Source organism: Treponema sp. Marseille-Q4523, from assembly GCF_016901105.1.
Taxonomy (GTDB): Bacteria; Spirochaetota; Spirochaetia; order Treponematales; family Treponemataceae; genus Treponema_D.
In genome coordinates, this window is sequence record NZ_JAFEVM010000012.1 from 1 (window position 1) to 57,671 (window position 57,671).

The 57,671-nt window shown below is 49.5% G+C and carries 50 protein-coding genes, 2 tRNA genes and 1 pseudogene (1 of these 53 running past the window's edge); 35 read left to right on the forward strand and 18 right to left on the reverse strand.

The window, feature by feature from the left end; translation table 11 throughout:
* Window positions 1-193 precede the first annotated feature (193 nt).
* On the forward strand, window positions 194-409 hold the full coding sequence (locus JSQ97_RS05230; protein ID WP_016521345.1) for a hypothetical protein: 216 nt from the start codon (window positions 194-196) through the stop codon (window positions 407-409).
* Window positions 410-898: 489 nt separating this feature from the next.
* Here JSQ97_RS05230 and add read toward each other — a convergent pair whose 3' ends face one another.
* Window positions 899-1,930 (reverse strand): adenosine deaminase, encoded by a 1,032-nt coding sequence (gene add, locus JSQ97_RS05235; protein WP_187384621.1) that lies wholly within the window; start codon window positions 1,928-1,930, stop codon window positions 899-901.
* Between the two features lie 61 nt (window positions 1,931-1,991).
* Window positions 1,992-3,794, reverse strand: coding sequence for an oligoendopeptidase F (gene pepF / locus JSQ97_RS05240; protein WP_205075087.1), 1,803 nt, complete (start codon window positions 3,792-3,794; stop codon window positions 1,992-1,994).
* A 112-nt stretch (window positions 3,795-3,906) separates the two neighbouring features.
* Here pepF and metG point away from each other — a divergent pair, with 112 nt between their 5' ends.
* From metG to truA, 10 genes are all read left to right on the forward strand, one after another.
* Window positions 3,907-6,225 (forward strand): methionine--tRNA ligase, encoded by a 2,319-nt coding sequence (metG, locus tag JSQ97_RS05245; protein ID WP_205075088.1) that lies wholly within the window; start codon window positions 3,907-3,909, stop codon window positions 6,223-6,225.
* A 3-nt stretch (window positions 6,226-6,228) separates the two neighbouring features.
* On the forward strand, window positions 6,229-7,392 hold the full coding sequence (locus tag JSQ97_RS05250; protein WP_205075089.1) for a lipid II:glycine glycyltransferase FemX: 1,164 nt from the start codon (window positions 6,229-6,231) through the stop codon (window positions 7,390-7,392).
* Window positions 7,389-8,315 (forward strand): ribonuclease Z, encoded by a 927-nt coding sequence (locus tag JSQ97_RS05255; protein ID WP_205075090.1) that lies wholly within the window; start codon window positions 7,389-7,391, stop codon window positions 8,313-8,315. The genes JSQ97_RS05250 and JSQ97_RS05255 overlap by 4 nt, the downstream gene beginning before the upstream one ends.
* Before the next feature lie 334 nt (window positions 8,316-8,649).
* A complete protein-coding gene (gene dxs / locus JSQ97_RS05260; protein WP_205075139.1) occupies window positions 8,650-10,566 on the forward strand; it encodes a 1-deoxy-D-xylulose-5-phosphate synthase in 1,917 nt (638 codons plus the stop codon).
* 13 nt (window positions 10,567-10,579) lie between these two features.
* Window positions 10,580-11,395, forward strand: coding sequence for a dihydropteroate synthase (gene folP / locus JSQ97_RS05265; protein WP_205075091.1), 816 nt, complete (start codon window positions 10,580-10,582; stop codon window positions 11,393-11,395).
* A 37-nt stretch (window positions 11,396-11,432) separates the two neighbouring features.
* Entirely contained in the window at window positions 11,433-12,248 is an 816-nt protein-coding gene (cdaA, locus tag JSQ97_RS05270; RefSeq protein WP_187384615.1) for a diadenylate cyclase CdaA, read from the forward strand.
* The gene (locus JSQ97_RS05275) at window positions 12,226-13,197 is read left to right on the forward strand and encodes a CdaR family protein (RefSeq protein WP_205075092.1); all 972 of its coding nucleotides are present in this window, start codon (window positions 12,226-12,228) and stop codon (window positions 13,195-13,197) included. The genes cdaA and JSQ97_RS05275 overlap by 23 nt, the downstream gene beginning before the upstream one ends.
* On the forward strand, window positions 13,194-13,568 hold the full coding sequence (gene acpS / locus JSQ97_RS05280) for a holo-ACP synthase (RefSeq protein WP_205075093.1): 375 nt from the start codon (window positions 13,194-13,196) through the stop codon (window positions 13,566-13,568). The genes JSQ97_RS05275 and acpS overlap by 4 nt, the downstream gene beginning before the upstream one ends.
* A 32-nt stretch (window positions 13,569-13,600) precedes the next feature.
* Window positions 13,601-14,485, forward strand: a complete 885-nt coding sequence (locus JSQ97_RS05285; protein WP_205075094.1) for a DUF2225 domain-containing protein — start codon at window positions 13,601-13,603, stop codon at window positions 14,483-14,485.
* Window positions 14,486-14,493: 8 nt separating this feature from the next.
* Entirely contained in the window at window positions 14,494-15,285 is a 792-nt protein-coding gene (gene truA / locus JSQ97_RS05290) for a tRNA pseudouridine(38-40) synthase TruA (protein ID WP_205075095.1), read from the forward strand.
* A 62-nt stretch (window positions 15,286-15,347) separates the two neighbouring features.
* On the opposite strand, the gene JSQ97_RS05295 is transcribed toward truA, so the two are convergent.
* Window positions 15,348-16,367, reverse strand: a complete 1,020-nt coding sequence (locus tag JSQ97_RS05295) for a hypothetical protein (RefSeq protein ID WP_205075096.1) — start codon at window positions 16,365-16,367, stop codon at window positions 15,348-15,350.
* A gap of 116 nt (window positions 16,368-16,483) precedes the next feature.
* Between JSQ97_RS05295 and JSQ97_RS05300 the strand changes: the two genes are divergently transcribed.
* From JSQ97_RS05300 to JSQ97_RS05340, 9 genes are all read left to right on the forward strand, one after another.
* Window positions 16,484-16,555: transfer RNA gene (locus tag JSQ97_RS05300), tRNA-Glu, on the forward strand.
* Between the two features lie 4 nt (window positions 16,556-16,559).
* The gene (locus JSQ97_RS05305) at window positions 16,560-17,144 is read left to right on the forward strand and encodes an HAD family hydrolase (RefSeq protein WP_205075097.1); all 585 of its coding nucleotides are present in this window, start codon (window positions 16,560-16,562) and stop codon (window positions 17,142-17,144) included.
* 288 nt (window positions 17,145-17,432) lie between these two features.
* Window positions 17,433-18,320, forward strand: coding sequence for a carbohydrate ABC transporter permease (locus tag JSQ97_RS05310; protein WP_205075098.1), 888 nt, complete (start codon window positions 17,433-17,435; stop codon window positions 18,318-18,320).
* Window positions 18,321-18,518: 198 nt separating this feature from the next.
* A complete protein-coding gene (locus JSQ97_RS05315; protein ID WP_205075099.1) occupies window positions 18,519-19,169 on the forward strand; it encodes a carbohydrate ABC transporter permease in 651 nt (216 codons plus the stop codon).
* Window positions 19,170-19,244: 75 nt separating this feature from the next.
* Window positions 19,245-20,522, forward strand: a complete 1,278-nt coding sequence (locus tag JSQ97_RS05320) for an ABC transporter substrate-binding protein (protein ID WP_205075100.1) — start codon at window positions 19,245-19,247, stop codon at window positions 20,520-20,522.
* A 56-nt stretch (window positions 20,523-20,578) separates the two neighbouring features.
* Window positions 20,579-22,078, forward strand: a complete 1,500-nt coding sequence (locus JSQ97_RS05325; RefSeq protein ID WP_205075101.1) for an FAD-dependent oxidoreductase — start codon at window positions 20,579-20,581, stop codon at window positions 22,076-22,078.
* Window positions 22,079-22,164: 86 nt separating this feature from the next.
* Window positions 22,165-23,169, forward strand: a complete 1,005-nt coding sequence (locus tag JSQ97_RS05330) for a LacI family DNA-binding transcriptional regulator (RefSeq protein WP_205075102.1) — start codon at window positions 22,165-22,167, stop codon at window positions 23,167-23,169.
* Window positions 23,170-23,225: 56 nt separating this feature from the next.
* Window positions 23,226-25,682, forward strand: coding sequence for a helicase C-terminal domain-containing protein (locus tag JSQ97_RS05335; RefSeq protein WP_205075103.1), 2,457 nt, complete (start codon window positions 23,226-23,228; stop codon window positions 25,680-25,682).
* A 60-nt stretch (window positions 25,683-25,742) separates the two neighbouring features.
* A complete protein-coding gene (locus tag JSQ97_RS05340; protein WP_239446958.1) occupies window positions 25,743-26,459 on the forward strand; it encodes a lysophospholipid acyltransferase family protein in 717 nt (238 codons plus the stop codon).
* Between the two features lie 78 nt (window positions 26,460-26,537).
* Here the strand turns inward: JSQ97_RS05340 and JSQ97_RS05345 are convergent, their stop codons facing one another.
* The 4 genes from JSQ97_RS05345 to JSQ97_RS05360 form a co-directional block, all read right to left on the reverse strand.
* The gene (locus JSQ97_RS05345; protein WP_205075105.1) at window positions 26,538-27,908 is read right to left on the reverse strand and encodes a GntP family permease; all 1,371 of its coding nucleotides are present in this window, start codon (window positions 27,906-27,908) and stop codon (window positions 26,538-26,540) included.
* Window positions 27,909-28,259: 351 nt separating this feature from the next.
* Window positions 28,260-29,261 carry a 4-hydroxythreonine-4-phosphate dehydrogenase PdxA gene (pdxA, locus tag JSQ97_RS05350; protein WP_205075106.1) on the reverse strand — a complete coding sequence of 334 codons (1,002 nt, stop codon included), beginning with the start codon at window positions 29,259-29,261 and terminating at the stop codon, window positions 28,260-28,262.
* A 112-nt stretch (window positions 29,262-29,373) separates the two neighbouring features.
* Window positions 29,374-30,669 (reverse strand): four-carbon acid sugar kinase family protein, encoded by a 1,296-nt coding sequence (locus JSQ97_RS05355; RefSeq protein ID WP_205075107.1) that lies wholly within the window; start codon window positions 30,667-30,669, stop codon window positions 29,374-29,376.
* Window positions 30,670-30,960: 291 nt separating this feature from the next.
* A complete protein-coding gene (locus tag JSQ97_RS05360; protein WP_205075108.1) occupies window positions 30,961-31,716 on the reverse strand; it encodes a DeoR/GlpR family DNA-binding transcription regulator in 756 nt (251 codons plus the stop codon).
* A 224-nt stretch (window positions 31,717-31,940) separates the two neighbouring features.
* Here JSQ97_RS05360 and JSQ97_RS05365 point away from each other — a divergent pair, with 224 nt between their 5' ends.
* Both JSQ97_RS05365 and JSQ97_RS05370 read left to right on the forward strand, forming a co-directional pair.
* Window positions 31,941-32,192, forward strand: a complete 252-nt coding sequence (locus tag JSQ97_RS05365; protein ID WP_187384479.1) for a GlsB/YeaQ/YmgE family stress response membrane protein — start codon at window positions 31,941-31,943, stop codon at window positions 32,190-32,192.
* A gap of 90 nt (window positions 32,193-32,282) precedes the next feature.
* A complete protein-coding gene (locus JSQ97_RS05370; RefSeq protein WP_239446960.1) occupies window positions 32,283-33,269 on the forward strand; it encodes a Gfo/Idh/MocA family protein in 987 nt (328 codons plus the stop codon).
* A 16-nt stretch (window positions 33,270-33,285) separates the two neighbouring features.
* On the opposite strand, the gene JSQ97_RS05375 is transcribed toward JSQ97_RS05370, so the two are convergent.
* Window positions 33,286-33,359: transfer RNA gene (locus JSQ97_RS05375), tRNA-Val, on the reverse strand.
* A gap of 132 nt (window positions 33,360-33,491) precedes the next feature.
* Between JSQ97_RS05375 and JSQ97_RS05380 the strand changes: the two genes are divergently transcribed.
* On the forward strand, window positions 33,492-33,593 hold the full coding sequence (locus JSQ97_RS05380) for a type II toxin-antitoxin system RelE/ParE family toxin (protein WP_239446962.1): 102 nt from the start codon (window positions 33,492-33,494) through the stop codon (window positions 33,591-33,593).
* A gap of 128 nt (window positions 33,594-33,721) precedes the next feature.
* Window positions 33,722-34,225: a hypothetical protein gene (locus JSQ97_RS05385; protein ID WP_205075109.1), complete on the forward strand. Its 504-nt coding sequence runs from the start codon at window positions 33,722-33,724 to the stop codon at window positions 34,223-34,225.
* Between the two features lie 755 nt (window positions 34,226-34,980).
* Here JSQ97_RS05385 and dinB read toward each other — a convergent pair.
* Together dinB and JSQ97_RS05395 are read right to left on the reverse strand one after the other, a co-directional pair.
* Complete coding sequence (dinB, locus tag JSQ97_RS05390) at window positions 34,981-36,183, reverse strand: DNA polymerase IV (RefSeq protein WP_205075110.1); 1,203 nt, start codon at window positions 36,181-36,183, stop codon at window positions 34,981-34,983.
* Window positions 36,180-38,171 carry a hypothetical protein gene (locus JSQ97_RS05395; RefSeq protein ID WP_205075111.1) on the reverse strand — a complete coding sequence of 664 codons (1,992 nt, stop codon included), beginning with the start codon at window positions 38,169-38,171 and terminating at the stop codon, window positions 36,180-36,182. The genes dinB and JSQ97_RS05395 overlap by 4 nt, the downstream gene beginning before the upstream one ends.
* Before the next feature lie 61 nt (window positions 38,172-38,232).
* Here JSQ97_RS05395 and JSQ97_RS05400 point away from each other — a divergent pair, with 61 nt between their 5' ends.
* The 9 genes from JSQ97_RS05400 (at window position 38,233) to JSQ97_RS05440 (ending at window position 47,955) form a co-directional block, all read left to right on the forward strand.
* The gene (locus JSQ97_RS05400) at window positions 38,233-39,429 is read left to right on the forward strand and encodes a DUF8084 family protein (protein WP_370590039.1); all 1,197 of its coding nucleotides are present in this window, start codon (window positions 38,233-38,235) and stop codon (window positions 39,427-39,429) included.
* 2 nt (window positions 39,430-39,431) lie between these two features.
* The gene (locus JSQ97_RS05405; protein ID WP_205075112.1) at window positions 39,432-40,085 is read left to right on the forward strand and encodes a hypothetical protein; all 654 of its coding nucleotides are present in this window, start codon (window positions 39,432-39,434) and stop codon (window positions 40,083-40,085) included.
* Window positions 40,086-40,165: 80 nt separating this feature from the next.
* Window positions 40,166-40,792, forward strand: coding sequence for a tRNA (guanosine(46)-N7)-methyltransferase TrmB (gene trmB, locus JSQ97_RS05410; RefSeq protein WP_239446978.1), 627 nt, complete (start codon window positions 40,166-40,168; stop codon window positions 40,790-40,792).
* Between the two features lie 16 nt (window positions 40,793-40,808).
* Window positions 40,809-42,779: an NAD-dependent DNA ligase LigA gene (gene ligA, locus JSQ97_RS05415; RefSeq protein ID WP_205075113.1), complete on the forward strand. Its 1,971-nt coding sequence runs from the start codon at window positions 40,809-40,811 to the stop codon at window positions 42,777-42,779.
* A gap of 12 nt (window positions 42,780-42,791) precedes the next feature.
* Window positions 42,792-43,415, forward strand: coding sequence for a hypothetical protein (locus tag JSQ97_RS05420; protein WP_205075114.1), 624 nt, complete (start codon window positions 42,792-42,794; stop codon window positions 43,413-43,415).
* 184 nt (window positions 43,416-43,599) lie between these two features.
* Window positions 43,600-45,018, forward strand: coding sequence for a glycoside hydrolase family 3 N-terminal domain-containing protein (locus JSQ97_RS05425; RefSeq protein WP_239446964.1), 1,419 nt, complete (start codon window positions 43,600-43,602; stop codon window positions 45,016-45,018).
* Between the two features lie 51 nt (window positions 45,019-45,069).
* Window positions 45,070-45,909: an RsmB/NOP family class I SAM-dependent RNA methyltransferase gene (locus tag JSQ97_RS05430; RefSeq protein ID WP_205075143.1), complete on the forward strand. Its 840-nt coding sequence runs from the start codon at window positions 45,070-45,072 to the stop codon at window positions 45,907-45,909.
* 230 nt (window positions 45,910-46,139) lie between these two features.
* Window positions 46,140-47,171 carry a class II fructose-bisphosphate aldolase gene (locus JSQ97_RS05435; RefSeq protein ID WP_205075115.1) on the forward strand — a complete coding sequence of 344 codons (1,032 nt, stop codon included), beginning with the start codon at window positions 46,140-46,142 and terminating at the stop codon, window positions 47,169-47,171.
* Window positions 47,172-47,697: 526 nt separating this feature from the next.
* Complete coding sequence (locus JSQ97_RS05440; protein ID WP_205075116.1) at window positions 47,698-47,955, forward strand: hypothetical protein; 258 nt, start codon at window positions 47,698-47,700, stop codon at window positions 47,953-47,955.
* Window positions 47,956-48,242: 287 nt separating this feature from the next.
* On the opposite strand, the gene rlmN is transcribed toward JSQ97_RS05440, so the two are convergent.
* The 3 genes from rlmN to JSQ97_RS05455 are packed head-to-tail and all read right to left on the reverse strand — an operon-like array spanning window position 48,243 to window position 50,866.
* Entirely contained in the window at window positions 48,243-49,268 is a 1,026-nt protein-coding gene (gene rlmN, locus JSQ97_RS05445; protein ID WP_205075117.1) for a dual-specificity RNA methyltransferase RlmN, read from the reverse strand.
* Window positions 49,269-49,313: 45 nt separating this feature from the next.
* Complete coding sequence (locus JSQ97_RS05450; protein WP_205075118.1) at window positions 49,314-50,492, reverse strand: tetratricopeptide repeat protein; 1,179 nt, start codon at window positions 50,490-50,492, stop codon at window positions 49,314-49,316.
* Window positions 50,493-50,515: 23 nt separating this feature from the next.
* Entirely contained in the window at window positions 50,516-50,866 is a 351-nt protein-coding gene (locus JSQ97_RS05455; RefSeq protein WP_205075119.1) for a hypothetical protein, read from the reverse strand.
* A gap of 158 nt (window positions 50,867-51,024) precedes the next feature.
* On the opposite strand from JSQ97_RS05455, the gene JSQ97_RS05460 reads away from it, so the two are divergent.
* Entirely contained in the window at window positions 51,025-52,218 is a 1,194-nt protein-coding gene (locus JSQ97_RS05460) for a pyridoxal phosphate-dependent aminotransferase (RefSeq protein WP_205075120.1), read from the forward strand.
* Window positions 52,219-52,308: 90 nt separating this feature from the next.
* Window positions 52,309-53,781: a glycogen synthase GlgA gene (gene glgA / locus JSQ97_RS05465; protein ID WP_205075121.1), complete on the forward strand. Its 1,473-nt coding sequence runs from the start codon at window positions 52,309-52,311 to the stop codon at window positions 53,779-53,781.
* A 174-nt stretch (window positions 53,782-53,955) separates the two neighbouring features.
* Here the strand turns inward: glgA and JSQ97_RS12910 are convergent.
* The 5 genes and pseudogenes from JSQ97_RS12910 to JSQ97_RS05490 form a co-directional block, all read right to left on the reverse strand.
* Window positions 53,956-54,222, reverse strand: a pseudogene (locus JSQ97_RS12910) (HEPN domain-containing protein); the annotation flags it as partial.
* Between the two features lie 112 nt (window positions 54,223-54,334).
* Window positions 54,335-54,655, reverse strand: a complete 321-nt coding sequence (locus tag JSQ97_RS05475; RefSeq protein ID WP_016520121.1) for a nucleotidyltransferase family protein — start codon at window positions 54,653-54,655, stop codon at window positions 54,335-54,337.
* A gap of 41 nt (window positions 54,656-54,696) precedes the next feature.
* Window positions 54,697-55,152, reverse strand: a complete 456-nt coding sequence (locus tag JSQ97_RS05480) for a hypothetical protein (protein ID WP_205075122.1) — start codon at window positions 55,150-55,152, stop codon at window positions 54,697-54,699.
* 146 nt (window positions 55,153-55,298) lie between these two features.
* Window positions 55,299-57,245, reverse strand: a complete 1,947-nt coding sequence (locus JSQ97_RS05485; protein WP_205075123.1) for a WD40 repeat domain-containing protein — start codon at window positions 57,243-57,245, stop codon at window positions 55,299-55,301.
* Window positions 57,246-57,255: 10 nt separating this feature from the next.
* Window positions 57,256-57,671, reverse strand: the 3' end of a protein-coding gene (locus tag JSQ97_RS05490; RefSeq protein ID WP_205075124.1) for a M50 family metallopeptidase. 709 nt of this gene lie beyond the right edge of the window; the window shows 416 of its 1,125 coding nt (coding positions 710-1,125); the start codon falls outside the window, past its right edge; it ends in the stop codon at window positions 57,256-57,258.

Below are 57,671 nucleotides of genomic sequence, written 5' to 3' on the forward strand. Positions count from 1 at the left end.
CTTAAAAATAGTAAACATTAAGTTATATGAAATTATGTGTTGGTTTTAATGATTGAGAGATGATTTTTTTATAAAATATTGTATACTATGAAAAATAGATGGAAGGTGTGATAAACAGTTCGGCAGAAATTCAGCCTCACTGTTTATCTGCCGAGTTTGCCTTTCGGCAAACGTCGCATTATGAGAGGTACCTATGTCGGAATTAGCTTTTAAGCAACTTTCAGCACAAGTTGATATGCTTTCTTATACTGAGAAAATTAAATTACTTGATAAGATAGTACGGACTTTACACAGACCCGTAAAAACTCATAAAAGAGAATTCTCAGACTTTAATGCGGTTTTCGGTTTGTGGAAAGACAGGCATCTTTCTGTTGAGGAAATAAGAAGCAAGTCTTGGGGTCGTTCTTAATGATTTATCTTTGTGATACTTGCGTTCTTATAGACTATCTTCGTGGAAAAACCGAAGTTCAGCAAAAACTTGAGCAAGACAAAGGACTGGGTTTGGGAATGTCTTCTATTACTTATTACGAATATCAAAGACTTTCAGTTTATTCCTGATTTGGCTTTGGTGTAGATTAAGATATAGTTTTTGTATAGAAAAGAACGCCTAACACCTGCTTCAACCTGACATTGCCTTTTTCGATGGAAGCCGCGCAATAAGCGGCGAACGGCGCGCGGTGAGAATTGGTCGTACAGATACAGTTTGTTCTACTGCCCGCATACCGGTTAGGGATAGAAGCGGAAATTGCCGAAGACGATTGGAGCGGATAGCCCGACCCGCCTGAGGCGGGGAACCCCCTGAAAAAACGCTAAAATCGGTTTTTGTGATAAAGAGAACCGGACAAAAGAATCATAGCTTCGTTCACCGACATTCGATTTAATAATTATTAATCGTATCTTACTCTGCGGGTGCGAACTCTTTCCACGCGGCGTTTACTTCGCGGATGTAGGATTTTTTTGCGGTATCGGAAAGGAATGACGCGTTGAAGCCGTTGCAGATGAGGCGCTTGATTTCAGGAAGCGTAAAGTGCAGCTTCTTATAACATTTCCAATATTCTTCGATGAGCGTCGTTTTGAAAAAGAGCGGATCGTCGGTGTTTACGGTAACGAAGATGTTTTCGTCATACATACGGCGGATCGGATGGTTTTCGACGGTATCGATAAAGCGCTTCGTAAATACGTTGCTCGTAATGCATACTTCGAGCGGAAGCTGTGTTTCGGCGAGGTAGGCCATGAGTTCGGGATCCTGTACCGATGTGATGCCGTGACCGATGCGTTCGGCGCGGAGAAATTTGATCGTGTCCCATACGGATTCGGGACCGACGTCTTCACCCGCGTGTGCGACTGCGTGAAAGCCGTCCGCGTGCGCGCGCGAAAATACGGGTTCGAAATTTTTTGCGGGACCCTTTTGTTCGGCTCCTCCGAGTCCGATGCCGATGATGTCTTTGCACGGATACTGCTTGAGCAGTTCGTAATTTTTCATCGCATTGTTACAACCGAATGTGCGCGATACGTCGAGCAGGAGTTTTATGACGATATTGTATTTTTCTTTGATCTCGGCGATTTTTTCTGAAAAGAGCGAAATCATTTCACCGTAGTCGAATCCTTTTTTTAAAAACGCGGATGGGGCGAAAAAGGCTTCGCAGTAGACGATATTGTTTTTGGCAAGGTACTTTCCGAAGTCGTCGAAAACGTATTTGAAATCGGAGACGGATTGAAATAGATCCTGTACGGCGAGAAAGGCTTTGATAAAGCCGTTGAGATTATCGTATGAAAAGAGTTCGGCTTCGTCCGCAGCGCTCATCTTTTTTCCGAAGCGCCGCTCGTACAATTTTTCGATCGTACGAAACGACATGACGGCTTCGAGGTGGATGTGTATTTCCGCTTTCGGTATCTTTGCCAAAAAAGAGTAAAACTCGGTTTCTTTCAATTATAATCTCCGTAAGATTTCCCGCGAAAAATCCGACTTTATATATATCGGCACATTTTCGTTAAATCTTAAGCATGGCGGAAAGCTCTTTTACGATGCGATGGAATACGGCGCATGCGTCTTCGACAGGCTTGCTTTCGCTCATGTCGACGCCTGCGATTTTGAGCGATTCTATCGGATAGCGCGAGCCGCCCGATTGCAAAAATCTGAAATAATCGTCGCGTTCGGTTTTGCCTCCGTTCAATACGCGCTCGGCAAGCGCAAGCGATGCCGAAATCCCCGTCGCGTATTTATATACGTAAAACGCGCTGTAAAAGTGCGGGATACGCAAACCTTCCATATCGCTGTTTGTTTCAAACCGCATTTCGCTTCCGAAATACTTTTCGAGAAGCGATCGATAGGTTTTTCGAAGCAGTTCCGCGGAAAGAGGCTCTCCCGCCTCGACGAATTCGTGCGCTTTCAGTTCGTATTCGGCAAACATCGTTTGGCGGTACAGCGTCGCAAGTATGTCGCCCGCATGGCTTGCGAGGAGATAAGCTTTCATATCGTCGGTTTCCGCGCGCTTTAAAAGATAGCGAAACACGAGTTCTTCGTTGAACGTCGATGCGACTTCGGCTTCGAAAATCGTGTAGTTGTACTGCATATAGGGATTCGCGTGTACCGAATACCACGTGTGCATCGAATGCCCGCCTTCATGCGCCATCGTAAACACGTCGCGGATGACGTCGTCTTTGTAGTTGAGCAGGATAAACGGATTTCCCGTGTATACGCCGCTTGAAAACGCGCCGCTGCGCTTTCCTTTGTTTTCATAGCGGTCGACCCAGCCGCCGAGAAGTCCGCTGCAGAGCCGGTCGGTGTATTCGCTTCCGAGAGGAGAAAGCGCTTCGCGGCATATTTCGACCGCTTCTTCGTAACTCGTGTTCGTTCGCACGTTTTTGACGAGCGGCACGTATACGTCCCAGTGGCGCAGTTCGGTAAGACCGAGCGCTTTTTTTCTGAGCGCGTAATACTCGTGGAGCGCGGGAAGATTTTTATGCACGGTGTCGATGAGATTGCGGTAGACGCTTACGGGCACATTGTCGGGATAGAGCGCTTTTTCGAGGCAGGTGGCATAGCCTCGCGCGCGCATCGAAAACACGTCCTGATTGACGCTTCCCGAATAAAGGGAAGCGAGCGTGTGTTCGTACGCTTCGAAAGTGCCGTAGAATTTTTTGTATGCGTTTTCGCGGACGCTCCGATCGGGATTGTCCATAAACACGCTCCACGTCGACTGCGTCAAAGGTTTTTCTACTCCGCCGACTGTCACCGTGCCGAAGCGCAGATCCGCGTCGGTAAACACGGTAAAAGCTTTGTGTGCGGCGGATGCGCTTTCGCTTTGCAGCGACATGATGCGCTCTTCTTTTTCGCTTAAAATATAACGCTTCATGCGAAGCAGTTTCGACAAAAAGACGCGGTAATCGCGGAAAGCGTCTTCTTCCATCCAAGCCCGTATCTTTTCATCGGGGATCGATTGGACTTCGGGATTGAAAAAACTCGTCGCCGCGAGGTATTTCGTGTACGCCATACGAGCGCGCCCCTCTTTATTTTGAGCGGCGGAGTCGGTTTCATCTGCGGTGAGCTGCAGGCTCGCGTAATTGAAAACGGCTTCGAGTTTTTTGTCGGCAGCTTCGTACGCTTTGAGTGCCGAAAGCAGTGTTTTATCGGATTCGGAAAGCCTGCCTTTGTACGCGGCGACTTTTTCGGTGAGCGCTTCGATTTCTGCGAGCGCTTTTTCCCAATCGCCGTCGGATGCGAACAGCGACGATAAATCCCATCTGTCGGAAGAGGGAACGTCTTTTCGAAGCGGAACTGAATGCTGTGTCATACCGTTATTATAGCGCATATCGCCTTTTTTTACACCCGCGATTTTACGTGTGCGGAGCATGTGTGCGCGGGGTAATGTACAAAATCCTCCGTTCCGGCTATAATAAAAACTTATGAACAGAAAACTCATCACATCGGCGCTTCCGTACGTCAATAACGTTCCTCACCTCGGAAATCTCATTCAAATGCTTTCAGCCGACGTCTTTGCACGCTTTTGCAGAAGCAGGGGCTACGATACGCTGTACATCTGCGGTACCGACGAATACGGCACGGCGACCGAGACGAAAGCGCTCGAAGAGGGCAAAACGCCGCGCGAACTCTGCGATCACTATTATAAACTGCACACGGAAATATACGATTGGTTTCACATCGCTTTCGACAAATTCGGACGCACGTCGAACGAAGAGATTAAAGACGTTACGCAGGAAATTTTTAACGATCTCGATGCGAACGGCTTTATCAAAGAGCACGTGACAAAGCAGCTCTTTTGTCCGCACTGCAATATGTTTTTGGCCGACCGTTATGTGCGCGGCACCTGTCCCAAATGCGGAAGTGAAGACGCGAGAGGCGATCAGTGCGAAACCTGCGGCAGCCTCCTCGATCCGACCGATTTAATAAAAGCGAAATGCGCTACCTGCGGTTCTTCCCCCGAAGTGCGGGAGACGAAGCACTTGTACATCGATTTGCCTGCGATTGAGGGGCGTCTCGAAAAATGGATGGAAAAGGCGAGTATCGAAGGAAAGTGGAGCGCGAACGCGATTCAAATGACAAAGGCGTGGATAAGAGACGGCTTAAACGAGCGTGCAATCACGCGCGATTTGAAATGGGGCATACCCGTGCCGAAAGAAGGCTACGAAGACAAAGTCTTTTACGTGTGGTTCGACGCGCCGATCGGCTATATTTCGATAACGCTCCAGCTCGCAAACGAACTCGCTGCGGCGGGAAAAAAATCCTTCGACTATAAAAGCTGGTGGCTTCCGTCCGAATCCGATGAAGCGGCGGCCAAAATACCCGTCGAGCTTTTTCAATTTATCGGCAAAGACAATATCCCCTTTCACACGGTCGTCTTTCCGTCGAGCCTGCTCGGAAGCGGACGCGATTGGACAAAGCTCTTTCACATGAGTTCGACCGAATTTTTAAATTATGAAGACGGCAAATTTTCGAAGTCGAAGGGCGTCGGCGTATTCGGAACGGATGCGAAGGAAAGCGGTATTCCCGCAGATGCGTGGCGGTTTTACATCTTTTACAACCGTCCGGAAAAATCCGACTATCAATTTACATGGAAGGATTTTCAGGAAAAATATAATGCGGAACTTATCGGAAATCTCGGCAATCTCGTAAACCGCACGCTGCTGTTCGTCAACAAATACTACGGCGGCAAAATCCCCGACGCTCCTGAAGACGAAGCGCTGTGGGCGGAAGTAAAAGCGCGGGAGCGGAGAATTACCGAACTGCTTGAATGGGCGGATCTCAAAGACGCATTCCGCGAAATCTTTGCGATAAGCGATATCGGAAACAAAGCGTTCCAAGCGGCCGAGCCGTGGAAAACGCGCAACACCGATCCTGAAAAAGCGGCAAAGCTCATACACAATCTGTGCTATGTCATAAAAGATTTGATGATATTGGCGGCGCCCTATCTCCCGCAGTATGCGCAAAAAGTCGCTTCGTTTTTCGGTAAAACGATCACCGAAAAGCGTATCGGAGCGGACGATCCGGAAGGTGCGCTTAGGTGGAGCGATCTCGGAAAAACCGAGGGTCTTTCGGAGATAGGAGCGACGAGCGTATACTTTACGCCGATGGACGATAAGACGATGAAAGCTTTTAAAGAGCGTTTTTCGGGCAATCAAAAATCGCGCGAAGAAGGGACGCTCGGAAAACCGAGTGCGCAAAAGGCAAAGACCGAAAAAAAAGAGCCTGCCCTCGCAGCCGACATGTGCGCGCATTTTAATAAATTCGTTTCGCTCAAAGTCGCAAAGATCGTTTCCGTCGAACGCAATCCCGAATCGGATAAGCTCTATATAGAACACCTCGACGACGGAAGCGGTACGGAGCGCGTCATTCAAAGCGGGCTCGTGCCGTATTTAAAAGAAGACGAATTGCTCGGAAAGCACATCATCCTCGTCGATAACCTCGCTCCTCGGAAAATGCGCGGGATCGAAAGCCGCGGTATGCTCCTTGCGGCGGATTACACCGATGAAGCGGGCAAAGAATGCGTCGAACTCGTAACGGCTCCGTGGGCGGCTCCCGGCACTCCGGTCGTGCTTGAAGGAGAGGATCCTTCGGCACAAAAAGAAAAAGAGATAAGTGCGGATGTGTTTTTTCAAATCGAAATAAAAGTGCATGACCGCGAGGTCGTCATTCAGGATAAAAAACTCACGGCGGACGGAAAAGCGCTTACGACGGAAAAAACCGTAAACGGCGGAGTAGCATAACAAGTGTTTGCTTTTACGATTGCGCCGCTCTCTCCGCGCTCGCTTGCCGACGGAGGAGAGCGTTTTTTGCAGTCGCCGTTTTGGGCGGCGTTTAAATCCCGTCACGGCTGGAAATCGCTCTTTTTCGATGTCCGATCGGAGGGCGGTGCTTTTACCGTTTCGGTTCTCGTGCGGCGCTTTGCAAAATATTTTTCCATCGCCTATATTCCGATGATGCCGTCGTTTTTGCACGATGAAACACAAAACGGTGTTGCAGGCGATTGCCGAGCGGATGCCGCCTCGTATGCGCAGTTTTTAGCGGAGTTTTCAGAGTCTCTTAAAGGCTTTCTCCCCAATCACACGCTTTGCATACGCTTCGATCCCGCCCTCGATTTTTATTCGATATCTTCGCGCGATTTTTTTGTCGCAGAGCTGAAGCAAGCGGCCGCTTCGGAAAAACTGGCGATCGTCAAAACGAAAACCGATATTCAGCCGCCCGATACGACGCTTATCGATTTGACAAAATCGGAAGATGAACTCCTTTCTGCAATGCGGAGCAAGTGGCGTTACAATATCCGCCTTGCACAAAAAAAGGGCGTCGTCGTCCGCGCATACCGCGCGCGAACCGATAAGGCGGACGTTCGCTCGCTTGATTCCGACGCCTCGCGTGCTCTTGATATTTTTTACGAACTCTATAAGACGACGGCGAGCCGCGACGGCATTGCGATCCACGCAAAAAAATACTATGAAGACCTTTTCGCTTTGAGCGCTTCACATAAAGACGCCCCGCTCATCACGGTCTATATCGCATCGCACGAAGGGGAAAACCTCGCGTCGATCATCATGCTCTTTTCTAAAAGCGAAGCGGTCTATCTCTACGGCGCTTCTTCAAACGCCAAACGAAACCTCATGCCCGCCTATCTTTTGCAGTGGACTGCGATATGCGATGCGAAATCTTACGGATCGGTCGTCTACGATTTTTACGGTATGCCGCCGTCTGACGATAAAAATCATCCGATGTACGGTCTCTATCTTTTTAAAACGGGATTCGGCGGGCGCATCGTGCATCGCCCGGGATCCCTCGATTTTCCGCTTTCGCCGCTCTATGCGCCCTATGCGTTTGCCGAAAGCGCGAGAGCGTTTTATCATAAACGCATCAAAAAAATTCTTGCAGGTCGTGCCTTATGAATATGGAAGCCTTTGTTTTGGGCTGCGGCGGAATGATGCCGCTCCCGTACCGCCATCTCACATCGGTGCTTTTGCGCCGCGAAGGAGAGCTCTTTTTATTCGACGGAGGAGAGGGAACGCAAGTGTCGCTCAGGCGTCTCAATCTCAAGTGGAAAAAGATAAATGCGATTTTCGTGTCGCACACCCACGCCGATCACGTAACGGGGCTGCCCGGCATTATGATGCTCTCTTCGCAAGTAGACCGCACCGAGCCGCTGTATATCTACGGCCCGCCGAAGATCGCCGAATATATCGAAACGAGCCGCAAAGTGCTCGACATGTTTATCAATTATCCCGTTGTCGTAAAAGAGATCACAGCTCCCTGCGTCGTGCACGGAGGGGAAGGGTTTTATATCCGGGCTTTTCCGCTCGCGCACACGAAAACCTGCGTCGGCTATACGCTCGAAGAACTCGATCGACCGGGTGAGTTCAGTCCCGAAAAAGCGAAAGCGCTCAAAGTGCCGATGGGGCCGCTGTGGGGAAAACTGCAAAAAGGCGAGAGCGTTACGGCTTCCGACGGAAAAACCGTTACGCCCGATCAAGTGCTCGGCCCCTCGCGGAGCGGAAGGAAGTTCAGTTATGTGACCGACACGCTCTATAAACCGTCGATCGCGGACGAAGTGCGCGGAAGCGATCTTTTGATCTGCGAAGGTATGTTCGAAGAAGCGCTCATCGATCAGGCGAGAGAAAAAAAACACATGACGGCAAAACAGGCCGCGACGATCGCGCGCGACGCCGGCGCGAAGCGCATGGCGATGATCCACTACAGCCCGCGTTATACCGACAGAGAGCTTTCCGTTTTGCTCGACGAAGCGCGGACGATCTTTCCCGCCGCGGAACTCACCAAAGACCGTATGCATTTCGACATCCCCTATGTCGAATAAAGGGGCGGCCGGCGGTCGGTTTCCTCGATAGTCGGTTTCCGACGAATGGCGACACAAAATATTTGTGAGTAAATATTTTGTACGGCTTTGTCACGCTCTTGACGTACTGCGCGAATTTTGCGATACTGGAAAACACTATTCGATGTAAGGAGAATGTCGTGCCCTGCGGAAAAAAAAGAAAGCGTCAAAAGATGGCGACACATAAGCGAAAGAAGATGCTCAGGAAAAACAGACACAAGAGCAAGTGATTTTTGCTTAGACTTTGTGAATAGGCCGCGTGTGTTCATGTAACCGTCGCGGTCTTTTTTGTTTGTAATTACGGAGGTTTTTTACGATCCTTTCCGGCATACGTTCTCCTCAAGATATTAAAAAACTTCCGCCGTCCGCTCTTCCTTTTCTCGCGCGCGAAATCAGAAAAACGATTATCGAAGTCGTCGGCAAAAACGGAGGTCACCTCGCAAGCAATCTCGGCGTCGTGGAACTTACGATCGCGCTGCACCGCGTGTTTTCGAGTCCCGAAGACGCGATCGTGTGGGATGTAAGCCACCAGTGCTACGCGCACAAGCTGCTGACCGGTCGCTATGCTTCGTTTCCGACGCTCCGACTTTCGGGCGGCATTTCGGGGTTTACGCGGAGAGGTGAAAGCGAACACGATTTTTTCAGCGCGGGTCACGCGTCGACGTCGATCTCTTCGGCGCTCGGCCTCCTCGTTTCAAGGAGCATTCAAAACAAAAGCGGAAAGGTTGTCGCTGTCATCGGCGACGGAGCGCTTACGGGGGGGATGGCTTTTGAAGCGTTGTCGCACGCGGGACAGCTTGCAAAAAATCTCATCGTCGTGCTCAACGACAATCAGATGTCGATCGATCACAATACGGGATCCATTTCGCGCTATCTTTCGCGGATGACGATGTCAGCCCAGTATCAAACCGTCCGCTATAAAATCGACCGCTTTATCGACCGCGTGCCGTATTTTAATAAAAAACTTGAAAAGCTCGCGTTCCGCTTTAAACGCGCCCTCAAGGGCATGTTTTTGACGAACAATTTGTTTGTCGATTTGGGATTCGAATACGTAGGCCCCTTGAACGGTCACGACGAACAGACGCTTGAGAGCGTGTTCCGCCGCGTCGAAAAACTTCCGCGTCCGGTCGTCGTCCACGTCGTAACGAAAAAGGGCAAGGGTTACAGTCCCGCCGAAGACAATCCGGAGCGCTTTCACGGCATCGGTCCCTTTCTCATATCCGACGGCACGGTCGAAAAATTCGATGAAGTGAGTTTTACCCAATCGTTCAGCGATGCCCTCCTTTCGCTTGCCGAAACGAACGAAAAGATCGTCGCGGTGACGGCCGCCATGGCGAAGGGCACGGGATTGAGCGCTTTTGCCCGCCGTTATCCGAAGCGCTTTTTCGACGTCGGTATCGCAGAAGAACACGCCGTTACCTTTGCAGGCGCTCTCGCGCGGGGCGGTCTCGTGCCGGTCGTATGCATCTATTCGACCTTTATCCAGCGGGCGATCGATCAAATGATCCACGATATCGCGCTGCAGGGCGTTCATGCCGTTTTTATGCTCGACCGCTCAGGAGCCGTTCCCGGAGACGGGGAAACGCATCAGGGCTTGTTCGATATCGCTCTTTTGCGCCCGATCCCTCATCTTCGTATATTGTGTCCCGCGAGCGCCGAAGATTTGAAACGCTGTCTTTCTTTTGCCGTCGAGGCGGACGGTGCGACGGTGATCCGCTATCCGAAGCTCTCGTGCCCTTCCGAGCAGGTATCTTTTTCTTCCGCGGTCGAAGAGGGCAGGGGCGTCATCGTTTCGGCAGCGGATATCGCACCTTTGCAAGCGGCGGAATTCGAAGAAAAAAAAGCGGGAACTTTTTTCCGCACGCTCTTTGTGTGTACGGGCGGAATGTACGCGGAAACGCTCGTCGCATCGCGATCGCTTTTGATGAAGGGTATATATGCCGATATCTACGCGCTCCGTTTTATTAAGCCTATAGATGAAGAGTATTTTGCGCGCATCGCCTCTTCTTATGACGGAGCGGTCATCGTTGAAGACGGAGTTTCGACCGGCGGTATCGCTTCGTATCTGGAAGGAATCTTGGTAAAACGCGGCATGCGAAATGTTGCGATAAAGGCGTTTGAAAATCGATTTTATTCGCAGGGAACACGATCCGAAATCTGCCGGGATGCGCATATGTCGAGCGAAGACATTGCAAAGGCGGCACTGTACTTCGCCGAAAGTCGAAACGCCTAAAGGGGTACAACCGGTGAAAACGCTTTTTCTCAAAGACGGAATTATTAAAACGGATGAGTGCGCTTTTGTCATGGGCATCGTAAATGCGACGCCCGATTCGTTTTGGGAAGGGAGCAGAGGAGACGAAGCGCTTGCGTTAAAGCTCATCGATGAAGGAGCCGACATCATCGACATAGGCGGGGAATCGACAAGGCCGGGGGCGGCATACGTGTCGGCGGAAGAAGAGATACGGCGCATCATTCCTGTGATAAAAAAAATTCGCTCAGCATCGCCCGTAGCGATTTCAGTCGATACTCGGAAAAAAAAAGTGATCGAAGCGGCCCTTTCGGAAGGCGCGGATATTTTAAACGACGTTTCCGCGCTCGAAGACGACGAGGGCATCGCGTCCTTTGCCGCCGAAAAGGGGATCCCCGTCATACTGATGCACAAACGCGGAATTCCTGCTATAATGCAAAACGATACGTCGTACCGCGATGTATTTCGGGAAGTGGACGCGTACCTTGACTCTCGCGTTTCGTATGCGCTTTCACGAGGCATCGAGCCGAATAAAATCATCGTCGATCCGGGAATCGGTTTCGGCAAAGATTTCGAAGCGAATCGCATTCTTATTAAAAACTGCGGAAAGCTTTGCGGCGGCTCTTATCCCGTTCTCATGGCGCTGTCGCGGAAAACCTGCATCGGCGAGATGACGAGGAAGCGCGCCGAAGATCGGCTCTGCGGTACGATTGCGGCGGATATGATCGCCGTCATGAATGGTGCGTCCATCATCCGCGTGCACGACGTCGGAGCCGCTTTCGATTCGCTTCGCGTGATGAAAGCATTAGATTGAATATCGGGTTTTTGAAATAAAAGTATGGAGGATTACATTGAAATCGTTGGACAGTTTGCGTGCGGCATACGATTATATCAGGCTCATCCTCGATATCGGTATCCTCACGTTTATCCTGTATAAGGCGTACCGGCTCATCGTCAAAACGAACGGCATGCAGATCATCCGCGCCGCCGTCATCGTCGGCTTGGCCTATGCCGCTTCCATTTTTTTGCATCTCGAAACGCTGCAGTGGATTTTAAACGTCATGGGACCCGGCTTTCTCATCGCCTTTGCGATCGTGTTTCAGCCGGAAATGCGGAAACTCTTTTTAAAGCTCGGGCAGAGCAGGTGGTTCGCTTTCGGCAGTCGTTCAAAGCACACTTATGTCGATTCCGTTTTGATCGCGGCGGAGATACTGTCGAAGCAAAAGCGGGGTATGCTCGTCGTATTCGAGCGGCATACGAAGATGGACGATATCCTCAATACCGGTACAAAGCTCAACGCCGACCTTTCGTCGAGCCTGCTCGTGACGATTTTCGGCATGGATACGCCTCTCCACGACGGCGCCTGTTTTGTGCTCGGCGGAAAGCTCCTCGCCGCAGGCTGTTTTTTGCCGCTGAGTGAACAGTATGATATTAAAAAAACTTTCGGTACGCGTCACCGCGCCGCCCTCGGCCTTTCGGAAGTTTCCGATGCAGTCGTGCTCGTCGTGTCCGAAGAGACGGGAGCGATAAGCCTCGCATACGATTCGAAGCTGCACTACGATTTGACGATGACGGAGCTGACGAAGATTCTCGAAAACCTTCTCGAAATTACGCCCGACGCATATCAGGTAGAGGATACGATAGATGAAAACAAAGCAGCTGTTTGAAAAGCTCACGGAAAATTGGCAGGCAAAAGTGATTTGCTTCGGCCTCGCGCTCGGACTCTATGTCGTACACATCACATCGATCCTCGATCGGAAAACGTATACCGTCCCGTTAAAAGTTGTCGCCGACGGAGGTATGTATCCGATGAGCGATTATCCCGAATATGTGCGCATAACGGTACGATCGACGGCTGAAAATATTGCGGAAACGCTGCAGAGCGATTTTACGGCGACGATCGATTTGACGAAATACGAAAAGGAAGGGAGCTTTTCGGTTCCCGTGTCCGTGCACTTGTCGCCGAAACTTTTGCTCATGGATCCCTTTGAAATAAAATTGAATCCCGAATCGGTATCCATGCGCCTCGAAGAAAAGACGCTGAAATACGTGTCTGTCGCCCCCTCTCTTTCAGGCGAAGTGCCCCACGGCTATGCCGTTACCAAAATGTCTGTGGAACCGGCGACGGTCGAAATTGTGGGACCGCGCAGAGCCGTCGACGAAACGAAGCAGGTGTATACGTCCGCGATCGACGTGACCGCCCTTACTTCTCCGAAAACGTTTGAAGCGTCGCTGCAAAACATCAATTCGCTCCTCGCGATAAACCCCGCAAAATCCTATACCGTGCACGTCGATGTTGCGGAAGAACCGCTCGTAAAAAAGTTTACCGATGTGCCGGTGCGCCTTTTGTTTTTGCCCGAAGCGCTCGAAGCCGAAGGAGAATCTCCGAAGATAAGTTTCGACGTCGCAGGAACCGTGCCGACGCTCGAAGATTATGAACTTTCGGAAAGCGCCGTATATGCCGACTGCAGCGCGATCGATAAGGTCGGCACCTACGATTTACCCGTACACATTACGCTTCCGTCGTATTTTCAAATAGAAAATCAAAGCGCGGAAACGGTGAACGTTGCGGTAAGAGTGCGCCGCGAAACTCAGTCGGAGAGCGCCGGCCGATGATCTACGGTATCGGAACCGACATAGCCGACGTGCGCCGCTTTGCAAAGTGGGTCGAAAATCCCGATTTGATCGAACGCTTTTTCAATAAACGCGAAATAAAAACTTCCGGTTCCCGCCAAAAACTGCAGGAACACTACGCATCGCGTTTTTCCGTCAAAGAAGCATTTTCGAAAGCGCTCGGAACGGGCGTTGCGGGTTTCGAACTCGGCGAAGTGTATGTCGAACACGATGCAGAAGGCAAGCCCGAACTCCGTCTCGAAGGCCGCGCTGCCGCCCTCGTCGAAATGCGGTGCGGATCGTGCGCGCGCATATCCGTATCGCTCAGCCACGAAAAGGAATATGCTGTTGCATTTGTCGTCATTGAAGTGTAGAATTATCGTATGATGCATGCAAAGGTTGGAGTATGACGATTCAAGGCGTAAAAAAGGAATCCGATAAAAAGAAAATTGCGCTTTCGTATTGGTCGAAAGACAAATGCCTGTGTCCCGTGTGCCGCAAAGAGTTCGACCGGGAAATCATGCTTTCGGGGCAGGGCAGAATGATAGCCGGAAAACTCACCGACGAACTGCACCGCATCTTCGAACCGTCGAAACGCTACGGTCGCATCTACCCTCTCATCTACGATATCGGCGCGTGCCCCAACTGTTTTACGGCGATGCTGTGGTCGGATTTTAAAGACATCAAAAACAAAGACGCAATCGAAAAAATATATTCCCATTCGGAAAAGCGGAAACAGGCGGTCAACACCGTCTTTCCGTATTTCGATCTGCACCGTCAGCGCTCCCTTTTCGACGGCTGCGCAATGTATTACCTTGCGCTGCTCACCTACGAGGATGCGAATGTTGAGCTGCTTCCGACCATGAAGCGCGCGATCCTTTCGCTGCGTCTTGCGTGGCTCTCCGGAGAATTGAACGAACGCTGTCCCGGTCACAATTACGATTATATGTCGAAAGTGTTTTATCAAAAGGCCACGTTTTTTTATGAACAGGCTGTTCTGAACGAAATGAACCGCGTCGAAAAAAGCTCGACGCTTGCAAACTGCGGTCCCGACATGGATAAAAATTACGGCTGGGACGGAGTCATCTACCTGTGCGGATTGCTCGAATACAAATACGGGCAGACGGACGATCAGCAGCTCCGACTCAAAAAATTGAGCCAGTCGAAAACGGCGATCGCGCGCATCTTCGGTCTCGGAAAATCGTCTAAGGCGAAGCCCGGCCCTCTCCTCGAAAAGTCGCGCGATCTCTACGATAAACTTTCGGCTGAAGTGCGCGATGACAATATTTAGGGGAGCCGGTGCGCAATATTTTATTGACCCTTTCCTATGACGGTACGGACTTTTGCGGATGGCAGCGGCAGGACGGAAGCAATGCGGGAAAGAGCGTGCGCACGGTGCAGGCCGTCCTCGAAGAAGCGCTTGCAAAACTGCACGGCACCCATATCACGCTTTACGGATCGGGTCGCACCGACAGCGGAGTGCATGCGCTCGCCCAAGCGGCGAATTTTTTTTCACCGATCGATTCGATCCCTATCGAAAAATATCCTTTAATAATCAACAATATGCTGCCACCCGATGTGCGCGTTATGAGCGCATCTTCGGTCGATGAAAAGTTCAACGCGCGCTACAGTGCGACGAGCAGGGTGTACCGCTATTGTATGTTCGCGTCGGGCACGCCTCCGGCGCATCTTTCGCGTTACGTATGGCCGCTTTTCAGAATGCCCGATGTGAAAAAGCTCAATGCGCTTGCCGCATGCCTTTCGGGGGAACTCGACTGTGCGTCTTTTGCCGCTTCGGGGGATGTAAGCCTTTCGACAAATCGCTATATCGAGCGTGTGGGATTTTTTATTGAGAGCGCGTTTCCGTACGGTTCCCTCGTCGTATTCGAAATAGAAGCGAATGCGTTTTTGTGGAAGATGGTGCGTACGATCTGCGGCACGCTTTTGCAGCTCGAAAAAAAAGGAGCTTCCGACGATGCGCTCAAAAAAATCATCGAAGAGAAGGATCGGAGGAAGGCCGGCATAACCGCTCCCCCGCAGGGATTGTTTTTGCACGAAGTCAAATTCGACGGACAGAGGCGACACGCTTAAAAAAAGGCACGACCGAAACGGCAGTGCCTTTTTTAATAATTAATAATTATAAACGGTCGATTTTACAGCTTAAAGCGTGCGCTTACGTTTGCGCTCCACAGATTGTTTCGCGGATTCCAGCAGCCGCCGAGGGTGCAGTCGAAAAAGAAAATGTTCAAGCCCAGACCCGCATAGAGCTGCGGCTGGATTTTCCCCCATGCAAAACCCTTCGAATTGTAATCGTGCGCTTCGCCTCCGCTTCCGTTATGGACGTTACCCTGCGGCACTCCTCCGACTTCGTATGTCGAAGCATACGCATAATCGTAATGACTTTTCGACGCCGTAACATAGGCGCGCATACCGGCATAGGGCGTCAGGATAAAGAATTTTTTCGAAACCTGCGCCTGTACAAAAAGCGTGTGCAGGTCGAATTTCGTATTCATCTCCGTATTTGCTGTAACGCTTGCATGTTGTATGGAGCCGACCATTCCGTCGTATGTCGACGAACCTTTTACACCGAGCGCCATGTGCGTGTATATGTAACCCGCGCCGACGGATATTTTCGGAAGCAGGGTGCTTCCTTTCATAACGGCATAGCGGATATCGCCGCCGAACGAATAGTACGTGATCGCGCCGGTAAAATCTTCGAACTTCAGCGAATTGATTTTCAGGTATGAACCGTACAGGCCGACATCGAACGGAAGGATGATGCCGCCCAAACGCGCATTTACCGAATAAGCGGGAAAGGGGATAGCATTCGGGATCGAAAAATTGAAGTCCTGCGATGCGCCTGCGGCAGCACCGTTGATTTCGTTGACGATCGTTTCGGCAACCGATGAAAATTCTTTTGTCTTTATAAACGTACCGGCGACCGTAAGGCCGATACCGAAATGCGGCGGCACGGACGGGAAGAGTTTTCCGATATATGCGTCCGACCAAACTCCGAGCTGCGTCGTCGTTTCGGGAAGCACTTCCGTCATTTTGTCCGTAAAAGATTCGAACGCTTTGCCGATATCCGCGCTCGCTCCGAACACGGAGGCGGTCGATAAAAGGGATGCCGCCGCGAATACGGAAAGCGATTTTAAAAATTTGCGTATTGTCATAAAATCCTCCCAAGTAAGATTTTGTTCAGTATACTTCGTATATATGCAAAATACAAGCGGCATATTGACACGTTGTGTCCGAGTATGCTATAGTTTCAAAACGGCAGGTGCCGTATGTCTCCTTCGTCTAGTGGTTAGGACATCGGGTTTTCATCCCGACAACAGCAGTTCAATTCTGCTAGGAGATGATTCATGGATATAATCGTTTTCGATCTCGGTGGCGTTTGTATTTTCAATTTTCAAACGATAGGAAAAATCGCTTTACACTATCATCTCAACGAAGCCGACGTCTATGCCGAATATATGCGTTCGGATATTCCGCTCATGGAAGGCGTCATGACGACAAAGGAGTGGTGGAAGGCTGCATCCGAAAAATTCGGCGTCGATTCCGATGCCGATCCCCTCGTCGATCTTTTTACGCCTTATCCGAACGCACCTGTTCTTGCGCTCGTTGACGAACTTCGTTCGCGCGGAAAGAGGGTTGTGTGCGGCTCCAATACTTGCGAGGGGCATTGGCAAAAGATGAACGCGTGCGCTTCGCTTGAGTCGCATTTCGACCGCTGCTATCTTTCTCAGCGTATGGGGCTTGCAAAACCCGACGTGCGTTTTTTCGATTATATTTTGCGCGCCGAAGGCGTCGAAGCTTCTCGTGCGCTTTTTATCGACGATACGAAAGCGAATATCGAAGGCGCCGAAAAAGCGGGTATGCGCGGCTTTTTGTTCCGCGACGAGTTTTCGTGGGCGGCTCTCGATAAGCTTCGAAGCATCGTGCTGTAGCTTTCGATGGACAGCCGAAAATATTTTTAATCCAACGTCTATATCCTTATTTACGATCGTTTTTTATCCCATATTATTTTGAATAATGGAATAATTACTGTTTTTATCTTTTTATAGCTGGTCAATATCTTTGTATTAAATTGTGTAATCTATTGTAATACAAGGAAATATAAATATGAATACGTTTGCATTATTATAAGAAAAAACCTATAAAAATATAGAAAAATCGCTTGACATGGCATATTTTTGATGTATAATGTATACGTATTCATATAAAGGCGGTGTTTTATGCTTTTTGGAGTTCGTAAAACGAAACGCAATACGGATGCTTTTTATGCATTGCTTTTTCTGTTTCCGGTATTTGTGCTGATCGTAGCGGTCACTCTTATACCGATCGTATCCGCAATCCGTACGAGCTTTTATGCAACACAATACGCTCAAATCAAGCAATTTATCGGATTGGAAAATTATAAACAAATAATAGGGACGCCGGAAGGGCGCAGCAGTATAAGAATTTCAATCGTGTATGTACTTGGCTCTTTAGCGCTTGTGATGCCGTTAGGCGTTATTATCGGGACACTGCTCAATAAAAAGATTGCGCTGAGAGGTATTTTTCGAACTTTTATCGTTATCCCATGGGTTTTATCGCAGACAGTGACCGCACTGTTGTGGAAATGGATACTGAACGGTAATTATGGCCCCGTTTCGTATATTCATATGCTTATTACCGGAAATAAACTTGATGTATTCAGCGATGCCGCGCAATCGATGTTTATAGTGATTATTGCAAATGTATGGAATACGTTGCCGGTTGTAATCATTCTGACACTTGCAGCGCTCCAAAGTATTCCGAAAGAAATTTACGAAGCGGCGATGATAGACGGTGTTCCTGCTTTGAAAACATATACGGCTATCACGCTGCCGATGATCAAATCGACGCTTATCACGGCGCTTGTCATGCAAAGTATGGAATATTTTAATATGGTGACGCTCATCTATGTGTTGACGGCGGGAGGCCCGTTAAATGCAACACAGACACTGAGCGTTGCAACTTTTAGAAACGGTTTTGACTTTTGGCATTTGGGGGTGGCTTCCTCCTATAGCGTGATAATCTTTCTTTTAAATATAGCGTTCAGCCTCGGATATATCAGATTGCTGAGCAAGAGAGATAATTAGATTATGAAAAAATCGATCGTCCGCAAAATTCCGTATTTCACTATTCTAACCGTATTCGTTCTGTGTGTGGTGGCTCTTATAGCTTTATTTCCCGTATTGTGGGCTTTTTTTACTTCGCTAAAGCCGGATGAAGAAGTTGCTGTTTGGCCTCCTCGTTTTTTCCCGTTGAGTATTACGTGGAGTAATTATTTTAAGGTTGTGTTTCAATCCGATTTTTTTCGTTATTTTATCAATAGCGTTTTCGTTACACTGATCGGTATCGTTATCATGACGGCGGTCGCCGCTCACGCGGCTTTTGCACTCATGCATTTTGATATACGGGGAAAAAAATCGATGCTGTTTATCATCCTCATGACTGCCATGATTCCTCCCGTCGCTCTGCTTGTGCCGTTATACCTTATGACTGTCAAAGTCGGCTTATATAATACGCGAATTATATTGATAATCATTTATACGGCATGGCGCGCTCCCGTACTTACGTGGATTCTGCAGGGTTTTTTTAAGGAATTGCCGAAAGAGATAATTGAAGCCGGCATCATAGACGGTTGTTCGAAACCGAAAGCATTTTATGCGTTAGCGCTTCCGATTTCACAGCCCGGTATTGTTTCTGCAGCGCTTCTTTCTGCCGTCTACGTGTGGAACGATTTTCTTGTTTCATTTTCATTTACTACAAAGAATGAAATACGCATGCTATCGGTCGGATTGTATCAGTATATTTCTCAATACGGTATTCAATGGGGTCAGTTAATGGCTGCCGTGATAATTTCCATATTGCCGATTATCGTTTTATTTATTTTATTGCAACGCAAGTTCGTCGAGGGGATGGCAGCCGGTGCGGTGAAGGGCTAAGCACCGACATAGACTGCATTGTAATATGAAATGTATAAAAATAAAATCGATATTCATAAGATGAAGGAGGTCTTTATGAAGCGGATTTATGCTGTATTTTTTATTGTAACGGCTTTTTGTGCATTTGCGTTTGCAAGTGGACAAAACGATTCTAATGCTGCTTCGACAGGCAAAACGGGAATAACGATGAAATTTTGGATTTTTCTCGATCCGACATCGACGGAAGATCCGCGAAGTGTCGTGTTGAAAGATATTGTCGATACCTATAACGCGACGAATGCATACGGTAATAAAGTGATCGTTGAAAGTATCCACTGGAGCAGATTCGAGTCGCAGGTGATCCAAGCTGCGGCAAGCGGTACAGGTCCGGATATCCTCAATGTGTTTTCAGATCAACTTAGGACGCATATGGAAGCCGGTACCGTACGACCGATGACAAAATATGCGTTAACGTTTATTTCATCGATGCCCGATTATATTCATACTGCGCAAAAGCTTACCCAGGGTGATGGAAATATCTATTCATTGCCGTGGGAAAGTCGCGTTACTGTGCTTTGGTATCGAACCGACGTATATGCGAAAGCCCCGGATTCATGGGAAACTCTGAGAACACTCGGATCGGCTGCTTCGGATAAAAACGGACTCGGCTTTGCGCTCGCATTGGGTGAAGGAGGAAACGGTGCGGGACTCATGGAAACCTTTATTCCTTGGCTCCGAAGCGCAGGGGGAGAATTGCTCGATAAGAACGGAAAAGCTGCGTTTAATTCCGATGCGGGAGTAAAAGTTGTACGATACATTGCGTCGCTCGTCAAAGCGGGAACGATGAACAATACGGCGATGAGTATGGTTTATGACGATCTCGTTGATGGGTATAAAAGCGGTACGATTTATGCCGGAAACGTTGCGACACAGCGCGCTTCTGCTATACGAAAATCGAATCTCGTAAGCAAATTTGCCTGTGCACCTATACCGGGGGTAGATGTATCTGCACCTGCTCCTGCATACGTAGCAGGACAAACGCTTGCTATCGGCGCTCATGCACAAAATCCCGATATGGCATTTGATTTTATAAAATCGTTTTATTCCATCGAAAATCAAACAAAATGGGTTAAGGCAAATTGTCTTCCCGTCAGAACCGATGTGTATAACGACAAACAGGTTCAAAGTATTCCGACATACAAGGATATGCAGATGTGGAGTGAATACGCGAAAACGGGGGCAATTGTATTCTTTCCCGCCGATTATTCGGAATTATCGTCGCGCCTTGCTCAGGCTGTTCAAAAAGTCGTATTTCAGGGAGCAGATGCTAAAGCTCAGCTCGACAGCGTAGCGAAATGGTACAATGCAAAATAAAACGGAGGAGCAGCGGTTTGCATGATGCATAGCGTGCAAATCGCTGTCGGAGTACAATGAAACAGTTTTATGATGTTATAGTGGTCGGCGGCGGTCCCGCCGGAATTATGTCGGCGCTCGCTTCCGGGAAATGCGGAGCCGATACGTTGCTTATTGAAAAAAACGGATTTTTAGGAGGGGCTGCGACGGCAAGCGTCCTCGGTCCGATTTCACCTTTTCATTTTAAGGACGAACAGGTAATCAACGGAATACCGCAGGATTTTATCGATCGCTTGATAAAAGAGAACGGCAGCACCGGTCATCTAAAAACGATCGATCCGTTCGGTAGCGGCGATTCGCTGGGTTTTTATGATCGTGAAAAATATAAATATGTTGCGGCAAAGATGCTCGGCGAATGCGGTGTCGATATACTCTATCACTCGTTTATTGATGACGTGATGCGTGAAAATGACATCGTAAAAGGTGTGGTGACGGTTGCAAAAGACGGTTTAAAACAATGCATCCGTGCGTCAATCGTCGTCGATGCGACGGGAGACGGCGACATTGCATTTCGGGCGGGTGAAAATTACAGTATCGGCGACGAGCAGATGCATCGTGTATCGCCTTCATCGGCAATGTTCGAAATGGCCAATGTTGATACCGATGCGGTGTTTTCGTACATAAAAAATAATATAAGCGATTTCGAATTTTATACGGATTGCGTTCCGATGAGAGAATTTTCCCGTCGCTTTGATCAACATTTTTTTGTTGCGCAGGGATTTAAAAGCCTCGTCAAAAAAGCGGTTGAAAATCGCGATCTTTTATTCGGACGAGATTCCATATTGTTGTTAAACGGAATACACCCCGGAACAGTTCATTTTAATTCTACGAGAATTTGCGGAGGAGATTCTCTTTCTGCCGAGGGACTTACAAAACAGGAAATAGACGGGCGGAATCAAATAGATTCCGTTTCCGAATTCATGATCAAATATGTACCCGGCTTTGAGAATGCGTTTGTAAGCGTTACTAATGCATCGATAGGCGTACGTGAATCACGCCACATAGAAGGATGCTATACGCTTACCGGAGAAGATGCAGCGGAGGGGCGGAAATTCAAAGATGTCGTGAGCAGAGGCTATTTTCCGATCGATCTTCATAATCCTGACGGCGGTTCCGGATACGGAAAGGGAAGCGTATGGCAACCGCTCAAAGATACCTATGATATTCCGTATCGCTGTCTTGTTCCCAGACATATTGACGGTATGTTGTTGTCGGGCAGGTGCATATCGGGGACAAGCGAAGCGCACGGTTCGTATCGTACGCAAGGCGGCATTATGGGGATCGGACAGGCGGCGGGAACCGCAGCAGCCCTTTGTGCTTTCCGGCATATACAGCCGCGGCAGCTCGATGCGGAAGCGGTACAAAAAAAACTTATTTCGTTTGGCGCTTCCGTATTTCGCGATGAAGAAAAAATGCTTGAGGAAAAAAGACGCGCGCATGAAATCGTAAAAAAATATATACAAGCACACCGAGGAAATTTGATTACAAAACCGGAAATTCTTTCTCAATTCGAATAATCGGAATCGAAAATTGATAAAAACGAAATCACCGAAACGGTGGTTTCGTTTTTTAAAATATGGTACAATTCCGCAGGTGGTTTAGATTGAAAAATTCAAAATCGATTACATCTGTGGAAGTAGCGAAACTTGTCGGTGTGTCTCAGGCTACCGTTTCTCGTGCGTTTAATAATCCTGAAAAAGTCGATCCGGAAACTAAACGGCGGATAATGGCGGTTGCCCGCCGATGTCATTATATTCCTAACGCTATAGCGAAATCGCTCGTATCCCGGAAAACGAATATCATCGGTGCGGTAATTGAAGACTTTGAAAATCCTTTTTACGTTTCGTTTGTGTATCGGCTTGCAGAAAAACTTGCGGAGTCGGGGAAAAAGGTGCTGCTTTTTAATCCTTGTGCAAATGAAAATGTTGAAATGCTTCTTCAGGAGGCGAGGAGTTTCAGAGTAGACGGTCTGGTTATAGCTTCTGCAATTCTGTCGCAGCAATTATTGGAAAAAGAGATACCTGCGACGATTCCCGTCGTTATGATAAACCGGCAAAGCGCTTCGGGCAATTATTGTTCCGTTGCGAGCGATGATGTTTCTTGCGGGCGTATGGTTGCCGACTATTTTATACGTCAGAATAGATACAAATCCTACTGTTATGTAGCCGGAGCAGATGTAAAACCAAGCAGTATTAATCGCAGGAGAGGATTTAAGGATAGGCTCTGTGAATGGGGCATTCGCTCATTGATCCAGTTAAAAGGCGACTATACATATATAAGCGGTAAACAAGCTGCAATGGCGCTTTTAAATAAAAAAATCGAATTGCCGCTTGCCGTATTTGCAGCAAACGATCTGATGGCTTTAGGCTTATTGGATGAATTGAAGTATACATCGCAATACAACATACCGACCGATATTTCGATTATCGGTGTTGATAACATTGAGCAAAGCTGTTGGGCAAGTTATAATTTGACGACGATGCAATTACCGATTGAGGAGATGATACAGTGCGCGTTTCGATATATCAATGCTGCGGATGATGCACGCGTTCAAAATGCGGGGCGCCATTTATTTCCATGTACACTGATAGTGCGCGGGACAGCATAATCGTTGTTTTGCAGCGATGCAATTTCATATAGTTGTAAGCGTTCCGGACGGAAGTGATGGACAGCCGAAAATATTTTTCAGATTCAGTTATCGATGAACTCAAACGCGCCGTCCGAGAAGCGGGCGGTAACGAAGTGTTTTTTACCGGCGATATCGATTCGTCGGGTATCGTCGTTTCGGTAAAAGTCGGCGCTCGCGGTAATGAGAGCGAAGTTCCCGTCAATCAAAACGACGTGCGCGAATGCGCGGTCCTCATCCACAATCATCCGAGCGGGCACCTCGAACCCTCCGACGCGGATATGGCGGTCGCTTCCGACGCGTCCGAACGCGCACAGGGGTTTTACATCATCGACAACAGTGCTTCGCACGTATATGTCGTCATGGAAGCGGTAAAGCCGAAATCGATTACCAAGCTCGATATCGACGCGGCAGCCCTATATCTCGAAAACGGCGGCCCGCTTTCCGTGCAATCGGAAAGCTACGAAGAGCGCCCCGTGCAGATAGCGCTCCTTCGGAGCATCGCCCGCTCCTTCAATGAAAATTCGCTCGGCGTATTCGAAGCGGGAACCGGCGTCGGAAAATCCTACGCTTATCTCATCCCCGCGATGCTGTGGGCGGTTTCGAACGGCGAGCGCGTCGTCATTTCCACGGGCACGATCAATTTGCAGCAGCAGCTGTGCGAAAAAGACATCCCCGCAGCGGAAAAGATAATCGGAAAAAAGTGCAAAGCCGTCCTCGTCAAAGGCAGACAAAATTACGTGTGCCTCCGCCGCCTGTCGGATGCGGGAAGCGAAAGAGAGCTTTTCGGTGACGATACGGAAACCTTCGATGCGATAGCCCGGTGGGCTGAAAAGAGCGCGACGGGAAGCAAAAGCGATTTGCCTTTTATGCCCGGAGAAAAGATATGGTCGCGCATAAAAAGCGAAAGCGATGCGTGTATGGGGCCGCGCTGTCCCTTTTACGCGCAGTGCTTTGTCATGAAAGTGAGGAAAGAGGCTTCGGCTGCCGATATCGTCGTCGTAAACCATCATTTACTTTTCGCTGACATCGAGTCGCGTCTGAGCGGGGCGGGCTGGGACGATCAGGCGGTTTTGCCGCCGTATCGTCACGTTGTATTCGATGAAGCGCACGGCATCGAAAACGCGGCGACGAGTTTTTTCAGCGGTACGGCGAACCGATTTGCGATTTTGCGTCAAGTAAATCTTTTGTACCGCAGACACAAAAATTCCGAAGCGGGATATATCTGCACGCTTGCAATTTTGTCGTCGAACGAAGATCGCGCGGCGGATGCGAGCGGGATCGTGAGCCGCGTTAAGTCGGCGATCGCGGATTTGGAAACTGCGGCGGGAGATATATTGCAGGACGATTACACGATACGCCTTTCCGATGCGACTTCTCGCGATTTCGGGCCGCTTCTTTCTCTTGCCGCTTCCCTTGCGTCTTCTCTTGCATCTCTTATCGCCCTTGTAAAAGAATTGATGGAAGGCATCACGGACGAGGACAAAGCGGCAGGCGCGTATTGGGAAGCGAAGCTCGTCGTCCGCAGGCTCGAAGCGGCTTTGCTTTTGTTCAACGACTTTACGGCGTGGGATGAAAAACGCGATTCGGTGTTTTACTTGCAAAAAAAATATCTTCCGAGCGATGCACTTTCGGCGAAAGACGATGAGCGGCAGTATACGCTGTTTACGAAAACGCCGCTCGACATCGCGCCTCTTATGAACACGGGCGTATTCGAGCCGATGGAGTCGGTCGTGTGTACGTCGGCGACGCTTTCGATACACAAAAATTTTTCGTGGTGGATGCGGCGGACGGGCGTTTCATTTGCCGATGAAGATCGCGTCCGCACCGGAGATTTTCCGTCTCCGTTTCCGTATAAAACGAACCTGCTTTTTTCCGTTCCGTCCGACGCCCCTCTTCCCGAAAACGCCGTCGACTTTCAGCGCTTCGTCGTGTCGGCCGTGAGCCGCCTTGTCTCCGCCGCACGGGGCAGGACGCTCGTCCTCTTTACGTCCTACGATATGCTTCGAAACACCTTTGCCGATGCGGCACCCTTTCTTTCGAAGTTCCGACTTTTAAAACAGGGCGACGACGATGCTTCCCGCCTCCTCGCTTCGTTCCGCGAAGATATAGAAAGCGTGCTCTTTGCAACCGATTCTTTTTGGCAGGGCGTCGATGTTCCCGGCTCTTCTCTTTCGCAAGTGATCATCGTAAAGCTGCCCTTTTCCGTACCGAACGATCCCGTCTTTACCGCCCGCTCCGAAGCCGTCGTAAGGCGGGGCGGAAGACCGTTTATGGAACTCAGCGTTCCCGAAGCGGTCATCAAATTTCGGCAGGGATTCGGCCGCCTCATCAGGCGGAGCGATGACCGAGGCTGTGTTACGCTCCTCGACAAACGCATTTACGAAAAGCGCTACGGCTCGATATTTTTAGGCAGCATACCCGAATCGAAACGCCTCTACGAAGATATCGATACGATCGTATCGGAAACGGAGCGCTTTCTATTTGACAGCTGAGGCATTTCACTATATTATTGCTTTATGTCGAGCCTTGTCACATTATGCTGCCTGTTCGGAATGGTAACATTGCCGTCCATCGGCAATATCATTTTGTATCCCATATCTAAAAAAGCGAGCGCCGTTCTTTCCGATTATATCGTGCGTACGGTAGCTCCGCGCCTATTTGCGATTTTATCCTGTTACAAGCATTTTCGTTTTATCGGCGACAAGCGGCGTTTCGGCGAACTTCCGCCGCAGTTTATCATCATTTCGAATCATCAAAGCCTTTTCGACATACCCTGCTATATGAATTATTTTCGCGATAAAAATCTGCGCTTTGTCGCAAAGGCGGAGCTAGGCCGCCATATCCCGCTCGTGTCGGAAATGCTGCGTTCACAGGAGCACTGCCTTATCCCGCGCAGGGCAAGTCCCGTAACGGCGATGAAGACGATCGAAGATTTTGCACGGCGCGTGCTTGAGCGCGACCAGATACCGGTGCTCTTTCCCGAAGGCTCTCGGACGCGGAACGGAAACGTAGGAAAGTTTTATTCTGCGGGATTTCGAAAACTCGCAGAAGCGACCGCGCTCCCCGTCGTCGTGTGTGCGCTCGACGGCGGCTGGGAGATCGGCAGGCTGCGCACGATCATGACGAATTTGAAAAACGGCAGTTATAAAGTGACGATCGTAAAAATCTATGATGCGCCGAAGACGAAGGAAGCGCAGAACGCGATTTTGGAAGAAGCGCCGCGCCTTATCCAAGCGCAGCTCGACGCGTGGCGGTCATCGGTTAAATAAAAAAGCGCACCGAAAGGAGCGGCGTAGGAAAATGCAAACCCGTAAGCGTCATGCGATTACGGGTTTGCGCATTGAAAATCACATAAAGATATCGAGTATGAGCAGGGCGGCAAAGCCGACCGCCCATGCGATCGTCGTTGAAATCGACCATACGCGGATCTGTTCTTTCGTGTCGGTGATGCCGCTCAAGCGGTTTACGACCCAGTAGAAACTGTCGTTGAAGTACGAAAAGAAGAGCGAACCGACCGTCGCCGCGAGCGCACCGAGCACCATATTGCCTCCTGCGGCCGCAACGATCGGAGCGGTGATCCCCGCCGCGGTGATCATAGCGACGGTACCCGAACCCTGCACGAAGCGTACGAGCGTCGCGATGATAAAGGGCAGGAGGATAACGGGGATGTGCGTCGCAGCGATCCCCTGTGCGATGTAATTTCCGACGCCCGCATCTTTGATGACTTGTCCGAGCGCACCGCCTCCGCCGGTCACGAGTATGATGATGCCTGCGCTTTTGATGCTCGCCTCAAGCGTATTGATAACGGACTCTCTGCTCTGCCCGCGCGTCAGCGTAAAGATCGCAATCAGCGTCCCGATCAGCACCGCGAAAATCGGCGTACCGACGACGAAAAAGAATGTCGCGATCGGCCCCGTCGCCTTCAGTGCGGAAAGAACCGTATTTAATAAAATGAGCACGACCGGCAGGACTATAGGCATAAACGAAACAAATGTGGACGGCAGTTTTTTCGCGTTCGCGCCGTCGTTTGTATCGTACTGCGGTTTTTGATAAGGCGGACGGAGCCATTCGCCTTCTTTATCGCCCGGGATCTGATAAATCTTTTTACCGAGCCATTTGCCGTAAAACATGACCGCGAGCGTCATCGGAATGGATACGACGAGGCCGAGCAGCAAAAAATTGCCGACGTCGATTCCGAAGGTTCCTGCCACGCCGAGCGGACCGGGCGTCGGCGGTACGAGCGAGTGCGTGATGACCAAGCCTCCCGCGAGCGCGATGCTCAGCGATACCATCGATTTTTTCGTTTCTCTTGAAAGCGCGCGTGCGAGCGGCGAGAGGATGACGAATCCCGAATCGCAAAAGATCGCGATCGAAACGACGTATCCGGTAATAGCCATCGCAAATTCTTCCCGTCCCTTGCCGAAGAGTTTAAGGAATGCCCTCGCCATGCGCTCCGCAGCTCCCGACGCTTCGAATATCTGACCCATCATGACACCCAAGCCGATGATGATACCGATACCGCCGAGCGTTCCGCCGAAGCCCTTTGTGATCGTCCCCGCAATCGCCGTCGGTGCCATACCGCCTGCAAGTCCGATGATGCACGATGCGATAATCAACGCGATAAACACGTGGACTTTCGTTTTGAGAATGAGCAGGATCAGCACTAATAGACCGATTCCGAGTCCTACGAGCATCTGTGCTCCTGAAATGTCTCCCATACTTCCTCCTATAAAAACTTTTGCAGGAAATATCAATTTCCGAAAAAGTTTTTAGCCGTGCGCATAAGCGCACACGTTTAATAGTCGAGTTTGCAAATACAGTGTATTGTACTCATACGATTTTTATCGAGATAGCACTTATACACGGCTTCTGCAAACATCCACGCAAACTCGAGATAAGAACGCTGCGATTTCGAGCAATGCACAGAAATTGCGAGTGTCTCCCATAAAAGAAAAACGCTTCGGCGTTTTTCGTCTCCGGACTTTAGCGACGGCGCTATTTCGGACGGCGCTTTTTATCGTACCTCCTATAAAAACCCTGTTTATTTTATGCGGCACTCATCCGCATAATCATCCGTTAATAAAATTCGGCGAATACTTTACCGCAAGGCGGATCGCTTCTATCATGCTCACCGCGCTCGCCTTTCCCGTACCGGCTATGTCCATCGCAGTGCCGTGATCGACGGAAGTGCGGAGGATCGGCATGCCGCCGGTAACCGAAATCGTGCGCTCGAAGTCGAGCGTTTTCGTCGCGATGTGTCCCTGATCGTGATAAAGCGAAAGGACACTGTTGAATTTGCCGATGAGCGCGAGATGGAAGACGGAATCCGCCCCGATGGGACCTGCGACCGGGTATCCTTCTTTTTGGAGAGATTCGACCGCCGGCGTTACGTCCGTCACTTCTTCGGTTCCGAACAGTCCGTGTTCGCCCGAATGCGGATTCAAACCCGCGACGGCCATCGTACCTTCGGTGACGCCGAGTTTTTTAAGCGCGTCGAGGCAGCGCTTTACGTAATCGACGATGCGCTCTTTTTTTACCATTTTGCACGCTTCCATGAGAGATACGTGGCGCGTCAAAAAGAAAACGCGCAGACCGCGCACTTCGAACATCGTCAGCGGATCGCTCGTATGCGTCAGCGCTCCGAAGATTTCCGTGTGACCGATAAAAGGCACGCCTCCCGCTTTGAGCGCTTCTTTGTTGATCGGAGTCGTAGCGACGGCGGCGACTTTATGCTCCATCGCGAGCGAAATGCTTTTTTCGATATACTCGTATGCGGCTTTTCCGCACATACCGTCGATCGTACCGATTTTAAACCTTGCCATATCGATATTGTCGAAGTCGATGAGGTTAAGTACGTTTTCGCGGTAGTCGCCGTCTTCGGGATTTTCGATGCAGCGTATCGAAAGCGGCACATTTGTAATCCGTATCGCCCCTTCCATGATCTTTTTGTCACCGATAACGACGCATTTTGCCGCGGCACACGTGTCTTTGTCCGCGACGGCTTTCGCAACGATTTCCGGCCCGATGCCTGCGGGGTCTCCGATCGGAATCGCAATAAAAGGTCTTGTCATAGTATTGCTCCCATAAAATTGTTTTCAAATTAATAATTTTTATACGGACGGCCGACGTCGCATTTTCTCAAAGGTACACCGTTTAAGTCGAATGCGCTCACCATGCTTCCGTTTAAATATGCGTAGTCAAATATGCGATGCAGTCTTTGAGTGCATATTTATCGCCGGCCATGCCTCCCTTTGTGATCACTTTCAAGCCGTCAAAATCTCCCCCGCACAATTCTCCGTACGCGGTAAGCGGCAGCACTTCCGTGTGCAACTTGATGCTCGATACGCGAAGCTCATCGTAGACGGCAAGCGTTATATCCCCTCCGCTCGTGTACAGCGCTTTGATGTCGTTTTGCCGCCGCAAAATTTCTGCAGCCATGGCCGCAAACGACGAGTTGACGATATCAGACAGTTCGTCGCTCGTACGCTTCGTCCGCTTTTCGTATTTTGTAAAATCGACTCGCTTGTCGGGGTCTATACCTTCTCCGATGAGCGCGTAGATGCGGAACTCTCGTGCAGCTGCCGCAATCGCTTCGATGTTGCGCCGTATTTCCGCTTGCCGCGATTCGTCGCTTTTTATAAGTTCTTCGATCTTGATGAGCGATACGAAGATGTCACGCGACGGAAGCACTTCGTCGATCTGCATTTTTGCGACGCCGTTTACGCTTCCGATCACGAGCAGTACGGAGCCTCCGTCGTTTTTTATTCGCGGAGCGATAGTGCTTTTGACAAGAGCCGCCGTAAAAGGTCCGGGTCCGACGCTTATAAACGGGATGCCCGATGCGATTCCCGCACCGGCGATCAGTTCCAAATCGTCGTCGGTGATGCAGTCGAACAGGATCGTACGTATGCCTTCTTTTGCAAGCGCCGTTATGCGTTCTGCGACGTATGTTTTTCCTTTACGCAACTCTCCCAAATCGACGGACGCGACGGGATATTTCGACTGCCTGCGGAATATGTCTTCGACACGGGACGTATCGATAGGATTTTTCGGATCGACGGCTGCGCTCGTTTTATGGAGCGGCACCGAATTGACGAGCATATATCCGCCGCAGACGATTCGTCCGGACGACGGAAAACTCGGAGCGACGAGGGCGGTATAGTTTTCGCCGAGCGCGTCGAGCATCGCATCCGTTTCCCGACCGAGGTTTCCTCTGAGCGTGCTGTCGATGCGTTTGGCGTATACTTTCGTATCTCCGCTTTTTAATTTTTTTGTCGCTTCGAATACGCGCCGGTACGCTTCTTCGGGCGTCCGGCTTCGGCTGTTTGTCGGGTACAGGAGACAATCGCATTCACGTTGTATGTCTTTTGCGCCGTCGAGCTCCAACACGGTGTGTGCGCTGTATCCCGCTTTATGAAGCAGAACTCCCGTTGCGTTCGCTCCCGTCAAATCGTCTGCTATGATCAAACATTGCGGCATAATTTCCTACCTTGAAGTGCGGCATTGCAGGAAGTGTCAACTTCCGAAAATGCCGCAGCGGTGCGCGAGAGCGCACACGTATATGGTCGAGTTTTCGAAAGAAAACTCGAAGTTAAACGAGACGCGCTATTTCAGCGGCTCGTTTAAACCTTGAAGTGCGGCATTGCAGGAAGTGTCAACTTCCTGCAATGCCGCAGCGGTGCGCGAGAGCGCACACGTATATGAGCGAGTTTTCGAAAGAAAACTCGAAGTTAAACGAGACGCGCTATTTCAGCGGCTCGTTTAAACCTTTTACACGGCGATCACGCTGATGCGTTTTTTGCGCAGCGCGGTCAGCTCTTTTCCTGTGAATTTTTTATCGGTGATGACACCGGTATAGTCGGCAAGCGTATTGATTTTTATCGTCGCCCGTTTATCGAATTTTTCTGTGTCTGCGACGAGATACGAGCGGTCGCTGTTTTCGACGATCTTTCGCTTCAGCGCGACTTTTTCGAGAGTCGGCGTGCGCACGGTAAAATCTTCATCGATTGCAGCCGTTCCGATAAACGCCGCGTCGATGAGAAAGTTTTCGATTATCTGTTCGGCAAACATACCCATCACGCAGCCGGTCGTCTTTTGGATATAGCCGCCGCAGACGTATACGTTTGTCCTGCTCTGCGACAGCATCATTGCGATCTGCAAGTCGTCGGTGATGACTGTTACGTCTTCTCTGTCGGCGATGAGCTGCGCGATTTGATACGTCGTCGTTCCTGCATCGAGGAAGACGGTATCGTTCGAATTAATAAATTTTATCGCCGCGTTTGCAATCCTGCATTTTTCGGCGGCGTTGGAAACTTTTTTGTTGTAATACGGCGTTTCCTGTTTGATGATCGCCCCTCCGTGGCAGCGGTTGATGAGACCGCGCGTTTTTAAACTCGTCAAATCCCTGCGGATCGTCATCGCGCTTACGTCGAGTTCTTTTGCGAGAGCATCCACTTGAACGGATCCCGCGGTTTTGATTTTGTCCAAGATATAGCGTTCTCGTTCTATTTCCAGTGTTTTTTCCATATTTTTTTCATCATTTTTACGTGTTGCTTAATGTTCGATTATGTTCGAACTTGTTTGATTATAAACCCGCCGCCGAAGCCTGTCAAGAATTATTTTTTTGTTGTTTATGTGGTCATCTGTGCGGATTGCGTTCCGCCCGCGCGAATTGCTTAGACCCGTATCGATTCTTGCGGTGAAATAGCCGAAAATCCGATCCTATGTTATACTGTGTGCGAGGTATTGTTATGGTAATGATAATTATTTTTACAATTGTAATCGGCGCGCTCATCGGATGGCTTGCCGGAATTTTTATGAAAAGCAAACACGGTTTTTGGACAAACTGCCTGATCGGCATCATCGGTTCAATCGTGGGTTCCGCCATCGCGAATGCGCTGAATATCGGCGGAGGGGGATTCGCTTCTTCGATAATCATCGGCGTTGCGGGCTCGTGTATCTTTATCGCGGCTGTCCGCGCGATCATGGGGAAAAAATTTTAAACACGGATGTACGTGTGCGCTTTCGCGCACTAATGCGGCATTTTCGGAAGTTGATATTTCCTGCAATGCCGCATTTTAAGGAGTGTTTTGATGATACGCATGGGAATTATCGGTGCGGGGCGTATCGCTGCCGTCATCGCAAAGACGATCCGTATGATGCGCGAGCGCGGTATCCATCGCGTAGAACTGTACGGCGTCGCATCCCGCAGCGCGGAAAAAGGGCGCGCTTTTGCCGCCGAATACGGTGCGAAAAAATCGTTCGCATCGTATGAAGCGCTCGTCTCCGATCCCTCAGTCGATCTCGTGTATATCGCGACGCCGCATTCGCATCACGCCCGGCACATACGGCTCTGCCTTGAAGGCGGGAAGCACGTGCTGTGCGAAAAAGCGTTTACCGCAAACGCCGCCGAAGCGAAACTTGTCGTCGACCTTGCGCGCGAAAAAAAACTTTTGCTTGCCGAAGCGATTTGGACGCGCTACCAGCCGATGCGAAACATCATCGCAGAGGCGGTTGCGTCGAAAATCGCAGGGGAAGCGAAAATGCTTACGGCGAATTTAAGCTACAGTATCCTGCACAAAGAGCGCATCGTTCGCCCCGAACTCGCAGGCGGTGCGCTCCTCGATGTCGGCATCTATGCGCTGAACTTTGCCGAAATGATTTTCGGCCGTTCGGACGGAGTGCAGGCTGTTTGCCAAAAAAATGCGGCCGGAGTCGACATACACGACAGCATCACGCTTACGTATGAAAACGACGGACGGCTCGCGATCCTTGCCGCAGGAGCAGACGCGGTCTCCGACCGCTACGGGATGATTTACTGCACGGACGGATTTATACAAATCGAAAACATCAACAATCCCCAGAAGATAAGCGTTTTTAATAAAGAGCGCACATTGGTAAAAGAGGAAGCGTGTCCCGCGCAGCTGACAGGCTATGAATATGAACTCATTGAAGCGGCGGACGCGATAGAAGCGGGCAAAATCGAATGCCCTTCGATGCCGCTTTCCGAAACGTTGCACATTATGGAACTGATGGATGAAATCAGGCGGATTTTCGGCGTGCGCTATCCGTTCGAATAAAAACACCGCTTCCCGATGCGCGATACTAGAATCGAACTAGTGACCCCAAGCGTGTCATGCTTGTACTCTAACCAACTGAGCTAATCGCGCACCCGAAAGCGGTGTAGTAATTACTCTATCGGATATCGTGCGTTTCGTCAAGATAGCGATATTTTTTTGTCGAATGTGAAGATGATTTGAAGATTTCACCGGGGAATAAATTCGAACATCTGTTCGGGTGATTTGAAAGATTATTGTTCGATACGAATAAACGACCGATGGAGAATACAGTTTAAGTTTCAAAACAATGAAGCTTATGAAGTAACGATTACGGATTATCACTAAGCGAGGTTCGTATGGATGAGAACATCGAGTTGCCGAAAATCGGCGACATTATTGCAAAAGAAAAATTGAAAAGCGATTTGGATAAAATCCCAAGTTGCAGGAAGACCGCATGAAGGAGCGCCGGTACTTTGGGATATGTTCTTGCGTTTTTAATGATTCATCTCGTTATTATTATACCGCTCGCGGTGCCTTTTATTTTATTCGTCGTTCTGGCGATCAAAAAGAAAAAAAAGATATTGTTTTTTGTTGCTGTGCCTTTTATTATTCTGCCGTATTTGCCGCACGGGAGCAGAGCGTTTTGGGGATATAAAATTACGAACGAGTGCCGGATAAAAAAACATCTCTTTCAAAAAAAATATTATTTGGGGGACGAAAAAGGCAAAATGCTTGCGGACGGTGTTTTTGAATGGACAATTACGGATGAGTATATTTACGGTTTTGACGGATATGAATCCGAATATGCCGTCGGTTTTATTTATGATCGCAAAACGAAACAAGGCGAGAATTTTGATCATGATGAATTTATTTCGGAATGCAAAAGACTAGGGCTTGAATATCCTTCACGTTTTGATAATATTTATACTTTGCAAAACGGTTTATCGAGAGCATATCCGCTGGATGGCGAACGATGAATAAAAAAAGGTTGGTATGATGAATATCCGTATTAAAACCTGGAAGGATATGGTGTTCCTTCTATTGGCATTTATCTCATCTACAGCAATTGACAAAATTCTTGAACTGCTTAAAGGGAATAGTAGAAGTTGTGAATTTAAGACAAAACTTAGATATGGATAGACTGTTGCTCTGCAGTTTTATAGGTTTGATTTTTTTTTGTTGTTTTTATTATTTTAGCGTATGTTTTAAAAATTTTTTGAGTTTATAACAAAAGATTAGGGTAAAAAGAGCTTTACCGGTAATATACAAATTATTAATTATACGGATGGGTACGGTACTGTGTTTACAGCACTCACAATTCCCCGTACCTCAATCCAAAGCCTAATATGCCGACAAAAAAGTACGCGGCGAGGGATAGGATAAACACTATATTGTACGGAAAAAGCTTGTTCTTTTTCAAAGATAAAAATACGGGTGCGGCAATTCCCGTAAGAATACATAATCCTATCAACACGAGTATAATCGTGTCCTTAAAAAAAAGTAATGCCGTTGTGAGTTCCGGAAAAAAAGCAGCCAACGGAAAAACGGTAATGTATTCGAAAAAACCTTCATGTATGAGAGATATCGGACTCGGCTTTTCGTTCGATATGATATATTCAACTAAAAAACAGCCTGCGAATAAAATAAAAAACGCGGATATATAAAAAATTATTATCTTTTTCTTTTTCATAATGTTCAATCGTTTTGTAACATTCGCCCTTATAATCCGTTTTTATTTCTTCAGCGTTTCCGCGTGTGCGGTTTTTTCTCCTGCGAGGAGGCGCGCTTTATGCACTTTGACTTGGGGGTGTTTTTTTGCCAAATCGAGGATCGCATTTTCGACGGCTTCTTTTTTCTTTTCTCCGAAATCGAAGAGCTCTTCCTGCTTCGGCTCCGATGCGCCGCTTATGTGATCGGCTCCGATTCCGATGAGGCGTATGCCGCGCCCCGATTCGTATTTTTTTTCAAACAGAGCGCATGCGCGTGCGTAGAGGTCGTCGATCGACGTTATCTTTGACGTTGAAGTTTCGCGGGCGGAAACGGTTGTAAAATCTTCGTAGCGTATTTTTACAAAAACGGTTTTGCTCGTATAGTCTTCGCGCCGCATGCGAAACATGACGGTGTGCGAGAGTTCCATGATTGCGGTTTTTATCGCGTATGTGTCGGTAAGGTCGTATGCGAAAGTTTTTTCGGAACTCAGCGAATGGGAAGCCGCGTCTCTCATAAAAGTGTCGGGTTCTCTTCCGCGCACGACGTTGTATAAAAAATTGCCTGCGGCTTTTCCGAACAATACGCAAAGCAGTTCTTCGCTTTTTTCCCGAAGATCGCGTGCGGTAAAGATGCCCGCCTGATTGATGCGCGAAAGCGTTTTGTGTCCGATGCCCCATATTTTTTTCAGCGGCAGCGAAAGCATAAAACGCTCTTCGTCTCCCGATTCGACTTCAAAAAATCCGTCGGGCTTCGACATTTCGGACGCGAGCTTTGCGATGTATTTCGTGCTTGCAAGACCTACCGATACGGTGAGTCCCGTCGTATCGAGCACTTCTTTTTTTAAGCGGAGCGCGGTTTGTTCGGGATCTCCGAAAAGAAGCTCGGTGCCCGTCAAATCGATAAAAGCTTCGTCGATGGAAATCTGATCGACGTCGGGAGAATATTCGCGGAATATATCCATGATCTGAGCGGAGACTTCGTGATAGCGCTCATGTCTTCCGTGCAGGTAGATGCCCGAAGGGCAGAGCCGGTACGCTTCGGCGACGGGCATAGCCGAATGGACGCCGTATACGCGCGCTTCGTAGGATGCGGTCGAAACGACAGCCCGCCGTTCGCCAGGCAGCCCTCCGACGATCACGGGTTTTCCGCGGAGAGCGGGGTTGTCGAGCTGTTCGACTGAAGCGAAAAAGGCGTCGATGTCGACGTGGAGAAAGCGCTTTGTCATGAAAAGCCGCCGCTTTTTTGAGAAGGAATATCGAAAGTGTACGTGCTTTTGACGTATGCGTTTTTTTCGCCTGCTTCATAGAGCGCGCTCACTTTTACCGTTGTCGAAGCCGAAGTGTCGGCGGTATATACAAAGACGAGCGTTTCGGGCGGGTACGGCGGGATCGCAAAAGTATCGGTGTTCGTGCCCGTATCGGAAACGTATTCGGAGTCGGAGTAGAGTACGGGATTTCGCGATGCGCCCGTAAGAGACACGGAACACAGGACGGCGTTTTTTCCGATCCGTACGACGATGCGGCGCGATGTGTCGCCGAAAAAGGTTCTGTCGCTTACGCTGCACGAAATACGGTTTTCGTCCGTCTCTCGTATGTCGCTTCTAAGCGCGGATCGTCTTTCGTCTCCGGTATCGAAACGGTCGGGAATATAGGTGATCGCGGTAAAAATCAAAGTCGCGATCATTGCAATAGCTGCGAGAGATAAGACGGCATTGCGCATACGCATACCGAAAACGGAGAGTGATGTGTTTTGCCACCTTTCGTTCATGCGCGCTATGATGCGGAACCACTGTATTAAAAACGGAAGAAAAAGAAAGGCGAGGAGGACGTTTATCGGAAACGGACTGTACGCGACGGTGCGGAATGCGTTTGCGCGGCCGAAATTGATTATCTGCACGACGTAGGGCAAAAAGGGTATCCCCATCAGAAAAAAAAGCGCGATAAGGGAACCGGTACGCTTGAACGGCCGCGACAAATACGTAACAACGTATTCCATCGTAAAGAGGAAAAAAAGCGATATGTCAACGGCGGCAAGGATAAAAATATTGACGACGGAAGCGAGCGTGAGGACATAGGCGTAGGCTTGTTTTTTGAGTATGCCTTGCCGGCGTATTTGAAAAAGGTAGAGAATGGTCACGATGATAAAGGCTGCGGCGACTTTTAGGACGAATTGCACGAGCGTGCCGATGCCGAATACATTCGACAAAAAATGTGTAAATATTTGACTTGCCTGAAACGAAAGAGACGCGATAAGGGCTGTGAGCGGGATTATGTACCACAGATGCACTACGTCGCGCCGTATGTTTTTTCTATTTTTTTTGTCGACGATAAACGAAAATTCGCAAAGAATAAAAAGACTTACGAATGCGATACCCATAAAACACAGCACGATAAATCGCTCATCGAAGTCGACGATCGACGTGCCCGTCGGGATGAGTATGTAGTGCCTGTCCCAGCTTTCAGCTCCCGTCGCCGCGTACGCAGAAACGAAGGATGTCAAAAGCGGAAGCGCATTTTCGCTGTCGGGAGAAAGCGAAAGCGATACGCACGGGATTTCGCGCGTAAGAAAAAAAGACGAGCGCTCATCGCTTTCGATGAGGGAGAGGCGGAAGAGCGAATTGAGTCCGCCGCCGCGGAGGGTATAGGGGATGGCGTTTTCATCGCACGCGCGGATGAGGCGCAGCACGAGCCAATCGGGGGAAACAGTGCCTTCGCCTCCCGGTTCGATTGCCGCTTTTTTTCGGGCGTCGAAATCGACGCACACGGCCGCATAATCGTCCGGCGTTTCGATGCTTTTTGCGAATATGTCGGTACCTTTTATCTGCGGTATGCCTGCATCGATCTTTTCGTCTCCGTAAGAAAAAAGCAGGATGATATCCGAGTCGCTTTTGATTTCTTTTACGCTCTGCAAAAACGGCGTAAAAAAATCGCGGTGGACGTACGCGTCTTCCATCGTAAAGGCGAGGATGAGTCTTGTGCGTCCGTTTGAAACGGTAGTCTTTTCGGATGCGGGAATGCGGACGTAGACGTTGTACGGGAAATCGTTTTGTCCGCCGGAAACGAGGGCATCGCTTACTGTACGTAAACCGAATGAAGACAGAAAAGAAGCCGTTTCGCGGCAGAGTTCGCGTCCGTGCACTTCGTTTTGCGCGCACAGGGATACGGAAGCGAAAATGCCGATAAAAAAACACAGTGCGAAGCGCTTCGTTTTCATGCCGTCAGTGTATTGTATAACGTGTTTACAATGCAAGTCCTATTGTATATAATACTGCACATTGGCAAATGTAAACGATTGGAAAAAAACTATGAGTACGACTGAAAAAAAAATTATGTTCGGTTTACCGCTGAAAATCATATTGACGGAGGACGGTGCTTCTTATTTTATAAGCCGCAAAAAAAAGCTCCTTCGTTTCAGACTTGCGGACAATGCCGACGAATACGGTATCTTTTTTAATAAATTTTATCCTCAGTCCGTCCAACATTTGATTTTACTCGACTACATTTCAAAAATCGAAATATCGACGACCGAATTCGTTTCGGTGCGGCAGGAAGTCATGGATCTTGCGAAGATCATCGTCTATTCGCTGCTTTACAAACAGTTCGATCGGGAAGTGTATTCCGCCCTCATTAAGTGCGCCTGCGTTCGAAAATACAATCGATCGAATCCCGCACATCTCATCGACGAAGAGACATCGATAAGCGAGCGCCAGCTCAAGCTCATGCTTTTAAATAAAGATGCGATCATCGCGCAGACGCGGAAGCAGATACTCGATCCGATTTGGCAGAGCATCGTCGACAACAAGGGCTACTCTGCGGAAGAAAAAAACATTTACCTTTTGATGAGTGAAAAATTTTTGAACCGCTTGGGCCTCATGAATTGGTATATCATTACACTCTTCTGCAAAAACCAAGGTTTCCCCGAAATCCTCCTTACGCTGCGCAATAAGCTTGTCGCGTATATGGAAAAATCTCGGGTCGCCGAATATATTTCCGTCATGATCATGGAGCTTGCGCTCAACAGCGAAAGCTTGAATATCCGCAAAGAGGCGCGCAATATGTATCAGGGCGTCGACAATATCGATGCGCTCATCCTGGATCCCGTCATCAGAGAAAAAATTATTAAAGAGTTGCAGCGCAAGCGAGAACTCGTATTTTTGTCGTGGAAGCTCGGAGGAGGGGCTTCGTCGATCGGCAGGCAGGGCAGGCTGCAGATCACGCTGTACAACAAAGACGACGCGTTTCAGGAAATGAAAGAGACGATCGAAGCGAAAAAGACCGCGGACACGAGCAAAAAGACCCTCATCGATTTTTACCGCGAGCTTCCCGAAGGCCAGGAGGGCGTCGACTTGGGTTTGTACTACCTCTCCTATCTCGACGATGCGTGCAAAAAAGTCGGTGTCAAATTCGAATCGCTTGTGAGTCAGTTTACGGCAAGCGATTTGACCGTCATCAATCTGATATTCAATTTTTAGCTATGAAATCGTCCGTGCCGCTTTTTGCGCTTTCCGGCTTTCTGCTTTTTTTTTCCTGTTCTCTTTCCGCGCCGGATGTGAAAGGGGTGAAGGCGGCAGCGGTATTCGAGTATGCGGACAACGATTCCGATCCGCGCATGCGTCTCGCGGTCTTCGCCGAAGCGGGAAGCGACGTGCGGAGAGTCGAAAGCATCCGCATTGTTTCAAACGATAGGGGCTGGGAGTGGAAAGCGATCGGTTTGGAAATTTTCGCTTCCGATGCGAGGCAGTGGGCGGGCTATACGAATTTCGTTTCGCCCGGAGACGGGGCGATCCCGCAGGGGGCGTACACGTTCTTTTATACGGATGCGCTCGGCGATGACGCGGAAAGCTCTTTTTCCGTTTTTTATCCCGCCGATCTTGTACACACACGATCGGGCGAGGCGAAGGAAAAACTCGGAACGGGGATGAAGGAACGGATCGCGCTTTACGATGAAAAAGACGTTCTCATCTACTTCGATGCGCGCAAAGCAGGGTGGAGAGAAGACGATGATGTATGGCGGGAAATGGAAAACGCGTCCCGTATGCGTCTTTGCTTTTTAAATGCGGATGCATCGGTGCTGTGCTTTATGCCCTTTATCGATCGACCTGAAATATCGCCGACGAGCGGGGAGTGAGCGCTTTGAACGAAGCGGGCGTATTTGAAGAAAAGCGGCCTTTCCGTGACGTAAAAACTTATGTCGTCAGGGCGTCGCGCATGACCTCGGCGCAAAAGCGCAATTACGCGGAGCTTGCCCCGAAGTGGTGCGTGCCGTACAGGGAATCGCTTATCGATTACGCATCTCTTTTCGGAAACGATAATCCCGTTACGATCGAAATCGGTTTCGGCATGGGAAGCGCGACGGCGGAAATCGCTTCGAACAATCCCGACAAAAATTATATCGGTATCGAAGTGCATAAGCCCGGCATCGGAAAGCTGCTCGGCGAAATCCGATCGCGCAGTTTGGAAAATCTCCGCATCATCGAAGGAGACGCGAATGCGGTGCTTTCGGATATGATCGCCGACGCTTCGGTTTCCGCCTTTCACGTGTTTTTTCCCGATCCGTGGCCGAAAAAGCGCCATTATAAACGGCGTCTCGTGCAGCGGCCGCGAACCGACCTCTTCGCATCGAAGCTCGAAGAAGGCGGCTATTTTTACATGGTCACCGATTGGAGCGAATACGCGGACTTTGCGCTTTCCGAGCTTGCCGCAACGGAAGGATTTGTCAATGCGTATGAGGGCTTCGCCGAAAAAAAAGCGTGGCGGCCCGAAACGAAATTCGAAATGCGCGGAATACGTGCCGCTCGGGAAATTCGCGAATTGTATTTTATTAGATCCAATTAAACGACGATGAGGGTGTATGGACGAACTGTTTGCTTCCGATACGGCGGATGGGCAAAAACGCGCAGCGGATGAGGCGCGGAAAAATCGCATTGTCGAACTTCAAAAATCGATACGGCGCTATCAAAAATCCTATTACGACGGCGAAGGTGAAATAAGCGATGAAGCCTTCGACGCGCTGTGGGATGAGCTTAAGTCTCTCGATCCTTCCGATCCGCTCTTAAAAAAGATCGGGCAGGATTCGGGCAATTTCGAAAAAGTCCGACACATCATGCCGATGGGAAGCCAGGAAAAAGTTGCAAATCCCGAACAGTTTTTAGGCTGGGCGCAAAAGCATGACTACGGCGAATACCTTGTCGAATACAAACTCGACGGCGCTTCTCTCGAATTGCAATACGAAAAAGGAAATCTTGTACGCGCCGTAACGCGGGGCGACGGTACGGTCGGAGACGACATTACGGCAAACGCAAAAAAAATGAAAGGCGTCATCATGACGCTTTCGTGTGCGGAAGACTTTACCGGAGCCGTGCGCGGCGAAGTGATCATGACGCACGGCGTTCATCGTGCGAAATACGGCGATAAAGCGAATTGCCGAAACGCTGCGAACGGCATCATGAAGCGGAAAGACGGCACGGGAAGCGAAGACTTGGAGATGATCGCATACGACGCGTGGGCGGCAGAAGGAGAGGCTCCGTTTCGGGACGAAGAGGAAAAAATCTCGTGGCTTTCATCGTGCGGTTTTACCGTCGTGCCCCTTGCGATCTGTAAAACAGCCGATGAAGTCGTCGCATATCGTGCGGGTGTCATGGAAAAAAGAAAATCGCTCGACTACGACATAGACGGACTTGTCGTCAAAGAGCGGACGATCCGCAGGGACGATGCGGCGAGAGCGCGCCCCGAACGGCAGATCGCGTTCAAGTTCAGTCTCGAAGAAGCGGTGTCCGTCGTCCGCAGCATCGAATGGAGTAAAAACGGCGGAACCTATACTCCCGTTGCGATTTTCGATCCCGTGGAACTTGCCGGTACGACCGTGCAGCGAGCAAGCCTTGCAAACCCCGATACGATGCGCGCCCTCGGCGTTGCCGTCGGTTCATCCGTCGTCGTCGTAAAGAGGGGAGAGATCATCCCGAAAATCGAAAGCGTCGTTCCGAACGACAACGCGACTTTTCCCGTCGTCTTTCCGAAAACCTGCGAAACTTGCGGTACTTCTCTCGTCGATGAAGGCTCTCGTCTTTTTTGTCCGAACAAGTCGTGTCCGAAGCGCGTGTTGCATCAGCTTTTGAAATGGGTGCAGATCGTCGATATCCGAGATTTGGGAGAAACTCTCGTCACTTCTCTTTTCAATGCGGGAAAGCTTTCTTCGATCACCGATATCTATTCCCTTACCGTTGATGTGCTCACGCCGTTTTTTTTGAACGAAGAAAGCATCGCCGCGGAAAAAGAATCGCTCGGAGCGGCGAAGGTCGTCGCGTCGATCGGAAACAGGAGACGCATGAGCCTTTCGGCTTTTGTTGCGGGATTCGATATCGAAGGGATAGGGGAGACGATGGCGGAAAAACTCGTCGCCTCGGGTTTCGACACGCTCGAAAAACTTTTGCAGGCATCCGAAGCGGACATAGCCTGTGTATACGGTTTTGCCGAAAAGACGGCGAAGATTGCGGTCGAAGGGCTTTCCGAAAACGCGCTCGAAATGCGCTCCCTCGTTTCTTCCGGGACGATAGAGATCATCGAGCAAAAAGCCGGTATCTTTGCGGGAAAATCCTTTTGCTTTACCGGAGAGCTTTCGACGATGAAGAGGGCCGATGCGGAGAGCCTCGTCAAAGAGCGGGGCGGCGTCTGTAAATCGTCGGTGACGAAAGATTTGTCTTACCTCGTCACAAACGATAAAGAAAGCGGTTCTTCGAAAAACGCAAAGGCCGCGAAATTCGGCATACCCGTCATCGACGAAAAAGAATTTATTAAAATGGTACATGTTGAAACAGCGCGTTAAGACGAGGCGGATATGGCGCGGGAAAGAACGGCAGGCTATTTTATTTTCAATGCGGTCTTTGCGTCGCTCCTCATTTTGTTTATCGTGTTTGCCGTCCGCTTTGCAAACTGTTTCGGAGCCGCCGAAAGGCTTCCCTCTATCGAGCGCTATGAAATCATGAGGATTTTAATATATGGGACGAGCGTAGGCGCAGACGGAGAAACAGTGAGCGCTTCCGTTTCCATCCTCGATACGAGCGGCAACGAATGTGCGCGGATCGAACGTTCGTGGCGCGGTTCGGTTCTCGCCGTCGATTTTAAAAGCGCGGAATTTTCAGGCAAGCGTTTTTATTTTCCGTGCGAACTCTACGGCAGGGAAATCGTATCGGCTTCTTCTCCTTTTTTTCGCCGGCGCGGTACCGAACTCTTCCGTTATTACAATGAAAACAAACAGTGCATGCTTTTGGGAGCCTCTTCGCCTTTTGAAAGGCGGCGCGATCTGTACGCGCTCGCCCGTTTTGCCCTTTCTCCGTTTTCCGCCTTTGCCGCGGGTTTTTCGAGGGGCTATTCGGCGGATCTCGCACAGTGCCGGGCGGGCGTCCATTACAGCGTTATCGTCGGCACGGACGGAATACTGAAAATCGAAGCGACGTATTGACGGGACAAGGGCGCGGAAAAAGTATCGGCGAATGCAATAGATTCAATTTCGAGTTTTCCAAAACCCGAAATTTTCCAACCGTTTCGCGCGTCGTCATTTGACCGGGTAACCAAAATGGCGGAACGGCGAGGATTCGGTGAACGAACACTTGAGGTATCCGAAAAAAAAACATATACTCCGTTATATGCGAAGTGTACGGAACGGCTTCTCGCTTTTTTTGATTGCAGCTTTTGTCTTTGCCGCGTGTTCCGCTCCCGAGAGGCGGCAGATGCGGCGCGAACAGACTATGAGAGAGAGCGCAAACGCTGTACATGAAGATGCAGTCCGAACGCTTGCGGCAAAACAGGATGCTCTTTTTTCGTATGTCGCATCCCTTACGATCGAAGAGCAGGCTGCTCAACTTTTTATGGAAAATCTCGTCGAAGACGACGTATTCACTCCCGTCGAATGGACGGATGCTTCGCGCAGCAAAGCGCTCATGCCCGGCGGCTATATTTTCTTTTCATACAATATCGCCGATACTCCGGAAAAAATTATTAATTTTACCGATTCGATTTTTTTGTACTGCGCTGCACACGGCTGCATTCCGCCGTATCTCGCACTCGATCAGGAGGGCGGAGACGTGTGCCGGCTGAAAGGTATTGCAGGAAAACTTCCCGCAAACGGAGTCGTCGCCGAAACATTTTCGGTATCGGAGGCGTATCGCTTGTACTCGCTGCAGGCGTCTCAGATGCGGCTTCTCGGCTTTACCGTCAATATCGCGCCCGTTGTCGAAGTGCGTACCGAGTCGAACGAAGCTTTTATCGGTGAGCGAAGCTTCGGAAATGTGTCGGGTGTCGTCGCATACGGGGCGGCATCTCTCAACGCCCTGCAAAACAACGGCGTCGCCGCGGTGATAAAGCATTTTCCCGGCAACACGAATACCGATCCGCACACGGGATTGCCCGAAATCGATATATCCGAAGAAGAATTTGATAAAACGGTTTGCTATCCGTTTTCCCGCCTTATCTCTCTCGGGAGCGCAGGCGTTCTCATGTCTCATGCCCGCGTGTCTCTTGCCGATTCTCATATACCTGCGTGTCTTTCGCGCGTTTGGATAGAAAATAAACTGCGCGGTGAACTCGGTTTTAAAGGACTCGTATTTTCGGACGATATCTTTATGGCCGCTCTTTCGGAAAACGGTTATCCTCCTGAGCGTGCGGCGCTTTCGGCGATCGAAGCGGGCGTCGACGTGATTATGATTTCCGAAAAAAAGTTTGCACGCGAACATGCGTTGCTTGTCGCCCGTGCGAAGGAAAACGAACGTTTTGCAAAACGGATCGAAGAATCTGCACGCCGCGTTATCGATTTTAAAATCGATCGCGGTATTCTTACGCTTGAAAAAACGGACGGCATTTGGCGCGTCGTTCCGACTTCCGCTGTGCCGTACTCAGGCTCTGCATCACAAAGCGCAGGTGCGATGCGGTACGACGGAAAAGTAAAGCGGGCGAGGGCGGAAGCTTTTCGAATCGCAAAAAAAGAAAACGATGCCTTTGTTGCCGAAGTTTCCGCTCGGAGTTCCCGCACATCGGAAGCGGGGCGGGGTGCGAATCGTTGGCGGTAAACGAATGGGGATCGTAAATGCCGGCGGAAAGCTGTGAATGAACGGAGCGATATGCGGAAAGATAGAAGTGCGCAAAAGCTTTCGGGAAAAGAGGGATTCGAATCGCTGTATTCGGCGCTGTACGGACAGCGGTGGCCGAAAATCAAAGAAGCGCTTTTAGGCGATGTCCGCTATGCGTCGTGGAACGCGGGCGGAAGGGAGCCGTATTTTCTCGATGCCGCAAGCGTTCTGGCAGCTTCTTCGCTCCCGCTTTCCGGTGCGCATACTGTTCTCGACCTCTGCGCGGCACCGGGCGGCAAAACGCTTGTCCTCGCATCTCTCATGGAAAGCGATGCGTATCTCGTTGCGAACGAGCGTTCCCGGGAGCGCAGCAAAAGACTCAGGCGCGTCCTCGAAAACTGTCTTTCCGAAAGTGTTTTTGCGCGCGTAAGGACGAACGTGAGTGACGGAGCGAAACTGTGTCTTAACAAAAACGCGCGCTTTGACCGCATCCTGCTCGACGCACCGTGTTCGTCCGAACGCCACGTTTTTACCGATGCGAAATACCTTGCCGAGTGGACGCCTTCACGCATAAAAACTTCGGCGATCGCTCAGTGGGCGCTCTTGTCGTCCGCTTACCGCATGCTCAATCCCGACGGCTACATACTCTATTCGACGTGTGCTCTTGCTTCCGCCGAAAACGACGATGTCGTCGAACGGCTTTTTAAAAAATTCGATACGGCGAAAATCGCGCTCGACCGTATTCCGCTGGCGCGGCAAAAGCTCGAACCCTTTTGCGATACGCCTCTTCCCGAAGCCGAAAAAACGAAATACGGTTTTCACGTTTTGCCCGATACACAAGACGGAGCGGGGCCGATATATTTTTCTCTGATTCAAAAAACTGAGAAGTAAAAATCGTAGGCCGTACAATGTCCGGTCGCACGCCTTGTCACCCGCTGCAAAAAAGTTTACAATAATATATAGACATATAAGAGACGGTTTTAAACGGCAAGTCCGTTTTCAAAACCGGGATTTGCGTTGCAGATCCGTATATCGAAATGACCGATTCCGCTTCAGTGCGGACGGTATGAGAAAAGTTTTCCGAAAGCAGCAGCTTTTCAGGGACTTTACAGGAGTTTTCTATGCACAGTTACAAAGAGATCGGACTGGTCAACACGAAAGTGCTGTTCCAGCAGGCGATGGCCGGACACTATGCGCTTCCGGCATACAACTTCAACAATATGGAACAACTGCAGGCAATTATCCAAGCTTGCGTTGAAACACAGTCGCCGGTCATCCTGCAGGTTTCAAAAGGCGCGCGCGCGTACGCCGATAAATACATGCTTCGCCACCTTGCAGCCGGTGCCGTCGAATACGCCCACGAACTCGGCTGCGATATCCCGATCGTGCTCCACCTCGATCACGGTCCGTCATTCGAAGTTGCAAAAGACTGCATCGAAAGCGGATTTTCATCCGTGATGATCGACGGTTCCTCTCTTCCCTACGATGAAAACGTAAAGATGACAAAACAGGTATGCGATTTTGCACACGCGCAAAAAGATTACGTTACCGTCGAAGGCGAGCTCGGCGTGTTGGCCGGCGTCGAAGACGAAGTGAGCGCGGCCGAAAGCCACTACACGAAACCGGAAGAAGTGCAGGATTTCGTCGGCAAAACGGGCGTCGATTCGCTTGCCATTTCCATCGGCACGAGTCACGGCAGATGCAAATTCACACCCGAACAGTGCACACGCACTGCAGACGGTGTTTTGATCCCGCCGCCGCTCGCATTTAACGTGCTCGAAGAGATCGAAAAAAAGCTTCCGGGATTTCCGATCGTGCTTCACGGCGCGTCGTCGGTTCCGGTACAGTACGTCAAAGAGATCGAAAAATACGGCGGTAAGATACCCGATTCCGTCGGCATCCCTGAAGAACAGCTTCGAAAAGCGGCGAAATCCGCAGTATGCAAGATCAATATCGATTCGGACGGACGCCTTGCGATGACTGCGGCAATCAGGCGTGTACTCACGGAAGACCCCACAGTGTTCGATCCGCGCCTGTACCTCGGACCGGCACGCGATGAACTGAAAGCGATGTATGCGCACAAAAATAAAAACGTGCTCGGCAGCGCGGGACATGCAATCGAAGCGATGAACGCGATCAAAGCTGCAAAATAAATAATTATTAATTTTGTTTTTATGAGAGGGCGCGCAAAGTTTTGTGCGCCCTTTTTGCCGTTTTCGGTATAAAGCGAGTTTCGAAAAGTCTTTAGAGACTCATGAATGATCCGTACGTCTTTTTTGCTATGTACGATGCCGACCGAATATTGCAGATATGCCGCCGACTAGAGTTACGACGGAGTTTAAAATTGAACGTCTGAAATGGCGCCGTTCAATTTAACTTCGAGTTTTCGAATCAAAACTCGCGAATCAACGTGTGCGCTCTCGCGCACTAATTCAACAGTCTCCAAAATTGATATTTTGTTCGACTGTTGAATTTTAAGGAAAGTTAAAATTGAACGTCTGAAATGGCGCCGTTCAATTTTAAGGAATATCCGAAGTATTCGAAAGACTGTTTTATGCAGTGCTTGCGACACTCGACAGAAGTGGACGCAAATTGTTCAGGAAGTATTTTTACGCTGCAGATGCAACTGAAATCAGCTTAAATATACACGACTTTCCATGGGCTGATTTCAGAAGTACCATGGGAGGCATAAAAATCAATCTGCAATATGATATCAACCATAGTGTTCCCGACTATGTATTCATCATAAATGCGGTCGAACATGAAAACAATACTCTGAAAGACATGCGGCTCAAAAAAGGAGATACTGTTACGTTTGATTTGGGCTACTGCAACTATGAAACTTTCGGCAATTTCTTCGAAAATGGCGTTCTGTTCGTCACTCTCAACTGTGCAAATACGATGGCAAGAATTTCACGTACTTTATGTCAGGGATAAAAGTGTGTCTTTTTGAGCGAACTGATTTATTTACGTGGTTCGTCGGCTCTTCGCCGGTTAGAACGAGTTCATTTCGTATGGCTATCCAACAAGAATTAGGATTATGATTTTATCTTGAACAGCCTGTGTGTTTATTAGAATTTTATCACAGCTTTTCATTTTCTGCTGGGAGATTTTTTTCTACTACTCGTATTTCTTTGTCTTATATGGATTTATTTACATACAAAATGGATCAAATCCGAGCAGTGGTCGTTCGCGGCTCGTTTTCGATAAGTTTTCCGCGCGACTCACACGGCGCCCGTCTCCGTTTTGCCGAGCTGACCGCAAGCACCCGCGATGCTTTTTCCGCGGTGCATACGGAGCGTTACGTTGAGTCCTCCCTTTTCAAGGCGCGAAACGAATTCCTCCGTTTCCTCCTGATTTGGCGTTGTAAAGGAAAGCCCTTCGACGGGATTCCACGGAATGAGGTTGATGTGGACGTCCAAATCTTTTGCAAATGCTATGAGAGAATCTGCATTTTTTTCGCTCATGTTTTTCCCTGCAAGCAGCACGGCTTCGAGCGTAACTCTTTTTCCCGTTTTTTCGATGTAGTACGAAATCGCCTGACGCAAATCGTGTAAAGAATTCGACAAAGACGCCGGCATGAGTTCGCGGCGCAAGGTTTCGTCCGCCGTCGTAAGCGAAAGGGCGAGGCGCACTGCCGGCCCCTTATCCGCCAAATCGTATATGCCGCTTACGATGCCGACGGTTGAAATCGTGATACGGCGGCTTGAAAGATTTCTGCCCCGTTTGTCGGTGAGCACGGCGATCGCTTTCCGGACCGCATCGAGATTTAAAAGCGGCTCTCCCATGCCCATGAAGACGATATTGTCGAGCAGTCCCGCATATTTTTCGAGATATAAAAACTGTTCGACGATTTCCGCCGCGCTCAAATTCCGCGCAAGACCGAGTGTTCCCGTTTTGCAAAAGGCGCAGCCCATCGCGCAGCCGGCTTGGCAGGAAACGCAGGCGGTTTTCCGACCCGCCCTGTCGGTGAGGAGCACCGTTTCGACTGCAAGTCCGTCTTCCGTCCGTATCTGCAGCTTTACCGTACCGTCTTCCGCTTTCAGTACATCCGACACCTGTGTCGAGCGGATGAGCGCTTTTTCGGCAAGTGACGCCCGTAGTTCCGTGCTCAGATTCGTCATCTCATCGAACGAATAGGCACCTTTTCCGATCCACTGAAACAGTTGATTCCCGCGGAACGAAGGAGAGAGAGAAAGCGAAGCGCACAGTTCTTCGGGCAAAAGACCTGCGAGTGCGATTTTATTCATGATCGGGACATGTCCGACAAAAATTAATAAAGCGCGGCGTGCACATCAATAGATCGGCTTATTGTTTTTCAGCTTGTCGAGCATATCGCTTATAGGCGGACAGCGTATACCCTGTCGTTGAAAACTTTCGAGAGCGGAGACGGCATCCTGTTTTCTGTTGAGCTTTACGTAGCAGTCGGCAAGGTCTATGTACAGACGGTAATTTTTTGCGTCGTTTCGGATGAGGTTCGAAAGCCGATCCGCTGCTTCTTCGTATTTGCCTTCGCCCTTGCAGATGAGCGCGAGTCCGAGAGCCGCGTACACGTCGAAAGCGATGTCGAGCGCTTTGTTGTAGTATTCGACGGCGGTTTTGTAATCGCCCGTGTTGCGGTACGCATCGCCCGAGCGCGTGAGGATCACTTTGTTGTCGGGATCGAGCGCGAGGATTCTGTTCCAGTATTCGATGGAACGATACTGCTGGTTCATGCCGCGGTAACAGTCGGCGAGTCCGAACAGCGCGTAAAAATTATTCGGGTCGAGTGCGAGCGCGCGCTCGAAATAGGCGACGCCGTTTTCGAAGGTTTTAAGCTTTCTGTGACAATTTCCGATCGACGTGAGGACGCGGATATCGACGGCGCTTTCGTTGAGTTCGAGCATTTTCGCCCAATAGTAGAGCGCGTCTTTGTATTCTTTAAAGTCGTAGTGCAAGTGCCCGAGTCCGATGAGTGCGTACGCGTTGTCCTGTTCCATATCGAGGACTTTCAAATACAGCTCTTTCGATTTTTTAAAATCGTGTATTTTCCGATATGCGTCGGCCACGCGCGTGAGCACCGTGATGTTGCGATCGTCATGCACAAGGTACTGCTCCCAAATGTCGATCGCTTTTCGATATTGGTTGAGCGCTTTGTAACAGTCGGCAAGACCGAAGAGAGCGTAGTTATTTCCCGGATGGTAGGAGAGGCAATCGTTATAATAGCCTATCGCTTTATTGTAGTTGTTCTGCTTGCGTTCCGAATCGCCGAGTCCGACGAGGGCGTAGTTGTTGTTGTTTTCGATGTCGAGAATTTTTTTAAACATATCTTTCGCATCGGTGATTTTATTGCTTTTTAATAATTGATAGCCGCCTTTTGAAAGCTCCGAAATACGGTCGACGTTCAGGTTCTCATCGGCAGAGGATTCATCGGAAAAGAATTCTTCTTCGTTTTCCGTTTCGGTACTTGCAATGCTTTCGATCGTTGCTTCCATTGATGTATACTCCTTTGTTGCAATTATGCATTTTTTTCTTTTAATACCGCCGATATGACGCGGGCCATGCATTCATAAATCGGTTCCGACTTTTTTACATTGTGCGCAAGCACGTACTGCTTGAGCGCTTTTATCGTTTCGTTTTTTTTCGCGTAGGCATCTCCGACGCGCGTCAATCCGTCGGAATAACCCGTCGCCGTGAATATCCTGCGCGCTTGTTCGATATCGCCGTCGTTGAAAAGGGTATTGCCGGTACGGTTCAGAGCCGCTTTTTGTCCGGCGGAGAGAGAGGCGACGGGGGTATCGGTAGTTTTAATAAATCCGGCGTTTCCCTGTTTTTCCGCTATCGTTTTTTTTAATGTATCCGGTATCATATGCGCGTAAATTAAACAACAATTATCATAGTACCACGTTTTTACGAAAAGTCAAGGATATCTTTACTTATTTTTACTTATTTATTGCCGGATTTTTGTAAAATCTTTATAATGCGGGATCCCTGTCGAAAAATGCGTATGTGTGCTATACTGTACGCATGATAGCGGCATATATACGGGATTTGCTTGAAAGTCCGAAAGCGGGCGTCATCCGTAAAATGTTCGAAGAAGGGGCGCGGCTCAAAAAAAAATACGGAGCGGAAAACGTTTACGATTTCAGCCTCGGAAATCCCGATTTGGATCCGCCTTACAGCGTCGTCGAAGCGATAGAGCGGATCGCTTCGGATAACTCTCACGGCACACACGGCTATATGCCGAACGCGGGCTATCCTTTTGCGCGCGAAGCGATGGCGAAAAAAACGGAAGCCGAACAGGGAGTGTCCGTTCCTCCGACTCACATCGTTATGTCGTGCGGAGCTGCGGGTGCGCTCAACGTCGTTTTAAAATCGCTTTTAAATGCGGGCGACGAAGTGATCGTGCCGGCTCCTTATTTTGCCGAATACGATCACTATATCAGAAATCATGCGGGCGCTATCGTGCGCGTAAAGACGAAAGAGGATTTTTCCCTCGACTGCAATGCGATCTCGGCGGCGCTCACCGAAAAGACCTGCGCGGTTTTGATCAATTCTCCGAACAATCCGACGGGACGCATCTATTCGGCGGAAGACATCGCGTCTCTTTCGAATGCACTTCGCAAACACGGAAAAAAATGCGGACGTATGCCTTACCTCATCTGCGACGAACCGTATCGCGCGATCACCTACGGCGGCAAAAAAGTTCCGCCCGTATTTCCGCTGTACGAAAACGCGGTCATCGTTACATCTTTTGCAAAAAATTTGAGTTTGCCGGGAGAGCGCATCGGATATCTCGCTTTGAATCCCGCGTGTCCGGAAGCCGATGTCTTTATCGCCGCAGCGATTTTTTCGACACGTATTTTAGGTTACGTCAACGCTCCTGCTTTTTTTCAAAAAGTTGTCGCATCTTCTTGGAACGCACCGTGCGATTATTCGCCGTATGAAAAACGCTGCGCGCTTTTAAAAGAGATCATGGATCACGCGGGACTTGAGTATGCGACACCCGACGGCGCATTTTACCTTTTTGTGAAAGTGCCCGATGCGTGGAAGGGTGATGATCTTGCGTTTACGAATCATTTAAAAAAATACAATATCCTGTGCGCGCCGGGAAGCGGTTTCGGAGGAAAGGGCTGGTTTCGGATCGCGTACTGCGTGAGCGAGCGGACGATTATCGATTCGCGCGATGCTTTTTACAAGGCGGTACACGACGGAGTTTAAGAGCTGCGAGGCGGTACGCAGCGAACAATCGCGCTTAAAAAGCGATGCGGAAGCGCGGACGATTTTACGATAGCGATTTTTGGAGGCGATATGAAAATCCTTATGGTAACGGCGGAAGCGGTACCCTTTGCAAAGACGGGCGGACTCGCCGATATGGTGTCCGCTTTGGCGGCATCCCTTGCAAAGCTCGGACACGACGTAAAAATCGTCATGCCGCGCTATTATAAAATCGACCGGAAAAAATTGCAGGCGATCCCCGGCCCGCTCGCCGTCGCTGCGGGAACTTCGGAATCGTGGGTCGGCGTTTATGAAAGCGTGCTGCCTTCGTCGAAGGTCGGCGTTTATTTTCTCGACCACGAAGGCGCATTCGGGCGCGACGGCGTGTACGGCACAAAGACCGAAACCGATTTTCACGACAATCCGTACCGCTTTTCGCTTTTGTGTCACGGCGCCTTCCAGCTGTGCCGAAAGCTCGGATGGTATCCCGATATCGTGCACGCGCACGATTGGTCGGCATCTCTCGCTCCGATCATATTAAAGCACGTTGTCCGGCACGAACCGTTTGCAAAGACGGCGAGCGTTTTGACGATTCACAATTTAGGTTACCAGGGGCAATATTCAAAAGATTGGTTTCCTTCTCTCGGTATTCATTGGGGATTGTATTACGGCGCGGGACTCGAACACAACGGCGGTATCAATTTTTTGCAGGGCGGCATATCTTCCGCCGATATGATTACGACGGTATCCCCGACTTATGCGAAAGAAATTCAAACGGCAGAAGGCGGCTTCGGCATGGACGGGCTTTTGCGCGTAAGGGGCGACGTCGTTCGCGGTATCCTAAACGGGATCGACGAAGACGTATGGAACCCGAAAACCGATCCGCTCATCCCCGTCCACTACGACGAAACGTCGCTCGAAAAAAAAGAAGAGTGCAAACGCGAGCTGCAAAAGCGCATGAAGCTCCCTGAGGACGATGCCGTTCCCGTCATCGGAATTGTAACGCGCCTCGCCGATCAAAAAGGTATCGCCGAACTCTTTGCGCCGACATACGGCTGCATGTACCGCCTGTGCAGCGAAATCGACGTGCAGGTCGCAGTCCTCGGAAGCGGAGAAAAGTGGTGCGAAAATGAAATACTCGCGCTTCAGTCGAAACTTCCGAATATGCGCGCGTATATCGGCTACGATGAAAGTTTGAGCCATCTCATCGAAGCGGGCAGCGATTTCTTTTTGATGCCGTCGAAATACGAGCCGTGCGGATTGAATCAAATGTATTCGCTTTTGTACGGTACGCTTCCGATCGTGCGCCGTACGGGCGGGCTTGCAGACACAGTCGAACAGTACGATGAAGAGACGGGAGAGGGTACGGGCTTTATGTTCGACAACTTGACGCCTTCGGCCGTGTTCGATACCTGCGGTTGGGCGATCTACGCGTATTACAACAAAAAAGAGCACATCGCCGAAATGCGAAAGCGCGGCATGAAAAAAGATTTCAGCTGGAAAAAATCGGCCGAGCAATATATCGCCGTCTATAAAGAAGCCCTTGCGCGCGGCGCGGGAACGTGAAAACGCGAACGGACTGCCGCTAACGGTTTCAGCGCCGGCTTCGCCTCGTCTCTCGCTCGCTCATATAGCGTAACGCTTCATCTTCGCTCAAGCGCCGCACTTGCGTGTTCGGAAATTCGCGGTAGCGGCTTTGAGAAAATATCGATTTTCGAAAATGCCGCAGCAGTACGTGTTTTAAGCTTCGATTTGTCCTTTACACCAATCGACTACGACATCCATATCGGCCAGCGCCTTTTTTGTAAGCTCTTCATCGATATCAGGATAGTCAGGGTATCGAAAAGTTGCAGCAAATTTTGTTAAACTGATAGCAGAAAGTTTCACTGTTTCGGGAAACGCTGTTTTCGGTTGTATTGTTTTAATAAGCATTCCCAAATCGTGTATTTTAATAATTTCAATTTCGTATACTATGAACAGAGTTTTTATCGCTTTTTCTGCAGCCTGTTGACAGTGAAATCAGATGATTTCCAGAGGTTTGGGATGCATGGTTTTAAAAAGGTGATAGGCGGTATTCCTGTCCATATCGACTACGTGAAGCCATTGAGCTACGTCTTGCTTAAGATCGTTTTTCATAAAGCAATACACCTTCATTTGCAACTGTTTTTTCGAGTGTCGGACGATATTTTCGTATATCGAATTTCGACTTATGATTTACGATAACATCGCACGGTTTTTCTTGTATATCGAAAATCGCCGAATAAGCTTTATCACACAAAAGCAAAGGATTTCCTTTTTCCTCATCGACAACGACATAAAAATCATAATCGCTCTTTTCGGTTTCTTCGTTGCGCGCATAAGAACCGAAAAGATAGATGCGTTCGGGATCGAGGGCTTCTTTGATTTTTTCCGTTATCCGTTTAATCTCTTCCGTAATCATCGCTTTATGATACCACGAAAACGCAAGCGGCGACAACGGTTTCAGCGCCGGCTTCGCCTCGTCTCTCGCTCGCTCATATAGCGTAACGCTTCATCTTCTCTCAAGCGCCGCACTTGCGTGTTCGGAAATTCGCAGTATCGGCTTTGAGAAAAAAGAGGTTTCGTTCCGCTGCACGTTTTATCTTTGTTGTTTTGCAAATAGGTTTGCAATCCCGCTTCATCCGAAAATATTTTATAAAAAATTCTTCCCGAAGCGCTTTTTATTTCATATATGCCGCAGTTTTTTTTCATAGTGTAATCGGCCGTCCGCACATACAATTTTGCGATCGCCGGAGATTTAAACGGAAAGTTCCAGCGCTGCAATCCGTTTTTTGTGCGGTCGATACAGATGCACCGTCCGCACGTTCCGCAGATGTATTGCGTGTGGTTTTTCAAACATTCTTCCGGATTCAAAAGCGGCGTTACTCTGTCTTCGTCGGCGTAGCATTCAGTACACATACGTATCCCCCTGTAAAAGTTTTGTAATGCGATTTCGCTTCCGCGGCAAGCGCATGCACTGCAATACTACGGGGAATACAACAACTGTCAAGTAAGCCGAACGGGAAAATATAAAATCGATTTGAATGCGAGCTGTCCCGATTTTTTTAAAACTCGTACCAGGTTCCGTCTTTTGTCAAATACCAATCTGCGAGCACTTCGGTCTTTCCCGTATCGTACCACGAAATGCTCCCGTCACGGTTCAGCACTGCGATGCGCTCTCCGTTTTGCACGGCTTTTACCGGAAGCGATGCGGAGCGGCCGTAGTATCTGCTTTTTTTTCGCGAAAGATCGTACGAATATACTTTTTCGCTTCCGATATCCGTCAAAATATGTCCGTCATAAAAGTACGTAAAAGCGCGCGTATCTTCGTCGTTCAGTTTTAAAAGCATCGTCGTTTTTGAAGATGCGGGGGTATACGAAAAAAGATTCGTCGTTTTTTCATCTTCGCCTGACTGCACGGCGATGCCGTACAATTCGCCGTCGGAAGCGGAAAGTGCGTAGACGATGTCGGCTGCGATCTTCAACGGCACGATTTCCTTTGTACGCATATCGACGCTGAGAAGAGCGGACGGAGGATTTGTCACCGACGACTTTGCAACGTAGAGCGTACCGTCCGAGATGAGCGCGTCCTGCAAGCCCGATCCTGCATACAGCTCTGCAAGTTCGCCCGTGTCCCTGTGATATGCGCGGACGACGGCATTGCTTTCCATTGCCAAAATCATATTTCCGAACGCGCGGACGGATTGAACGCTGCTTTCGGGCGTAAAAAGGCGAGTCGTTTTATTTTCCGCAAAGTCGAAAAATTCGACCGCCCGCTTCGTGCCGCGTGACCACAGGATGACGCCCCCTTCGCAGACGCTCATATTCGTGTGCGCGTCATTCGATGCGCGTTTATCGACGGTGCCGGTATCGTAGGAGGAGACATAGAGCGCATCGCGCGTCAAAAAATAAAAACCGTCTTCAGCGCTCGCCGCATCGGAAATCTTTTCATAGATATCGTCGGTGAGCGGAGAAAGCGAGAGGAGCGCCGTATCGGGAAAAATCGTCGTTCGAAATACGTTTCCGCCGGAAGAGGCAAGAACAATTTCGTCTCCCGTTTTTGTACCCGCTCGGATCGCTTCTCCGTTCGGAAGCGATTTGAAGTTTTTCAAAATGCGGGGAGATGAAAACGTTTTGTCTCCTCGATTTTCAAGCATCGAAAGAGAGTACGTTCGGGATGCAGTACTTGCGATATAGTACAGGTTTTTATCGTCGGCGCTCGTCAGGAGCACGGGATCTCGTGCGGAAACGGAAGCGGCCGTCTTTCCGGAAAGCGCCGACACGACGTACACCGTATCGTTTTTGGTGCCTGCTAAAAACATATCGCCGTCGAAGGATGCGATATCCGAAAGGTTCGCTTCGCAGTTCAAGCGCCGCTTCAGTTTTCCGTCGAGCATATTGTAATAGGAAATAAAACCGACAGGCGAATATGTGCACAGCGTTTTTTCAGATGCGCTCGTCACAGCGTACGAAATGATTCCCGTCGAATCTTTTAAGACGTCGGCGACCCGTCCGTCCGAAGCGCGTAAAAAGATCGCCCCTTCGACGGAAGCCGTTCCGACGATGACATAGGTACCCTTTGCCGAAAACGACAAAGACGTTACCGCGTCCGAAAAGCGTCGTGCGTATTTCCGCTGCAGCGTATCGAAATCCCACAGGCTCACGCGGTTCACCAGTCCTCCGTCCGTTTCGTATGCGGCGATCGTTTTACCGTCGGGGGAGAGGGCGCAGAGTTTTACGCTCATATCCGAAATTTGATAATGTTCGCCCTGAACGTCGCCCGTCCATTTTATTAAAAACCCGTCGTCGCCCGCCGTAAAAAATGCGCTTCCATCGCGGGAAGCCGAAATCGCTCTGATTTCTCCTTCGTGCTTTTGATTCGAAACGCGCGATTGAGATGCAAGGGGCAGCGCGCTTAAAACGGCCGCAGTAAAAAATATCGTATATCGAGTTTTGAAAATATTCGCCTTTATTGATACGCGAAACGGATGGAAATTTAATAATGTGTTCATACTGATTACCCTAGTGCGATTGCAGCGCCGCAGTGAAGTGCCGTATATCGCTTGTTATGCCGAGTACGAAAAGCGCTGCGATGATCGCAAGCCCCGCGTACTGCGCGTAATATTGTATTTTCGGATTGATCGGACGGCGGCAAACGAATTCGACGAAAGCGAAAAAAATCAAAGCGCCGTCGAGCACCGGTATCGGAAGCAGATTCATAATAAAAAGCGAAATGCTGATAAAAGCCATGAGTTCCAAAATCGCCGTAATGCCCTGTCTGAAGCCTGCGCCGAATCCGTCTTCGACGGTGTTTCCGAGCATGCCCGCAACGCCGACGGGGCCTGAAATCGCATTTTGCACGTCGGCTCCTTTGAACAAAAGCGCGATGCTCTTTACGGTAAGCGAAAGGGTTTCGCCCGTCCGCTTTATCCCCTCAA

Bases quoted from the DNA above. Each gene is read 5' to 3' on its own strand.
- JSQ97_RS05230 (WP_016521345.1), top strand. From the start codon at position 194: ATGTCGGAATTAGCTTTTAAGCAACTTTCAGCACAAGTTGATATGCTT.
- pepF (WP_205075087.1), bottom strand. From the start codon at position 3,794: ATGACACAGCATTCAGTTCCGCTTCGAAAAGACGTTCCCTCTTCCGAC.
- metG (WP_205075088.1), top strand. From the start codon at position 3,907: ATGAACAGAAAACTCATCACATCGGCGCTTCCGTACGTCAATAACGTT.
- JSQ97_RS05255 (WP_205075090.1), top strand. From the start codon at position 7,389: ATGAATATGGAAGCCTTTGTTTTGGGCTGCGGCGGAATGATGCCGCTC.
- JSQ97_RS05275 (WP_205075092.1), top strand. From the start codon at position 12,226: ATGAAAACAAAGCAGCTGTTTGAAAAGCTCACGGAAAATTGGCAGGCA.
- acpS (WP_205075093.1), top strand. From the start codon at position 13,194: ATGATCTACGGTATCGGAACCGACATAGCCGACGTGCGCCGCTTTGCA.
- JSQ97_RS05285 (WP_205075094.1), top strand. From the start codon at position 13,601: ATGACGATTCAAGGCGTAAAAAAGGAATCCGATAAAAAGAAAATTGCG.
- JSQ97_RS05295 (WP_205075096.1), bottom strand. From the start codon at position 16,367: ATGACAATACGCAAATTTTTAAAATCGCTTTCCGTATTCGCGGCGGCA.
- JSQ97_RS05305 (WP_205075097.1), top strand. From the start codon at position 16,560: ATGGATATAATCGTTTTCGATCTCGGTGGCGTTTGTATTTTCAATTTT.
- JSQ97_RS05310 (WP_205075098.1), top strand. From the start codon at position 17,433: ATGCTTTTTGGAGTTCGTAAAACGAAACGCAATACGGATGCTTTTTAT.
- JSQ97_RS05320 (WP_205075100.1), top strand. From the start codon at position 19,245: ATGAAGCGGATTTATGCTGTATTTTTTATTGTAACGGCTTTTTGTGCA.
- JSQ97_RS05325 (WP_205075101.1), top strand. From the start codon at position 20,579: ATGAAACAGTTTTATGATGTTATAGTGGTCGGCGGCGGTCCCGCCGGA.
- JSQ97_RS05335 (WP_205075103.1), top strand. From the start codon at position 23,226: ATGGACAGCCGAAAATATTTTTCAGATTCAGTTATCGATGAACTCAAA.
- JSQ97_RS05340 (WP_239446958.1), top strand. From the start codon at position 25,743: ATGGTAACATTGCCGTCCATCGGCAATATCATTTTGTATCCCATATCT.
- JSQ97_RS05345 (WP_205075105.1), bottom strand. From the start codon at position 27,908: ATGGGAGACATTTCAGGAGCACAGATGCTCGTAGGACTCGGAATCGGT.
- pdxA (WP_205075106.1), bottom strand. From the start codon at position 29,261: ATGACAAGACCTTTTATTGCGATTCCGATCGGAGACCCCGCAGGCATC.
- JSQ97_RS05355 (WP_205075107.1), bottom strand. From the start codon at position 30,669: ATGCCGCAATGTTTGATCATAGCAGACGATTTGACGGGAGCGAACGCA.
- JSQ97_RS05360 (WP_205075108.1), bottom strand. From the start codon at position 31,716: ATGGAAAAAACACTGGAAATAGAACGAGAACGCTATATCTTGGACAAA.
- JSQ97_RS05365 (WP_187384479.1), top strand. From the start codon at position 31,941: ATGGTAATGATAATTATTTTTACAATTGTAATCGGCGCGCTCATCGGA.
- JSQ97_RS05370 (WP_239446960.1), top strand. From the start codon at position 32,283: ATGATACGCATGGGAATTATCGGTGCGGGGCGTATCGCTGCCGTCATC.
- dinB (WP_205075110.1), bottom strand. From the start codon at position 36,183: ATGACAAAGCGCTTTCTCCACGTCGACATCGACGCCTTTTTCGCTTCA.
- JSQ97_RS05395 (WP_205075111.1), bottom strand. From the start codon at position 38,171: ATGAAAACGAAGCGCTTCGCACTGTGTTTTTTTATCGGCATTTTCGCT.
- JSQ97_RS05405 (WP_205075112.1), top strand. From the start codon at position 39,432: ATGAAATCGTCCGTGCCGCTTTTTGCGCTTTCCGGCTTTCTGCTTTTT.
- trmB (WP_239446978.1), top strand. From the start codon at position 40,166: ATGACCTCGGCGCAAAAGCGCAATTACGCGGAGCTTGCCCCGAAGTGG.
- ligA (WP_205075113.1), top strand. From the start codon at position 40,809: ATGGACGAACTGTTTGCTTCCGATACGGCGGATGGGCAAAAACGCGCA.
- JSQ97_RS05420 (WP_205075114.1), top strand. From the start codon at position 42,792: ATGGCGCGGGAAAGAACGGCAGGCTATTTTATTTTCAATGCGGTCTTT.
- JSQ97_RS05425 (WP_239446964.1), top strand. From the start codon at position 43,600: ATGCGAAGTGTACGGAACGGCTTCTCGCTTTTTTTGATTGCAGCTTTT.
- JSQ97_RS05430 (WP_205075143.1), top strand. From the start codon at position 45,070: ATGCGGAAAGATAGAAGTGCGCAAAAGCTTTCGGGAAAAGAGGGATTC.
- JSQ97_RS05435 (WP_205075115.1), top strand. From the start codon at position 46,140: ATGCACAGTTACAAAGAGATCGGACTGGTCAACACGAAAGTGCTGTTC.
- JSQ97_RS05440 (WP_205075116.1), top strand. From the start codon at position 47,698: ATGGGAGGCATAAAAATCAATCTGCAATATGATATCAACCATAGTGTT.
- rlmN (WP_205075117.1), bottom strand. From the start codon at position 49,268: ATGAATAAAATCGCACTCGCAGGTCTTTTGCCCGAAGAACTGTGCGCT.
- JSQ97_RS05450 (WP_205075118.1), bottom strand. From the start codon at position 50,492: ATGGAAGCAACGATCGAAAGCATTGCAAGTACCGAAACGGAAAACGAA.
- JSQ97_RS05455 (WP_205075119.1), bottom strand. From the start codon at position 50,866: ATGATACCGGATACATTAAAAAAAACGATAGCGGAAAAACAGGGAAAC.
- JSQ97_RS05460 (WP_205075120.1), top strand. From the start codon at position 51,025: ATGATAGCGGCATATATACGGGATTTGCTTGAAAGTCCGAAAGCGGGC.
- glgA (WP_205075121.1), top strand. From the start codon at position 52,309: ATGAAAATCCTTATGGTAACGGCGGAAGCGGTACCCTTTGCAAAGACG.
- JSQ97_RS05475 (WP_016520121.1), bottom strand. From the start codon at position 54,655: ATGATTACGGAAGAGATTAAACGGATAACGGAAAAAATCAAAGAAGCC.
- JSQ97_RS05480 (WP_205075122.1), bottom strand. From the start codon at position 55,152: ATGTGTACTGAATGCTACGCCGACGAAGACAGAGTAACGCCGCTTTTG.
- JSQ97_RS05485 (WP_205075123.1), bottom strand. From the start codon at position 57,245: ATGAACACATTATTAAATTTCCATCCGTTTCGCGTATCAATAAAGGCG.